Below are 57,671 nucleotides of genomic sequence, written 5' to 3' on the forward strand. Positions count from 1 at the left end.
AGCACGAATGGTTCGGGAAAGTCGCGAAGGACGTGATCGGACAGCAGTTCGCCGGTGATAAATGCGACTGGAATAACGCCCGCCCACGCGAAATGACGCCTGATCCGATTAGCAACGTCCTTGCCGGTGGCTCCTTCGCGCAGACGGATATCGGCGACGATGAGATCGGGAATGCGACTGTCATCGGCAAGGATGGTTTCGAATCCCGCCATCGACTCGGCGGCGTACACGAGCGCGCCCGCGCTTGAGAAAAGACGCCTCAGGCCTTCGAGGACGGTAGGCTCATCGTCGCACAGGAGCATGAACGTGCCAGTGAGGTCGGGCGTGCAGGCGTCGCCATTCTGAGCATTTTCCCCGGCGGTCGGGGTTGATGCCGAAACCGTCGCGTAAAGGGAAAAGCGCGATCCGCGCCCTTCCACGGAGGCGAAACTCATGCTGTGTCCCGGCAGAATATGGATCGCACGATGCACAATCGAGAGCCCCAGTCCCAGCCCTTTCGAACGGTCGCGCTCCGGATTGTTGATCTGATAGTACTCGGAGAAGATCGCGTCCCGATGGGCGGGCGCAATGCCGATGCCGGTATCCCATACATCGACGCGCAGCCGTTCATTCAGTTGCACCCAGCCGAGCACAACGCCGCCCGATGACGTGTTCTTGATCGCGTTCGATACGAGATTTGATATGGACCGCTTGAAGAGCGACCGGTCGGTTTCGATGGACGGCGGGTATCTTCGCCGCCCGGCGATTCTTAGATCGATGCCACGCAATCGAGCCGTCTCCCGGTACTGCTCGAAGACCTCGGTCAATAGGCCGTGGGTGTCGACCGGTACGACGTGAGGAACATATGAGCCTAGCTCGCTGTAGTCCTGAATGTCCTTGAACATGTCGAGGATGTCGGACGCGGTCTCCTCGATGACATCGAGCTCGCGATCCACGGCGTATCCGTCTCTGATCCTCGTCCGGGCGCTTCGGATAAAAAGGTTGATTGCGGCGAGCGGCTGCTGGATGTCGTGGTACGCCGACGAAAAGAATCGTTCTTTCTCCTTGACGAGCTCTTGCATGCGTCTGTTCTGCTCGTTGACCGCGCGCGACGCCGCTTCGACCCGAGCCTTGGCTGCGCGCAAGGTGCGCCGGTACATGAATTCGCGCCTCGCGGCACGTTCCAGCGGGATGCTGAGCAGCACGCCGACGACAGCCATCAGCGGTAGCATGGTGGCGTGCGCAGCGACCGACTCCACGCGCAGTTCGACACTCCCGCCGACCGGTTTGAAATAAAGCATGATCAGATAACTGACGACGCATATTCCGAGTAGCCAGGTTGCCGTGATCACCCGAAGCCGAAAGGCCATGAATATCAGGAAAAGGGAAAACATCAGCACCGGATAGACTTCCCGCCAGCCAAGGTCGCCCGGATAGAACTGCAGCATTCTCAAGGTGGTGAACCAGCAACTGATCGTCCAGACACTGAGCAGCGCGACGGCCCAACGTTCATCGAGTGCGCGCGGGGTCCAGAGCAGCACGGGAATCGTCATGCCGATCGCGCCGGCGACTCGCAGGAGAATCAGCTCGTTGTGGTGCAGATGGGCGGGATCGAGTACGTTGAACCGGGAGAAGTCGCGGATGGAAAATACGATCCACAACGCGGTGAAGATGGTGATGGCGAGTCTGCGCTGTCCGGAGAAACGCCGCGCGTAGTCCCACCGGAACGCGCGCTCCTGAGCCGCCGAGCTGAACCTGCGCACCCTGAGGCCTGACGATCTCATGACGACGCTCGATCAGGAAGTTCGCCGCCTGCGGATGGGGCGGCGTGGAATTTAAACAGGATAGCAGGGTGTGGTTCGAAGTTATATATACAAATGTGGTGGGCGGGATGGGGTTGATGGAGCAGGAGTGGCTACATTTTTCCGGAGTCGATCGATGGTGGATGGTTGGAAGTGTTTTGGTTTATACGGCGCCTGCCCACGTTTGCTTGTGGCGCTCGTCGGTGCTCTTAAGCGTAGAACGAATAGGCACACTTAACGCTTGAATGAAAAACCCCGTCGAGGCGGGGCATGATGACATGTCCGAGCGTCAACGCTATTTGAGTGCCTTGCTGTTAGGCGTCACGCGAGGATCGTTGCAAAGACGCTCGCATCCGCCTTCGCATATCGGAACAAGAGTCACTGATATCTGATCGAGCGTCGCGTTGCCTTTGTCATCAACATCGGGTTCCTTGATGATTCTTGTATCAACCCAAACATTTTTTTCTTTTACGCCAAGTTGAACCAGATAGCTTTTAAGGATTGCTGCGCGCTCGGCCGCTATGGCCTTCGGGTTTCGCTCCTTGACGTACCCACCCGCGTAGACAATGCCTCTAATTTCGACGTTCGGCCATTGTTTCGCGGCAAGCATCATGTTCGCAATGTTGACGCGATCTGAATTTGAAATATCCGTTGAATTGAGAGGCAAGCTGCTTGTTATATCCTCTGAAATAGTACAGGCGCTTGCGCTACCTACGCTCGCAATAAAGCAAAGCGCCAAGAGACAGCGGATCGCTCGGGAGGGAAAATTCCTTTGTAGCATAGAAATATCCTTAGTCATTCAATCCAATGTAACAAGCCAAACTGTCCGTATTTCGGATTGCCTTGGCGGGGTTATCTTGCGCCCAGAACGAAAGCCCAATAGTGATGCCGTACATATCATCGGTTGAATCGAATACGTCCGTAAAATGGGTGCATTCGTGAATCAGCGTCAAGACCTGGCAACCGTGCCACAATTGCGATCGTGGTGAAGTGCAAAAATGTCCATATATCGCAATGATGCGCTTTGCGGTATCAGGTTTGCAGACCGCCGCATCAGTTGCTCCGTTATCTGGAAAGACGGTGCAAGTGATGTTGCGACTGAAGTCGCTCACCGTCTAGATGGTGAGTGCTGCGTGGGGGGGCGGCTGTTGGGTAGCGTCTGCTTCTTCGTTTGTCGCGGATTTAGCTTTTTGTTTGGCCGGGCTCGGCTTCGTGCCTGCCGGTGTTTTCGTCGTCGCTATTTGCGTTGCCTCTGCGAGAAGGCGCGCTGCACGGCTCGCGGTGATGCGGCTCTGTGGGATGCCCTTCGCATCGAGCGCGATCACCTGATACAACTCACGATCACACTCGAGTTCGCGTTGATACTGCTCTGCTTTGTCAACAAGCAATTCAAGCATGGTCTGCTGACGTCGTCTTTCGTCACTCGTGATGGCAGGATTCCTACATATTGAGGACGCGAGTGTGATCAGTGTGTTGAGTTGGCTCAACTGCCGGTTGCATAAGTCGAAAGTGGAGAGCGCAAGCTTTTCGTACTGGAGCGCGTCGACTGGCGGGCGTGAAACGGTTTGGGATTGTTTTGTAGGTTTGCTGCTCATGGTGCGACCTCCCTGGTACATCTCGGATCGCCCGACACTCGCTTGGGGAAGTGGGTGAGCGGGCACGAAGCGGGATTGGAAGACCGGCGCTAAACCAAACCGGCGAGCCTTGCGGCTCCCCCACCACGACCCGCCCATTGGAATATAGACGTGCAGAGGTAGACGCACGACCCGCGTGAGCGGGTGTGCGGATTTAGCTAGCAGGCTTCCAAACCTGACCGCCGGGTGTTTCCCGACGGCTTGATGATTATAAATCAGGACGAGCGGGTAGTGTTCAAGTCAGGCGCTAAATGGTCTGGTTTGGCCGATTGGACAAGGCGTGGATTGTCTTCGTAGACTTGCTACAGGACGGCATCGTTGCTGCGACAGGTGCCGCCTGGGGGCAACGATGATTCGAACGGTACGCTAGCTCTCGTTGGTTGTCTTCAATACCATGGTGCGGATTCCATATAAATTTGCCAGCGCCAGCGTAATTCGCGGGACTAAGCGCGCACCCCGTCAATGTTGATGCACATCAACCGCTTTAATGGTTTCTGACTTATCTCGTATCCGACTCTACAAACAAAGCTAGGATTTCACCGCCGATGCAAGCGGCCAATATTCGATGCGTCGGAGTGGTGACGCGTTAGCATCATTCCGGTCCACGACTGCAGTTCAATGATCATTGACGAAACGGACGGCGTTAGCAATTGGGTTGCCACTGCGGCATCCCGTCAATCTTCGGGTGCATCGAAGGACTTCGACGAACGGGTGCGATCCGTCGTTCGTGGGCGCAGTCCTGGCAGGTTATCCGTACTTCATCAAAACGGCGAACGGCCACACGTCACACGGTCAAACCGATGTCGACGGAAACCTGCCCTGCATCGAGACACAGGAACCGAGGGACTGCACGGTCGATTGGGGTGATGACGCCCGCGCGAAACAACAGGGAAACTGACAATGCCGAACAAACCGACTGTGGTTCGAACCAACTCAACACCGGGCTCCATCAAGGTAGTGGAACTGAAGGTGCTAACCTTCCAAGAACTGTGGGACAACTATCCATCGGGAGACCCATATGACGATCCAACTGGGGACTACAAGAATCAATGCGCAATCCGTATGAGCGTGATGTTTCATCGCGTCGGCGTCGAGATGAAATCGTTCTCGCAGAAACTCGTGAAGCCAATGCCTGGGAAGGACCCCCTCGGGCGACTCATGCTGGACGGCAAGCCAGCAGCGACGCGTGCCTACGAACTGGCCGAATGGCTAAAGCTTCGCCCAATCGCCGGTCTCGCTGTACCGCAAGACATAACAGGTCCTCGATGGCGGGATAAAGTAATGAGACGCACGGGAATCATATTTTTCTTCGGATACTGGCAACAAGATGGCGATTCCCACGACAATCTAAGCGGCGGTCATATTGATTTGTGGAATGGAGCTAGACTGACTAATAACGGGATTCTTGGTGCCGCAGAAAATTTTCTTCGCTTCACGCTAAACCGACCCACCGGCCCTGGCTTTTCGGACTTAAGCAAATCAAAACAGATTCTGTTCTGGGAAATGAAATGAAGAGGCTGTGGGGCACGTTGCTTGGCGGGGCAATCGGGTTTGCCGTGGCATTGCTCCTAGGTGATTTGGGCAGCTTGAATCACTGGCCGGAAAAGCCATATCACGGATGTTACGAAATTGATGCTTGTAACGTCCCTTGGTGGATTTTGACAATCTTCGTTTTATGGATTTTGGGCCCATCCATGATCTATGGATATGTCGGTTACGTCGGTCTCGGCCGCAAATGGTCAACTGTCCGATGGCTTGTCACCGGATCAATTCTGTTTTTTGGAACGATTGCCTTCTACCTATCTTGGTATGCCTACAGAGCGTTCATTTAAGTGCAAGGGAATTGTCGCAATGACGAACTTAGCAATCACGTTTACGACCTTCGCCTTTGCAATCGCACTTGGCGATGACGCAGGTGTTACGCATTGCGCATCCGGGTAAGCGATCTCGTAAGCGGGGCAGTCTTGTCGCTTATCATTATTGGCGTAGTCCCTGCCCGCTATCGCTAGTTATCGCGTCGACGATCCTGAAGGAGTGCCCTCAACTCTGGGATATACGGTTGGAAAGCGTTTTCAAGCCTTCGCACGTTGTCGACCAGCCAAGTCACCATGGTTGCCCAATTTGCCTTCGCATATCCGTCGAATTGCGATGAGGCGCCTATGCTGCCGTTCGCGTCCTTGCGAGGTAAGGCTGTGCATGCCGGTTGCATGTGGCAGGACCTGGCTATGAAGAGACTGCCGCCCGAAATGTCCCTCGGGCATTCAGAAGGCAACATTAACCGGCAAACGGTCATTCGTCCGCCAGAAGCCAGTGGTGCGTCATTGATTGAAGCGGCCCCTCGCTACCGCATCGACTATAGACACATAGATCGTCACTGTGACTTGTCACGGAGCCCAACTGTCATATTTCTTGACCGAAGATATTTCGCCAAGAATGTCTTCAAGTTTAAATGTCTTCAAAAGCACCTCGCGATATCGATCGGTCGCTTGCTGTAGCTCTGACAATCGAGCAATAGGGTCTTCATCCCGCAGGTACCGTTTCAGTTCGACAAAAAAAGCATCGACGTCGCCAATATTGATTTCGACTACATCCTCATCAATGAAAGGAGCGCTTTCGGAGCGATCCGTAGAGATTGCCGAAGCCTCATTTTCCCCGATGTCGTTGAACGAAAGCGCCCGTCGCTTGCCGTCCACGCCAGCGGGGAATGCTCCTGGCCCCGTTTCGGCGAGAGGAAAACGGCCGTCGGCAAGAATCATTTCAGCGTGAAAAAGTATGCTGCCTTTTCCCGGAATAACTGCTCGATATGCGTCGGCAAAATTGTTATCGACTATTCGCAACTCATCCAGCAGATCGCACGTCATTTTTTCCATAACGGCAAGATTGGATGATTGGCGTTGGAGGAGCGAAATGACACGATGACGATTCAGCGAAAAACTATGATTTTCGAGACCGTTATCATACGTTTCCAATGCGGCGCGCAATTCGTTGAGCAGCACCTCATACAGTTCAATAATTTCGTACGAAAGCACTAAGATTAAATGGAGCTGTGCGGCGGTTCGTCGATTGTTACGCTTACGTGCCGCTTCTGCGATAGACAGCACGTCCAGTTTTTGAAGCAGAAATTTTAGCAACCCTAACACTGAATTTCTCCAGAATAAATTTTCGTTAAGTTTAAGCGACGGTTTCAAGAATGAAATCAATATTCTTGTTTGTTAGTGCCATTTGCTGAGCGACTTATAACAGATTCTGGTAGAAACGGTGGGTTCATGCTTTTGGTTGCTGGGCGTTCGGGACGACTTTGATGCCTGCCCGGCCAACGACCCTTTCCGTAGAGACACCGCGCGCTCAAATCCCTCCAAGCGGGCGTCGCGGTCGGGTACCACAATCGAACTCCCATCATCTCTGTGGGAGGCTGCGATGAAAGCGAACAATCCCGTGAGGCATGGAACAAGGGCAAGCTGGTCGGTCAGAAGCCGCCTTTGCGGCCGAAAGACGTCTGGGCCATCCGGATCCACCTTCAGAACGCCCATGCTGTCAGCGATCTCGCCCTGTTCAACCTTGCGATCGACAGCAAACTGCGTGGTTGTGATCTTGTCAATCTACGAGTCCGCGACGTCACGAGCGGCAATCAGGTCCTGCCGCGGGCGCAAGTCATCCAGCGAAAGACGCAGCGCCCTGTCCAGTCTGAATTGACCGAGTCGACCCGGAAGGCGGTCGGCGCATGGCTTGAGAAGGCTGCCCTGAGGTCGGAGCAGTACCTTTTCCCAAGCCGGCTATTGGCGTCCCCGCATCTTTCAACCCGGCAATATGCGCGGATGATACGTCGATGGGCGGGAGCAGCGGGCCTCGATCCGACAGCGTACGGCACGCATTCGATGCGTCGTACGAAGGCAACGCTGATTTACAAACGCATGAAGAACCTCAGGGCAGTGCAGTTGCTGCTCGGCCATAGCAAGATTGAAAGCACAATCCGCTACCTTGACATCGAAGTCGACGACGCGCTTGAGATCTCGGAGCAGACTGAAATCTAACGTAGTTGGTTGCGGCCGCGCGAATCGCTGTTACGTCGGGATTCGTGCGGTCGCTCTCTAGCGCGATCCTCTTGGGACAAAAACGGTGGACTTGTGCCAGCGTCGCTGTCGCAGGGCAATCATCCTCGAGCCGCTTCGGCCCGGAAAGCTGCTGGACAGCCTATGCGTTCGACTCGGCCATTGCGGGCGCTCGATGTTCGGATGCCGCACGGCTGTTGCGGGCTACTTTGCCGTCGTTGGCCACTAAAAGGTTAGACAAGATCAGCGCTGCCTTCCGCAGCGGGGGCAATCCGTAGTGAGTTCTGGGATCGTTTGGTCTTTTTGGGGTGGCCTCAGCGCATGAGAAATGCACGCCAGCCCCTACTTCGTCCCTTCGCCGAGCAGGAAATTGCAAGGTGTCTCACCGAACCTGCCGGCAAGAATCGGTTGGATCGGCTCGATTTGTGTGATCGACCGAATTGGCTTGATATGCCGGATCGATTTGATCGGCTCGATTTGCGTTATAGAAGTCATGACCTGAGAAGTGGCACATGACGCCGTCCCGTCGTGTCCGTAGATTGCCCCCTTCACGAACCATCCAAGGTGCTTGCCGTTGAACCCGTAGACGTTATACCCATCAGGGCCTTTTTCGAGGTATGCAGCAGGCGTGCCGCTCCAAGTGTAGATGGTCATTTCATCGTCCAGCGCAATATACGCTTGAGCCCTGCCGCTTGCGTCGAAGAGCGACACCTCGTCATCTGCGTGCGCGACGACACCATACGCCACGACAACCAACGGAAAAATCCAACGAATGAATCGCTGGATGGTCTGACGAGTCTGCATGATGTTCCCCGGTTTTATTATTTCAGCGTGCCGGTCTAGCGCCCGCCCGGCCACCATTCTAATCCGAAGGTTGAAAGTAAGGCCATTGGGTTCAGCATCGACGACCTCGAGCTTACTCACCTGTCAGTTCGTTCAGAGGTTTGGCTTCTGCGTCGGTTCGCATCTGCTGCCACGACCTGTTGCGCTTGCTCATCGCCTGGACAGACGGTCTAAGGCTTGCTGTGACAGCTATAGTCGGTTGGCGGCCGCCTTGCGGCTCAATGTAGTCACCCCACTGCATTCCGCCATATTGCCGACGTACAACCCAAGGCGCCCGAATGGCAGCAATGGCCGACGACCTGTCGAATCAAGTTCCGGCTAATGCAGATGAGACGCTCGCGGTGGACCGAGACCCCGCGCCCATCCCTACTTCACCGCCCCCAACGCCAACCCCTTCACCAAGAACCGCTGCAACCAGGCAAACACAATCGAAACCGGCAACGTCGCACAAAGAGTAGCAGCCATCACCAAATGCCACTCAACAACATACTTCCCAGCCACCATATCGGTCACTTGCACGGTCAAAGTCTTATTCTCCGGCGACCGAATCAACGTATAAACCACCGCAAACTCATTCCAGGCATTGATAAAAGTAAAGATCGCCGTAACAACAATCGCAGGCACGGCAAGCGGTAGAAAAACCTTAAAAACAGCCCTCGTCCTCCCACACCCCTCTAACCAAGCCGCTTCCTCCAGATCCCTCGGCACCGTCTGAAAGTAAGAAGACAACATCCAAACCGCAAACGCGATATTGAAAGCCGCATAAGAAACGATAACCCCAATCTTGGAGTCAACCAGATTCCCATCCCCATAAGGAATCATCGCAGCCAGCCGGAACAACCCCACAACCAGCAAGATCGGCGACAACATCTGCGTCACCAGCAGAAACTGCGAATACAGCCCTTTCCCACGAAACGGAAACCTGGCCAACGCATAAGCCGCCGGCAAGCTCACCGCCAACGCCAGCGCAGTCGACAAAAAGCTAATCACACAGCTATTCCTCAGCGCGACACCAAAGTTAGCCGCAACCCACATATCCGAAAAATTGCTCCACTGCCAATGCACTGGCAACCACCGCGCCGGATAAACAAAAATCTCCGTAGCCGGTTTCAACGCAGTAAACAACATCACAGCAAACGGAAACAGCACCGCCACTATGAGAGGCGAAAGCGCCAACCAGCACCACAACGACCGCTTCATCTTGACGCTGAGACTCATGAGGTCTCTCCTTCTTTCGCGGGTTGCAAGCGCAGATAAGCGATCGAGAAAACGAACAACATAACGAGCATGATCAGCGACACCGCAGCCGCTTCACCAGGACGTCCCAGCCGGAACCCAAGCTCATAAAGATACGTAACGAGAATATGCGTCCCGTTATCCGGCCCACCTTGCGTCATCACCCAGATAATCGGAAAAGAATTGAACACATAAATCACGTTCAACAGAATCGTCATGTTGATGAACGGCCGCAAGAGCGGCATCGTCAGCTTGCGAAACTGTTGCCACGCACTGGCGCCATCCATCCGCGCCGCTTCATAAATATCCCCCGGCACCGACGACAACCCGCCCAGCAGAATCGTTACCGTAAAGGGAATCGACACCAGAATACCAACCGCGATCTCCACCGGAAACGCGAGTTCCGGCGTCGCGAGCCAATGTATCGGACCGCTGATCAACCCAAGCCGCTGCAACGTGACGTTGACCATGCCGTAGTCATCGTTGAAGGCCCAGCGCCACACCACGGCGGTCATCGTCAGCGAGACGGACCACGGCAGCATCACAATCGTGCGCGCCACGCCGCGTCCATAGAAATCCTGATTCAGCACCAGCGCAACCGGCACCGAAATCAGCACCGTGCCGCCCACCACGCACACGGTCCAGACAATCGTCCGCTTAGCGGCAGCAAGAAACGCAGGGTCCGCGAAAATCGTAGCGAAGTTCTGCAGACCGGTGAAATCGCGGATCGCGCCGAAGCGCGAGACCTCGTGCAGCGATTGCCACACGATGTTGAAAATGGGGTAACTGATGATGAAAAGCGCCAACACCAGACTCGGCGCAATCAGCAACCAGGGCGCCTGGGGGCGCGAAGAAGCGGAACGGCTCATGCGTGCTCGATCGTAAGACGCGTCCACATTTAAAAAGCGGGCGCGACGGGATGGGCCGGATAGTGCATTACGGACATGACAACCGAAACGCGCGCAGCCTTCGCAACGGCGGCGCGCGTTCCGTGTTCAGCAAATTTCAGCAAATCACCACGAGACTACGCGCTTCACTTACCGAGCGACTTGTTCGCTTGCGCAGCCGCGGCATTCAATGCGTCAGCGGGCTTCGCTTTGCCCAGGTAGATCGATTGCATCGAATCGGTCACAGCCTTCGCGGTGTCTTCCCAACCGGTCACAGTCGGCGCAAAGTGAGCCGTCGGCAACAGCGCGACGAAAGCTTTGGTATCCGGATCGTTGAACGCCGGATCGGTCGCCTCAGCCTTGGTGGTCGGCAGGAAGCCTTCGGTCGTCGTGAACTCGACGCGCGGTTCCTTCGTGAACAGATAGTCGAGGAACTTCCAGGCCGACTTCTTCACCTTCGAGTTCTTGAACATCACGATCGAATCGGTCACGGCATACGTGGCGTGCGTGGTGCCCATCGGGATCGGATCGATGCCGTACTTCAGGTTCGGCGCTTCCTTCTTGATCTGCTTGGCGAGGAACGGTGCGGAGATCATCATTGCCACGCGGCCTTGCTTGAACAGATTCTGTACGTCTTCGCGGCTGTAGCCGGTCACGCCAGGCTGCGTCAGGCCGTCGTCGATCAGCGTCTTGTACAGCGTGGCCGCCTTGACGCCGGCCGGCGAATTGAACGCTGCCTTGCCGTCCTTGCCGACCACATCGCCGCCGTTGGTCCACAGGGCGTAGTAATAGTAGACGTCCGTTTCGATTTCCTTGCCTTGCAGACCGAAGCCGGCAACGCCCTGCGCCTTCAGTTTCTTCGACGCATCGATCACGTCATTCCACGTTTTCGGGCCGTCGGGATAGCCGACCTTCGCGAGCAGATCCTTGTTGTAGTAGAGCGCGCGTGCGGACGCGGCGATCGGCAGGCCATACACCTTGCCGTTGATTTCGCCGGGTGCGAGGAACGGGCCGATGAAGCGGCCCTTGAAGCTGGCGTCCATGTAGCCGTCGAGCGGCTCGGCGACGTCGTCCTTCACGAAGTCGAGCAGCCAGCGCGTGCCGACAATCGCGAGATCGGCGTTGGCGCCGCCGGAGATGTCCGTTTGCAGTTTCTGTTGCAGCGTGTCCCAGTTCACATCTTCGATCTTGATCGTGGTGCCGGGATTGGCCTTCTCGAAGTTGCGGGCCATTTTTTCGAAGTACGGCGCGGTCGCATCGCTGTAATGCGCGACCGTCACGCGAACCGTGTCGGCGTGAGCCGCGACAGCAATACCTGCAAACGCGAGCGCCACGGCAACTTTGCCTAGCGCGAGGGAAGCACGGGCATGCAACGACATTTCTCTCTCCTGTGTCGATCGGAGTTAGTGCACCGCACTTGCTCCGGTCCCATCCAACGATGGTGGGGGTGGTTTGCTGCCGTCGCCGGCCGCTTTGGGTTAAATTGTTTGAAAAAATCCTACATGACGCAAAATAGCTTGTCACGTAGGGTCTGCCATATTTTTTCTCAGCCAGTTTTGTGCATAAGATGCTGTAAAGCAGGGGTATTCTGCATAACGCGAAGTCACGGATACCCAATCTTCGGGATGACTAGACAACTGTTCGACACCGGGTTTGTAGGAAATTTACACGCTAAACCGGCGCTGCAACGGGGTTGAAGGGCGAGGGCGGACATGAATCGTGTGGTGTTGGTGACGGGCGCTTGCGGCGGGATCGGCAGCGTGTTGTGCAAGCGTTTCGTGGAGCAGGGCGACACCGTGTTGGCGCTCGATGTCGACGCGGTCGCGCTGCACGGATTGGTTGCGCAACTCGGCGACGCGCATGTCACGCCGATCGCGGTCGACCTGGGTGACGCTGCCGCAGTGCAGCAAGCGGTTGCCGAAGCGGTGAAAACGCGCGGCCCGGTGGACGTGCTGGTCGCCAACGCGGGTGCCGCGAAAGGGTTGACGCTCGCCACGACGGACGCTGCCAGTTGGCAGCGCGACATCCATCTGAATCTGAACGGCACGTATCACTCGGTGGAAGCGGTGCGCGCGTCGATGATCGAACGGCAGAAGGGCGTGCTGGTGCTGATCGGCTCGGTGAACGGCATGGCCGCGCTCGGGCATCCGGCGTATAGCGCGGCGAAAGCGGGGCTCATCAGCTACACGAAAGCGCTGGCGATCGAACTCGGCCGCTATGGCATCCGCGCGAACATCGTTTGTCCGGGCACGGTGAAGACGCAGGCGTGGCAGGCGCGCGTCGACAAGAACCCGCAGGTCTTCGAGGATCTGAAAAAGTGGTACCCGTTGCGCGACTTCGCGACACCGGACGATATCGCCGATGCGGTGCTGTTCCTTTCATCGCCGATGGCGCGCGTGATTACCGGCGTCGCGTTGCCGGTCGACGGTGGACTGATGGCCGGCAACCGTTTGATGGCGGAAGAGCTGACGCTCGAATCGCTTTGAATGAACTGGATTCGTTTTGAACTGCTTTGACCCGGTAGCGCGGCGTGTTCTTTGCTCGATGAAGCAACGCAACACGTCCGCATGACAGCACGACGATGAGGACAGCATGGCAGCAGTGCAACTGAGCGGCATCTTCAAACGCTATGGCGACACGCAAGTGGTGCACGGCATCGATCTCGACATCGACGACGGCGAGTTCGTCGTGCTGGTCGGCCCGTCGGGTTGCGGCAAGAGCACGCTGATGCGCATGGTGGCCGGACTCGAAGAAATCAGCGGTGGCGATCTGATGATCGGCGGCACGCGCGCGAATACGCTCGCGCCGCAGCAGCGCAATATCTCGATGGTGTTCCAGAGCTACGCGCTTTATCCGCATCTGTCAGTCTACGAAAACATTGCGTTCGGGCCGCGGATTCGCAAGGAATCGTCGGCGAGTTTCAAGCCGCGGATCGAAGCTGCCGCGAAGATGCTGAACCTTGGCAGTTATCTGGATCGCTTGCCGCGCGCGCTCTCGGGTGGTCAACGTCAGCGGGTGGCGATGGGCCGCGCGGTGGTGCGCGAGCCGTCGCTGTTTCTGTTCGACGAACCGCTGTCCAATCTCGACGCCAAATTGCGCGTGCAGATGCGCACGGAAATCAAGGCGCTTCATCAGCGTCTGAAGAATACGGTGATCTACGTCACGCACGATCAGATCGAAGCGATGACGATGGCCGACCGCATCGTCGTGATGAACGCGGGGCGGATCGAGCAGGTTGGCCGTCCGCTCGATCTGTACGACCGTCCGGCGAATCTGTTCGTCGCGAGTTTCCTCGGTTCGCCGTCGATGAATTTCGCCGAAGGCGTGTTGGTCAATCGGACGGAAGGGCAGGGTTTCGCGTTAAAACTCACGGACGGTGGCGAGATCGTGCTGGAAGGCACGCCGGCCTCAGCGGTAGTGGGCGCAAAAGTCACACTCGGCGTACGCCCCGAACACATTGAAACGCTGGCTGACAGGCCGGATGCCACCATGGAAGTCGAAGTGGTCGAGCCGACTGGCGCCGAGACCCATTTGTACGGGAAAATAGGCGGCAGCACGTGGTGCGTGACGACTCGCCAGCGCTCGAAAATCGAGCCCGGTCAGCGTGTCACGCTGCGTCTGCCGGCCGAGCATATTCATCTGTTCGATACGGAGAGTGGACGCAGGCTGGTCTGAACCGCGTGTTGTCGCTTGAGGCTGATTCAAGCTGATTGAAGCTGCGGCGCGACGCGGATTCATTTAACCCTTAAGGAACACCGGGTGTCCGCACCGAACTTGATTCCCCACATCCGCGGCGCGCTGGCCAATCTGCGGCCCGCCGAGCGCAAGGTCGCCGAGATGGTGCTGAGCGACGTCGACTTTGCGATGCGCGCGAGCATCACCGAACTCGCGCAGCGCGCGGAGGTGTCCGAGCCTTCCGTCACGCGCTTTTGCCGCGCGATCGGCGCGCATGGTCTGCGCGACTTCAAGATGCAGTTGGCGCAGAGCGTGGCGGGCGGGGTGCCGTATGCGTCGACGGCGGTGGCGCGTGACGATGACGTTCAGACGTTGATGGATAAGGTGGGTGAGGCTGCTGTCGATGGGATCACGCATGCGTGTAGTGCGTTGGATCCGGCGGTGGTTGAGAGTGCGATTGCGGCGTTGTCGAGCGCGGGGCGGGTTTTCTTTTTTGGCGTTGGGTCGGGGTCGGGACTTGTTGCGCAAGATGCGGCTTTAAGATTTTTGCGGCTGGATATTGCGGCGACTGCGTTTACCGATGGTCATTTGCAACGGCTTTACGCGGGGCTGATGGAACCGGGTGATGTGGCGTTTGCGATTTCGCATTCGGGACGCAGCGTCGAAGTGAATGAAAGCATTCAGATCGCCAAGGAGCGTGGCGCGACGACGATTGCGTTGACTAATGTGGGCTCGCGGTTGGCGTGGCTGGTCGATATTCCGCTGCTGCTGCGCGTGCCGAGTCCGATTGATCCAAATACGCCGGGCGTGTCCCGGCTCGTGCATCTGTGCATCATGGATGCGCTGGCGATCGGCGTCGCGTTGAAGGCGCGGCCCAAGACGCTTGAAAAGATGCGGCACGCAAAGGCGCGGTTATCGTCGCATGAGCCGGAAGCGGCGGGGGATTGAGCAGGCGCGCGAGAAGCTTCGTCCTTCAGGGTGCGAAGGATGTTCAACAGTCCGGTTCGCATCAACAATCTCCCGCGACCCATGCGTAAACGGTCACGCTGCTTGAGGACGCCAGGCGATCATGCCGGCAGTCCGCGCCCGAACCTCCGGCGTAGCCAAACAGGTCGCAACGGCTTCATATCCCGGTGTGCCCGGATAGGGCACCACGAGCGTAGGCGGGCTGTGATTGGCGGGGCAGAGAATAATTGATTCATCCGGGCCGATTGCCGCCAGATCCAGAATCGCTGAAGAGCGCGTCATTAGAAACAGCGGGCGCGTACTCACTTTGGCGCGTTGGCGGAGATGGATGATCAATGCTTCCTGCGTGGCTTGATCTAGCCCTTGCTCCACCATGTCGACAACCAACGTGGCTGGCCCTTCAGCCTCCAAATCGACGAGCAACGTGGTGAGGGCTTCCGATTCTGTCGCGCCTTCTCCGGTGAGCCAGGCAAGCGTCTCATCCACGCGTGAGTTGAGCGCTGCATCCGCTTGCAGGCGCGCGATGGTATTGGCATGTCCATCGTTTAGCCGTTCGAGACCGAGGAAAACGGCATTCGGTAGATGCTCAGCCAGGCATTTCGCCAGCCGTGTCTTACCGCTTCCCAAAGGGCCGATGATGTAGTTCAGCGGTCGGATGTCGTGAAGTTCGAACCGTTCGCCACCCCAAGGCCAAGGCAGATCGAAGGCCGTGGTGAATCCGACGGACGGGTTGAGCAGGCGCGCCAGTTCTCCGTCGGCCGGTGCCTGACCTCGGGCGAGATCCGACCGAAGCCCCCTGACCTTGGCTATTCTGTCCACGAGCTGGCGAATCTCCGCTTCAAGCGTCGCCTCGTGAGCAGCCAACGCGGGCTCCAGACTCTGCGGGTCGCCTTTCAACACCTGCGCTACCTGAGCGAGACTGAGGCCAAGTGCGCGCAGGGCCACGATCTCTGCCGCACGATTCATCTCCTCGGGACCATAGGTGCGGTACCCGGAGACCGTGCGTGTTGGCGTCACCAAGCCTCGTTGTTCGTAGAGTCGCAGCGCCTTGGTCGAGACGCCGAGTTGTCTCGCCGCTTCGGAAGCACTCAAAAATGGAGTGGAACAACGCATGAGTCACCTCTTCGTTTGTAGACCACGCACATCATGGAGTTGGCCCTTGGGGCCGAGTCAACAAGATATTGAGCGGTGCAGCACCGCTTTCGCGTTTGTTTCGTGTCACCCGTGTGCCGGCAATGACTAGCGGTTGTTCTCGTCTGAAAATGCTTCGGTGATCGCCTGCACGATTTGCGCGCTCAATTCTGGCCGCTCGTCAAACAGCGGATAGCGCTTGCGCAGGGTGTTCGACACGCTGTTGCCGTTCTGGCGGACGCTTCGAATGATGCCGTCCAGATCGTTGTCTGGCGCTTCGAGAAATTCTTTGATGGCGCGCCGCGCTGAGTCGTTGGCGTGCAGAAAGCGCGCTTCGGTGCGCATTTCATGCGTGAGTGTCATGTCGATCACGTCGGCAAGATAAGTGACGTGTGCGGTCAGATCTGGATAGCGCCAGGCGGGCAATGCGTCGTCATAGGCGCGGAAGTGCAGGTTGTATTCGACACCGTCATCCGCGCTCTCGGTCTTGCCGAACGTGTACTGGTCGGCATAGTGATTCATCAACGGGCGCGAAAAGCGTTCGAGCACTTTGTCGTAAGCGGCACGATCGCGCGTGCTGTGGGTGATCGTGGCGGACACCGGCAAGATGATGGGCGCAGGCACTGCGCCGTCGCGACGCAGGATGTCGTTGATCAGGAAGCGCGAAATGCGGCCGTTACCGTCAGCCATAGGGTGCACGTAGACGAAGCCGAACGATGCCGCGGCAGCACGCACGATCGACGCACCCCCTTCGGTCCGTTCCAGAAAGCGGCTAAGCCCTGCGAGCATCGTTTCGATGTGTTCCCAATGCGGCGCGATGTAGTCGACCACCGGTTGATAGCGTGCGGTGTGTCCCACATACACCGGGGAGCGGCGGATGCCGTAACGCAGGGCCGACTGTCCCAGGATGCCGCGCTGCAAGACGTCGAGCGTTTCAGCGTCGAACGGATTCGCATGCTGTCCGCATTCGCTTTCCATGACCGCGGCAAAGCGGCGGATCCGATCCTCTTTGTCCTGCTCGTGTTCGATCAGAAAGCTCGCGCGGCTTTCTTTGACAGTCAGCCAGACGGCGCTGCGCATGATCAGATCGATGCCGTAGTCCGCTTCCAGCGCGGCGAGCGGTGCGGCAAGATCGTACGCTTCGGCGTGCCGAACGGCTTCGACGCGTCGAATCACCGGGCAAAAATCCCGACTGCCCGGCAGGTTGTCGCGTACACGCCAACGCGCGTTGTTGACAGGGGTACCTACGATGAAGTCCTCGGGATTTAGTGCATCGACATAGTTTCCCCGGGAGACGCCCGATGCGTTTAACGGCTCCGGCATCAACCACTCATAAAAGAAGCAGGCGCGGCGGGCATACGCGCCTGTGGGTTCGCGTGCGATCCATGCCTCCAGTTCGTGGCGCACCGGCTGCAGCGCATAGAGTCGCGCGAGAAATTCCAGGTGAATGCCCTCGTGGCGGAAGGCGAAAGTCAGGTTGTCGATCAGGCTGGCGGCCGGACGATAACGTTCGGGGTAAACCTCACGGCGGATGTCACCGTCGGTGGACGTCGAGCGAATCCGGCCGATTTCACTTTGAACGGCGAACGGGTGGACCGGTACGACGCCGTACGTGTTGGATAGCCATTGATAACCGATCTGCGGCATGACTTTTCGATCCGGGGCGGGGGCGCGCGAGGGCACGTTGTTTCGCTGAGTTTTGCGTAGTTTCGATTACTCGGCTCGCAAAACGATTACAAAACACCTATTTTCTGGAAAAACGATTATACGACGTCTGCACGGTATTTCGATTACTGGGCGTGTAAAACGATTACAAAGTGCCATTTTTCTGGAAAAACGATTACTTAACCCTTGTTAAGGCCGCTTTTTCAAGTCTCGTCCGCCGTCGCCATCCACCCAAACCGCCGCGACAACCTTAGCGTCGCCGCGCGCAAAGTCTGCGCGGGGCCGCCCGCAAGCTCGCTGTCGAAGCTGCCGCTCGGTCCCATCAGCGCGAGCACCAGACAGATGCTGCCGGTATGGTCCAGCACCGGCGCGGCCAAGGTGTTGATGCCTGGCACCGGCCGGCTCAACGCAGTATCGATACCGTCCGCGCGGATTTGCGCGAGCCGTTGTGCGTAAGCCTTCGTCTCCTCCGCGCCAGCCCCTGCCAACCGCAAATGATCCTGCGCGAGCAGGCCATGACGCACGTCGTCCGCGACATACGCAGCAAACACCCGCCCGATCGCCGTATTCACCAGCGACATCACCGTGCCGACCCGCAAGCTCACATGCAGCGGCCGCGCCGATTCCTCCAGCCGCACGACGGTCGGCCCGAGCGGGCCGAGCACCGCCATCGCGACGCTCATGCCCGTCGACGCAGCCAGCTCGACCACTTCCGGCTCAGCCTCCCGCGTCGGCGATAAACGCTGCAAGCCGATCAACCCGAGTTCGAGCGCTAAAGGCCCGGCTTCGAAGCAGCCGGCGGCGTCGCGGTTCAGCAAACCGATCTTGAGCAGACTCACCAGATGCGGAAACGCTTTGGCCGGTGGCATGCCCGCGGCGGCTGCAAGATCGCGCAGGCTCAACGGCCGCGCAGCCGCAACCAGCGCGCCGAGCAACTCGCCCGTGCTATCGAGCGACTGGATACCGCGCTGGGGTTTCGCATCGGCAGAAGCGGCGGAATTGCCGGCAGCGCCGGACGCAGCGTAAGAAGGGTCGAGAGAGTCGGTCACGATGCGGAAGAAGCTAACAAGGAAGGCGCCGCTGCAAGCTCGGCGCCAATGTCGTGAACCGCGGCAAGCAGGGCGCGCGCCGTCGGACCATCGGCGGCGACGTCGATCGCGCCCGTCGAGCCGATCACGGTCAGCGCGAGGCACAAGCGGCCGTCCGCATCGAGCACCGGCGCGCTCAAACTGCTGATGCCCGGGCTCGGCGCATCGACGCTGCATTCCAGCCTGCGTGCGCGGATCGCATCCAAAGCGGCTTCGAACGCGGCACGTTCATCAGGCGGCGTCATCGCGCTGCCCGCAGCACCCGACTGATTCGCCCACATCCCCGCCAATACCTCGCGCGCCAGATAAGCGCAAAACACGCGACCCGTCGACGTAGCCGGCAGCGACATTACCGTGCCCACATGCAGATTCACATGCAACGGAAAGCCCGCATGTTCATAGCGGACGATGGTCGGCCCCTGCGGCCCGGCAATACAGATCGCGACGCTGAACCCGATCGCTTCTGCCAGCGCCGCGACGCGCGGTACGGCGGCGCGAAACGCCGGCTGGGTCTCCAGATGCATCAAACCCAGCCGCAACGACAGCGGACCGGGTTCATAACGGCCCGACAACTCGTCACGTTTGATCAGACCTAAGCGGCTCAGGCTCACCAGATAAGCATGCGCCTGCCCCGGCGCGATCTGCGCGGCGGTGGCGAGATCGGACAAAGCCAGCGGACTGCGTGCCTGCGCGAGCGCCAGCAACACGCGGCCGCCCACTTCGACGCTCTGAATCCCGCGCTGCGTCTTGCCGCCTTCCGCCGACTCGCTGCCGCCCGCGCCTTTGCCGGTGGCCGATTTCGCTGCTTTGCTCACACCCGCGCTCGTCCGTAAAAAGGGTCCATGTTAGCCGAAGCTCCGCCCACCAGCCGCGCCTTCCTGTCCTTATCTTAGGCGCTCTTGGATTTGCGTATAGCGATACATTTCGCTATTGACAAATAAACTGGCCTGGCCATAAGATGCATTCACCCCGACATACCGGTGCAGTCACAGAGTCAAAACGGGGCGAGACAACCCCCAATACCGCCAGCACGCGCATCTGCATCTGAACGCGCAGCCGGCCGTCTCGCCTCACGTCCAACTTTTGAGGGAGACAAGCATGGCAAAGGCATTCGCATCCCAGGCCGATCTGGAAGTCAAGAAAGTCACGTGGACCAAGCTGTCCGAGAACGCTTACGCGTACACGGCGGAAGGCGATCCGAACTCGGGCGTGATCATTGGTGACGACGGTGTGTTGATCGTCGACACCACCGCCACGCCGGCCATGGCGCAAGACCTCATCGCGAAGATTCACAGCGTCACTGATAAACCGATCAAATACGTCGTGCTGTCGCATTACCACGCCGTGCGCGTGCTCGGCGCGTCGGCGTATTTCGAAGAAGGCGCGCAGGAAGTGATCGCGAGCCGCGGCACGTACGAAATGATCGTCGAGCGCGGCGAAGCGGACATGAAGTCGGAAATCGAACGCTTTCCGCGTCTCTTCGCCGGTGTCGAAACGGTGCCGGGCCTGACGTGGCCCACGCTCGTGTTCGAAAAAGAAATGACGCTGTTCCTCGGCAAGCTCGAAGTGCGCATCGCGCATCTGGGCGCGGGTCACACGAAGGGCGATACGGTGGTGTGGCTGCCGTCGCAGAAGGTGCTGTTCTCCGGCGACCTGGTCGAATACGACGCGGCCTGCTATTGCGGCGACGCCCAACTCGAACAATGGCCCGCTACGCTCGAAGCACTGCGCGCGTTGAAGGCCGAGAAGCTGGTGCCGGGCCGCGGCCCCGCATTGACCACGCCGGACGACGTCAACAAGGGTCTCGATTACACGAAAGACTTCGTCACCACGCTGCTGCAACAAGGCCGCGAGGCCGTCGAACAGAAGCTCGACCTGAAGGCCGCGATGGCGCACACGCGCAAGGCGATGGACCCGAAATTCGGCCACGTGTTCATCTACGAGCACTGCTTGCCGTTCGACGTCTCGCGTGCTTTTGACGAAGCGAGCGGCATCACGCATCCGCGCATCTGGACCGCGCAACGCGACAAGGAAATGTGGGACGCATTGCAAGCCTGATAACAGCAGGGAAACGCGGGAAAGCATCAAGCAAAGCAGAGTAGAGATGGACGGAGACACAAGATGAGCATCAACTACCAGACGCTGTCATTCGACTATCAGCCGTGCCGGGAGCAAGCCGCACAGGGCGGCGCGGAACAGGCGGCCTATCCCGTGATCGTGGTCGGCGCGGGGCCGGTGGGCCTCGCTACCGCGATCGATATCGCGCAGCAGGGCGTGCCGGTCGTGCTGGTGGACGACGACTGTTCGTTGTCGACCGGTTCGCGGGCGATCTGCTTCTCGAAGCGCTCGCTCGATATTTTCGACCGGCTCGGCTGCGGGCAGCGCATGGTGGACAAGGGCATCAGCTGGAATGTCGGCAAGGTGTTCCTGAAAGATGAGCTGGTGTACACGTTCAATCTGCAACCGGAAGCGGGCCACAACCGGCCCGCATTCATCAACCTGCAGCAGTACTACGTCGAAGGCTTTCTGCTCGAACGCGCGCAGGAGATGCCGAATCTCGAGATTCGCTGGAAGAGCAAAGTGGTCGGCGTGCAGCAGGGTGGCACGCCCGGCACGGATCAAGCCAGTGTGACGCTGACGATCGATACGCCCAACGGTCAGTACCCGCTACGCGGCCGCTACGTGGTGGCCGCCGACGGCTCGCGCAGTCCGATGCGCAATCTGATGGGACTTGACAGTAAGGGCGTCACGTTCAAAGACCGCTTTCTGATCGCCGACGTCAAGATGGAAGCGGAGTTTCCAACCGAGCGCTGGTTCTGGTTCGATCCGCCGTTCCATCCGAATCAATCCGTGCTGTTGCATCGTCAGCCGGATAACGTGTGGCGGATCGATTTCCAGTTGGGCTGGGACGCCGATCCGGTGCTGGAAAAAACGCCGGAACGTGTGATCCCACGCGTGCGCGCATTGCTCGGGCCGGATGCGAAGTTTGAGCTGGAATGGGTCAGCGTCTATACGTTTTCGTGTTTGCGCATGGACCGTTTCCGGCACGGCAACGTGTTGTTCGCGGGCGACTCCGCGCATGGCGTGTCGCCGTTCGGCGCACGCGGTGCGAATAGCGGCGTGCAGGACGCGGAGAACCTCGCCTGGAAACTGGCGATGGTGCTGGAAGGCAAAGCCTCCGACGCGTTGCTCGACACGTATGCAAGCGAACGCGAATTCGCCGCTGACGAAAACATCCGCAATTCCACTCGCTCGACCGATTTCATCACGCCGAAGAGCCCGGTTAGCCGTGTGTTCCGCGATGCCGTGCTGAAGCTCGCGCGTCATCACCCGTTTGCGCGGCAGTTGACGAATAGCGGCCGCTTGTCGGTGCCTGCGGTGTTGCGTGATTCCCCGCTGAATACTGCGGATAGCGACAGCTTTGAAGGTCTGATGGTGCCGGGGGCCTCGTGCGTCGATGCGCCGGTTCATGTTGCCGGGCAACCGGCGTGGCTGTTACAGCAACTCGGTCAGCAATTCACGGGCGTATTGTTCTGCGGCTCGCAAGGCATCGATCAGGCGACGCAAGCTGCGCTGGATGCATTGCGTAGCGGGCCGATTCCGTTGAAGCTCGTCGTGGTGACGAATGGCAATGTGCAAATTTACGCAGTTGCAGATGCGACGGTGGTGCACGACGTCGACGGTCTTGCCGCAGCGCGTTACGACGGCAAACCCGGCACGTTCTATTTGATCCGGCCGGATCAGCATGTGTGCGCGCGTCGTCGGCAACTCGATGCGCGCTTTGTGGAAGATGCGCTGAAGCGGGCGTTGTGCGTGGAAGGCACGGCCTGAGGGCGGGACAACTGCAGCGAAGGCGGCACAGGCTGAAAACGCGGCACACGCAGCTTGGCCAACACACACAGCACATCGGCAAAAGAAAATAGCAGGAGACAGTTATGGCATTGAATACGCAACCCAACCTCGCGCGCCCCGATGATTTCTACGAGGCGCTGATCGACATGCATCGCGATCTGGACGACGCGCAAAGTCAGTCAGCCAACGCGCAACTGATCCTGTTGCTCGCCAACCATATCGGCGATCACGCGACGTTGCTCGAAGCGATGCGGCACGCGCGTGAAGGTGTGACCGATGTTTCGGCGCAAGGTGTGCAGACGCATTCATTGGCCGCCTGAACGCGCATCCCGACGCGCTGATCTGCGCGCCTTACGGCAGCTTATGCAATGCGCTGCGTTATGCCGCCGTCGATTAACGATTAAACGCTGCACGCGCATGGCCATTCGAGCTACGCGCAATCCACCACGGCGCGCGGCGTACCCATACCGCCGCATGCTGTTCCAGTAGAAAACCGAAAAGCGGCGCATCAAGACGCCGGACCTAGCGGGTCCGCTGGACCCTCACGTTTGGAGATAACCGATGAGCCAATCCCTCGCCCCCGCGCTGGGCGCATCCGCTGTTGCGCACGACGATCTGTTATATCGCAAGGTCTCGAAGCGGATCATTCCATTTCTATTCCTGTGTTACGTGGTGTCGTTTCTCGACCGCATTAATATCGGCTTCGCGCAATTGCAGATGAAGCACGACCTCGGCTTCAGCGACGCTATGTACGGTTTGGGTGCAGCGGTCTTCTATATCGGCTACGTGTTGTGTGAAGTGCCGAGCAATATGCTGCTGGCCCGCTTCGGCGCGCGTCGCACGTTCACGCGGATCATGCTGCTGTGGGGCATTGCATCGGTCGGCATGATGCTGGTGTCGAAACCTATGCACTTTTACGTGCTGCGTTTCATGCTCGGGGTATTCGAGGCGGGATTCTTTCCCGGCATTGTGTTGTATCTGACCTACTGGTATCCGGCGCGGCGGCGCGCAGCGGTGCTGTCGATTTTCTTCGCGGGCGTTGCGGTGGCGGGGGTGCTTGGCGGACTCGTATCCGGCTGGATCATGCGCGATATGGGCGGCGTGATGGGGCTGTTCGGCTGGCAGTGGATGTTCGTGATAGAAGGTGCGCCGGCCATCGTACTCGGCCTGCTGGCCGCGTTTTATCTGGTCGACGGTCCGCAACATGCAACGTGGCTCAACGCCGCTGAGAAGGCGCAGCTGATCGCACAGCGCGATGAAGACCGCCGGGTTTCATCGGACGCGCATTCATCGCGTTCTGTCATGCAGGCGCTGCGCAATCCGCGGGTCTATCTGTTCGCGTTCATCTATTTTTCGCTGACCTGCGCCTCGTTGACGCTGAACTTCTGGATGCCGCTAATGATTCGCGACTTCGGTGTGCACGATGTGCTGGCCATTAGCCTGTACACCGTGATTCCGAATGCGATCGGCGCGGTAGGGCTGATTCTGATTGCACGCAACTCGGATCGCCGTGGCGAACGACGCCGGCACTTTGCGGTGTGCACGATCGGCGGCGGCATCGCGCTGTCTCTGCTGACGCTGCATTTGAGCAGCTTCCCCGCGATGCTCGCGATTCTCTCGCTTGCGGCCGTGCTGATCTTCGCTGCGTTGCCGATTTTCTGGACCGTGCCGTCAGGCTATCTGTCCGGTACTGCGGCGGCGGCCGGCATTGCGTTGATCAGCAGCATCGGAATTACGAGCGGGATTGTCAGCCCATGGGTGATCGGTCTGATCAAGACACACACCGGCAGCATGGACAATGCGTTGTATCTTTTGACTGCGTTGCTGTTCGTTAGCGGTGTGGCGTTGCTGGTTGGCGTGCCGAAAGAAACTAAGCGTATCTAAAGGTTTGTATAGGCCACCTGCGCTCTTTCGGATTGGTCTTATCGCTGGCGCCCGTTTGCCGCCCATACAGTGATTGCGGCGTTCCGGCACCTCAGCCGGGACGGCCCCTCCACAATCTGTGTTCGCTTCATCGGCAACGCATGGTTGCTTCCGCCCGCCTCGCTGCGGGCTTTTTTTTGCCAGCTCTGGCTGTGCGATGTCCCGGCGATGTTCTGTAGGAAAAGTACGATTTGATAGAGATGTTGGCGTACTGAAAATTTTGCAAATTGTCGACAGATAATTAGCCTGAATTCCGCTAGTTTACGGCCAGTTAATAGTCCGTAATACGAAGCAGAAGAATGAACGGGAAAACATACAGGCTGGTGTACAGCCGACTGAGAGGAATGCTTGTCGCCGTCGAGGAAATCGCCACGGCAACCGGCAAGCAGGCAGGAGAGGCCACGGTAAGCAGCAGAAAATCACGGAGTGTGATTTTTTCGTTGCGGCAGATTGCGTTCGCTACGCTCGCGCTCTTTGGTGCGCTGCCGTCGTTGTCGGGCGCGCAGATTGTGCCGGGTGGTGCGCACGCGCCGTCCGTCATCCAGACACAGAACGGCCTCGATCAGGTGAACATCAACCGGCCATCCGGTGCGGGTGTTTCGATGAACACCTATGGGCGCTTCGACGTGCAGCAGAAAGGTGCGGTGCTGAACAACTCCCCGGTGATCGTGCAGACGCAGCAGGCGGGCATGATTAACGGCAATCCGAATTTCGCGCCCGGTCAGTCGGCGCGGGTCATTGTTAATCAGGTCAGCAGCAGCGCCGCGAGCCAGATCAACGGGCATCTGGAAGTGGCGGGGCAGCGCGCCGAAGTGGTCATCGCGAACGGATCGGGTATTTCGGTCAATGGGGGTGGCTTCGTCAACACGTCGCGCGTGATCCTGACCACGGGCGCGCCGAACTTTGCGCCGGATGGTTCGCTCTCGGGTTTTAACGTGACGGGTGGCGCCATCAGTATTCAGGGCGCGGGGCTGAACGCAGGTGACACCGACCAGGTTGACCTGTTGTCGCGTGCGGTGCAGGCCAACGCCGCAATTTATGCGAAGAACCTGAATGTCGTGGCCGGTGCGAACAGCATCGAACATGACACGCTCCGTGCAACGCCGATCGCGGGTGATGGTCCTGCGCCCGGTGTCTCCATCGACGTGAGCCAGTTCGGCGGGATGTACGCGAACAGGATCGTCCTGGTGGGCACGGAGAATGGCGTTGGTGTCTCAAATAAAGGGGTTCTTGCGGCACAGGCAGGTGACCTGGTACTGAGCACCAATGGATTGCTGACGCTTGCCGGACAGACCAATGCGAGCGGCACTATCAGCCTCTCTGCGCGGGACGGTATCGACAACAGCGGGACTACTTACGCACGGCAGAATGTCACGGCGAACACATCCGGCGCGCTCACGAATAGCGGTGTGCTGGCAGCGCAGCAGAACACGAACGTCAGTGCGGGTAGCGTGGCCTCGACGGGCACACTCGGCGCAGGCGTGAACGGCGACGGCACGCTTTCGCAGTCCGGTGACCTGTCGGTGACAGCGGGCGGCACGCTGAGCGCGACCGGGCGTAATGCGGCGGGCGGCAATGCGGCGCTCAATGGTGCAGCGCTCAACCTTGCCGGAAGCAGTACATCGGCCAATCGAGCGTTGGGGCTTACCGCCCGCAGCGGCGACCTGAGCCTGTCGGGCGCAACAGCCACCGCAGGCGGAGCGCTGGACATGCACGCGGCCGGGTCATTCGACAACAGCCACGGCGACCTCAGTGCCGACCAGCTCGCGCTGCACGCGACGAACCTTGTCAACCACGGCGGCAGTATCACGCAGACCGGCACGGGCGCGATGACTGTCGATGTCACCGGCACGCTCGACAACCGGGGTGGCACGCTCCAGACCAACAGCGACGGCCTGGCAGTTGGCGCTGCCGCGCTCGTCAACGACAACGGCACGATTGCCAGCTCCGGAACCGGTACGCTGTCGGTTAATGCCGGCTCGCTCTCGAACAACGGTGGCACGATTGCGACGAATGGGATGCTTGATGTTCGTGCGGGCGCGACGTCGAATCGCGGCGGCACTATTGCCGCGCAGACGGGTGCAACGCTCAATGTCGCCTCGCTCGATAACAGCGTGGGCGGCTATGTGGGTGCGCACACTGTCTCGCTGACAGACATGGGCGCGCTGGACAACGCAGGCGGCACGATCCAGGCGGATGGCACGCTGTTGGTTTCCGCGCAGTCAGTCGCCAACGACGGAGGCTCCATCGCGAACGGTGGCACCGGTGCGACTACGGTCGCCGCCCGCGGCGCGGTGACGAACATGGCCAACGGCCTGATTGGCGGCAACGGCGACGTGTCGCTCTCGGGCGGCAGCATCGGTAACGCGGGCGGTACGGTCACAGCGGCCGGCGCCGCGACTGTGCAGTCCGGCAGCATGCTCGACAACCGGGCTGGCCTGATTCAGGGTAGCGGGAATGTCTCAGTGTCTGCGCACGGCACAATCGACAACACAGGCGGCCAGATCGAGGCGGATGCAACGGTAGACAATCCAACGGCCACGCTGGCTGTCACGGGCGCATCCCTCGACAACACGAACGGACGTATCGCGAACACTGGATCAGGCGCGACAACGGTTAGCGCAGCCATTGTCACGAACAGCAATACGGGCGGCGTCGCGGGCGCAGGCACCATTGGCGGGAATGGCGACGTGGCTGTGAGTGCAGGCACATTGTCGAACACGAACGGCGCGCAGCTCGTGTCGGGCCATGACCTTGCACTGAACATCGCCCGGCTTGCGGACAATACCAATGCAACGCTGTCAGGCGCAAACAATGTCACGCTCAACGGCCCGAATGCAGGCGTCATCAATGCAGGTGGGTCGATCCACGGGAACGGTGCGATTGCGCTGAACGCGGCCTCGCTTGACAACACGTCGGGCCGGATCGGCAACGATCCGCTTGGGGGATTTCCTTCGGGGCGCACGGGCAGCGGCGGCTCGGTGTCCGTCACCGTCGGTACGCTGGCGAACCAGAACGGCGCGATTGGCAGCGACCAGAATCTGAGCGTTACGACGAACCAGCTTACGGGGGACGGCAGGATTATTGCGGGGAACGACGGCGCAGTGACGGTCAATAGCGATTACACGCTCACTGGCGCCAATCACATTCAGGCAAACCACGATCTGACCTTCACGACAGCGGGCACCTTCACGAATCAGGGCACGCTCGGCGCGGTGAACGCATTGACGGTGAACGCCGCGAACGTCGATAACCAGGCGGGCGCGGATATCAATTCGACCAGCACAACGGTCAATGCCGCGAATGCCATCAGCAACGAGGGACGCATCGAAGGCGACTCGGTGACGATGCACAGTGCGTCGCTGATTAATACCGCAACGATCATCGGTAACATGGTGACGCTGAATGCCGGTTCCATTGCGAACACGGGCGCGGCTGCTGTAATGGCTGCTGCTTCACAACTGAATCTGTATTCGCCCGGCAACATTTCGAACACGGGCGGCGCGAACATTTTCAGCCTGGGTGACATCAACATCGCAGCCGACGACACGCGCGATGCGAACGGCCTGCTCACCAACCGCAGCCACTCCGTCACCAACGACCAGTCCACCATCGAGGCGCAGGGCAACATCGAGGTCGCCACGCAGACGCTGACCAACACGCGTCCTGCACCTACCGTCGAGACGGTGACGACCGATGTCGATACGGTCCACCAGACCAAGCGTGACGCATATATGGCCTGCACGACGGCGGGCAGCGACAAGGGCTACTGCACGCAGGACATGTGGAACAACGGCTATCTTGCGCCGCTCAACACGACCTTCTCCGTTGCAGATGTTGTGTCGCAGAAGTCCGGCCCGAATGCGGCCGACAAAGTGCTGGTGGTGAACGTCAACGGCCAGCCGCAGACGATCTGGTACAACACGCTGACGACCAACACCGACGGCACGATCTCGGTCAGCTACTGGGACGGCTACGATCCGAACGTCAACTACGACCCTGCAACCGAATATGCATCGCGCAACGATGCCCATAAGGGTTACCAGCGCGTCGAGATAGCACGCGACACGACGACTACCACGCAGCAGGACCAGGTAACCGGCCCGCAGGCGCAGCAGGCGCAACTCATGGCGGGCGGCAACATGGTGCTCGCCAACGTTGGCGCGCTGAACAATGAATATAGCGCCATTGGCGCGGGCGGCTCGATCCAGATCGGCAGCGCCGACGCGACCGGCGATGTAGCGAGCGGCAACTATGGCGGCACGCTCCTCAACAACATCGGCCAGACGCTCTACCAGTACCAGAAGCAGGACATCGTTTCGACCTACGCGTGGAACGAAAATATTTCACGCGATGTCGGCACCGTGGTCGAGCCGTCGATTGTCCTGTCGCCGGTCGCCATTGGTGGCACGGGCGGCACGATCATCGCCAACAACGCGGTGCAGATTAACGCGACCGATATCAACAACAATAATGTGGCGGCGGCAAACTCTGCGACTGGCGCGACGGGTGGCACGCTCGGGGCGAATGGTACGGTGGGCGGCATCACCGGTAGGGGGGCGCAGACGGTCAATCTGGCAACTGGCCAGATACAGACCATCAAAGCGCCGCAGTCCATCGCCGGACCTGGTGGCGTGCTCAACATCACGTTACCTTCGAGCGGTCTGTACACCTTCAACACAGCGCCTGGTGCGTCGTATCTGGTTGTCACCGATCCGCGACTGACCAGCTACACGAGTTTCATTTCCAGCGACTACATGCTGGGAGCACTCGGCCTCGATCCGTCGAAGATCATCAAGCGCCTCGGCGACGGGGTATACGAAGAACAGATGGTGCGCAACCAGATCACGCAACTGACCGGGCGCGTCTATCTGCAGGGCTACACCAGCAACGAGGATGAGTACCGCGCGCTGATGAACAATGGCGTGAACGTTGCGAAGGAATTCAGCCTTGAACCGGGCCTGGCGCTGAGCGCTGCGCAGATGGATGCGCTCACCAGCGATATCGTGTGGCTGGTCAGCCAAACCGTCACGCTACCGGATGGCAGCACGCAGCAGGTGCTGGCCCCGGTCGTTTATCTGGCCCACGCCCACGCGAGCGACCTGCAGCCGACCGGTGCGCTGATTGCCGCTGATGATGTGGAGATTCATGCCACGGGCAGCGTGACCAACTCGGGCGTCATCAGGGGTGGTGCGCAGACTGTAGTCGGCGCGACGAATATCCTGAACCGGGGCGGTTCGATTGGCAGCAGCACGGACAACGGCACCACCGTGGTTTCAGCGACCAATGATGTGGTGAACGCGTCGGGACGCATCACCGGCAACCGGGTTGCCGTGCTCGCGGGCCATGACATCGTCAACACGACGCTGCTGGATACGGTGGGTATGAGCTCGGTTGCGGGGAACAGCAAGGTCAGCCAGAGTTTGCTTGGCGCGCAGGGTACGATTGTATCGACGGGTGATCTTCTTGTCGTGGCGGGCAATGACGTGGCGGTTCACGGTGCGAGCATTGCGGCGGGCGGTAACACACAGATCGCCGCGGGGCACGACATCACGGTGGATACCGTGCAGTCGGACACGCAGCAGTCGGTGACGAAGAATGCGGACCATCACTGGGAAGCATCCAGTACGATGAACCAGACTGGCGCAATCACAGCGGGCGGCAGTCTCGCGATGCAGAGCGGCAACGATACGACGCTCAAGGGGGCGACGGTTAGCGCGGGTGGCGATATGGCCGTGATCGCGGGCGGTAACCTGACGGCAACGACGGTCACTAACACCGCGACCTACAACAACGTCGCCACCGACGACAAGACACGCAAGCAGGCGGACCGTAGCTACGACGAGCAGACAGTCGGGACGACCATCAGCGCTGGCGGTAATGCGACGCTTGCGGCCCTGAGCGCCGATCCAGGCAAAGGTAACGTCACGCTCACGGGTTCGTCGCTGGCAGCGGGTAGCGGTGCGGCGACGATTGCGGCTACCGGCAACGTGGACATCAACGAAGGCCGCGAGGAACACGATTCGTACTCGGCTACCCAATCGAAGCGCGGAAGCTTCGTGCATGGCTCGACCACCGACACGATGCAGAGCGCGCAGGCGAACATCGGTGTGGGCAGTACGGTGTCCGGCGATACGGTTACCGTCAGCGCAGGCAAGGACCTGAGCGTGAAGGGTTCGACCATCGCAGGCACGAACGACGTGAATCTGGCGGCGGCAGGCAATGTGAATATCATGACCTCGCAGGACACGCAGAGCACGTCGAGCTACTACCAGAAGCACGAGTCCGGCTTTGGCACGGGCGGCGGGATCGGTATTTCGGTGGGCAGCAAGACGCAGACCGACACGGCCAGTACCACACAGGTGACGAACACGGGTAGCACGGTCGGCTCGCTTGATGGCAGTCTGAATGTCACTGCAGGCAAGGACCTGCATGTCACGGGCAGTGATCTGGTGGCGGCACAGAACGTGACGGGCACCGGCGCGAATGTCAGGATTGACTCCGCCGTCGATACGATGCACCACGACGAGAAGCATGAAGTCAAACAGAGCGGCTTTACCCTCGCGATCAAGGCGCCTGTCATCGACGCCATTTCCAACGCGGTTGACCAGGCGCACGCGGCGAGCCATAGCCAGGATGACCGCGCGGCGGCATTGCACGGCATGGCGGCGGCGAGCAGCGCAGTCGATGCGCTTGGCGCGGGCGGCGCTGCTGCTGGCGCGCTCGCAAACGGCGCACAACCCGAAGCCAAGATAGAACTTAGTTACGGCAGTAGCCACAGCGAGAACACCTATTCCGAAGGCTCAGCCACGAACAGGGGTTCCAATGTGACAGCGGGTGGCACGGCTGCATTCGTCGCGACCGGCAACGGTGCTTCGGGCAGCAGCACGGGCGGCAGCGGCAACGTGACGATTGCCGGTTCGAACGTGAACGCCAGTGACGTGATTCTCGCGGCGAAGAACCAGGTCAATCTCGTCAACACGACCGACACTGATTCGACGCGCAGCACGAACCAGTCGAGCAGCGCGAGCGTCGGAATCTCGTATGGTACGAGCGGTTTCGGTGTGGATGCGTCGATGTCGAAGGCGCACGGCAACAGTAACGGCGACACCGCCATCCAGAACAATACACATGTGACGGCAGCGAACACCGCGACGATTATCTCGGGCGGCGATACAAACATCATCGGCGCGAACGTGAGCGGCAATCAGGTGAACGCCGACATTGGCGGCAACCTGAACATCGCGAGTGTGCAGGACACCATGACGACGGCCGCGCATCAGGAAAGTACGGGCGGTGGATTCGCCGTCAGTCAGGGCGGCGGCAGCGCGAGTTTCAGCCACACGAATGCGAATGCGAACGGTAGTTATGCGGGCGTGAACGAACAGGCTGGCATCCAGGCGGGCGACGGCGGTTTCAACATCAGAGTGAAGGGGAACACAGATCTGCACGGCGCAGTGATTGCGAGCGATGCGGACGCGTCGAAGAACACGCTTTCGACAGGCACGCTGACCTATAGCGACATCCAGAATTCGTCGAGCTACAACGCGCATACGGGCGGTATCAGCGGAGGCGTCACGACCGGAGACGGCGGTGCCAATTACAGCACGACCGGCGCAACGTCAGGCAAGAATGCGGGCGGCGTCGCGCCAATGTTGAGTCAGAACGATAGCGGCAGCGATCGCGCGACGACGAAAAGCGGCGTCAGTGCGGGTACCATTAGTGTGACCAATGCGGACCACCAGACGCAGGACATCGCGAGCCTGAACCGTGACACGTCGAACACGAACGGCACGGTTGCGAAACTGCCGGACGTGAACAACCTGCTTGATCGTCAGGGGGACATGATGGCCGCAGCGGGCGCGGCCGGCGAAGCCGTCTCGCGGCGCATCGGTGACTTTGCACAGTCGAAATACGACGAGGCGAAGAACAACGGCGATCAGGCCGGTATGGAGGCATGGAAGGAAGGCGGCGTAGCGCGCGCCGAAATGCAGGCGGCAGGCGCCGCACTTGTGACCGGACTCGCAGGCGGCAACGCAATCGGCGGCGCAGCGGGCGCAGGTATCGCGTCGATTGCAGCGGGCAAACTCAACGAACTGAGTGGCACGATTGCCGGTTCGAACCCAACCGGCAACGCCTCGATGAATGAAGCCCTCGGCAACATCGTGGCGAATGCCATTGCTACAGGCGCGGGCGGTGCGATCGGCGGCGACGCGGGCGCGTTCTCGGGCTACAACGTTGACCGGTTCAACAGACAACTGCATCAGCCCGAAAAAACGAAGGCGCAGCAGATTGCCGCGGCGGCAAAGGATCAAGGGCTGACGAACCCTGATGGTTCGCCGATCACAGCGGCACAGATCGAAAACGCCATGCGTGGGGCGAACAACAGCCAGTACGGTGAAATCGCTGCGACGGGCGTCTTTGTGCCGCTGAACGCGAGTACGCCTGCGGGTGCGGTTTATGACACGGCCGGGATGAAGCTGGTGACGGACAGCACCGGGAATTATCTGGTGCAGGATCCGTCAATGCTGGCAATGCCGTCGAAGACTGTGCAGGATCTGATTACCCAAAACACGGGCGGTGCGAGCTCGCCGTACAGTTGGGGAACGTCAACCGCTCAAACGGCGGCGCCAAAGATCGATCCATATGGGCCGTTCTCGCCGACGTTTAACACAGGGGATTATTCGGCCGGATTTAGTACGGCTGGCCGGGGAGTGGCTGGCGACTATGCGACCGTAAATGTTGGTTCATTATCTGGAAACGTAACGGGCGCCGTTAATCTTTACGATCATTCGCTCTATGTTGGAGGTAGCGTTGTGATGGCCAATCCATCATCGATCGCATTTACACCAGGTATAAGCGGAACCGTTGGATACATCATTGGCAAAAACAGTGCTCAGGGGACGCGAGACTTCTTGGCTGGTGATGGAATACAAGGATTCGTTTCCATTCCGACGCCCTTTGGCTTTAACGCGATTGGAGCGGTTACTCACGCGTACGACGGAGCCACGGCGATTGAGTTCGGTGTAGGCCAACCCGGTTCCGTTTCCTTCGGGATAAGCCCGTGGGGACATACCAGGCAAGTGACCGGGAAAACACAATAGGAGGATGTATGGCGGTGGGCGGTGGCCCTAATCCGGAGCAATGGGCAAAGATGTCAAAGACGCAGAAGATCTGCTATTGGGTTTGCTTGGCTGCTGCTTGCACGTTTATTGGCGGCTTATTGATCAAAGCCTTCTTCTTTAGTTAAAACGTGTTTCTCCAACGGCGGGCGTGTCGGGGTGTGGTGTTCGTTACAACCGCCAGTTACATCCTGACCAGCAGAAGTGGATCAAGGACAATGCAGCTGCCTTTGTAAAGCAGCAAGGTATTACTGTTGGCCAGGCGAATAACGAGCTGACTGCGCAGGCGGACCGGCAGGTGCAGAATGGTTCGGCGGGTGCATGGAACCAGTCCGCCAGCGCGTTTCTCGGTCAGGCGCATGATATGCCGCCAGCGGGCAGTAGTGGGCACTGGCCAAGGGTGTCGTTTTGCCGCTGTCCGCATGTAGCTCGTTCGTCGATTTCACCAATTAACAACATATCCCGAGGAATAATCTTCATGCTATCTAGAATCGCGCTGTCTGTTATTTTTGTAACGGCGTCTCTGACTGGTTGCACCATCCTTCCGCAGCCAACGCATTATGTGAGTGCTAGCCATCCCGAGTATGACCCGGCCGTATCCGCGCGCATTCGAGTTCTTTCAACAAACGCAAGCGGCGGCGCTGCATTCCGACCAGCGCAAGGATGTTATAAGGGTCTGCTAGAGACGGACGACCAAATCGTGAAGGTCAACGACGGCTTCTGGGCAGCTTGGAAATATTCCTCTAAAAGCGAAACGGTTGGCATGCCTCCCAGTCCGCGGGACTATATGAGAGTAGAAAGTTTGAAATTTAAAGACCTTATTCGCGAATACATCGTGCCCGCAGAAAAACCGTTGACCGTACTTATGTCAGCAAGCGGCAGTGCCGGGAATGTCTATTCGTCGTGCAGGCCACCAGCCGTTATGTTCACTCCGACAGCCGGACAGGACTACGACGTTTTCATGGATGGTGCGCGGCGCAGCTGCTGGATAGCTGTGCGTCATATTGATGGGCACGGTATGGACGAACCGGTGTTGATGAAGGTCGCACCTAAATGCTCTAACTCTGCGCCTGTTGTTCAAGGCGACTGATCTCGAGTGACGCGGATGAGTCGAAGAACATGCTTTTGACGGGACACGCTGACGTTCTTTGATATCCAGAACTCGTCGGACTAACACGTGCATTCGGGCGGAACTGGCGGTGGCGTGACGATTGGCAGCGGCTACAGAACGACTGGCTTAACGATAGCAGCGCTCGGGCAGACTAAGTTGGTTCCAAGTTGAAGGAAAGGGAAGATGAGAAATTCAATTGTAAAAATTATGATGTTGAACACGCTGTTGTTATTTTTTGGAGCAACAGGTTTTGTCTATGCGGCAGAGCCTCGATGCCAGTCTCAATCTAATGATGGCCACACAGCCAAGCTATGTGTAACCGAAGCGCCATCGCAGCATGACTATTACACATTGTGGGTGGACGGTGAGGCGATCTTCATGCTGCCGGACGACTATATTGAGAGCGTAACGCTCACCCATCGCATTCCCGAAGATGCTGCGATCGAGTTTCCTCTCTCTGCTCAGGGATCGCCGACCGTAACAATTTCGGGAGGTTGTTCGCCTGTGAGCGAAAAGCGGGAAAAGGAGGGCAAGATAACCACTTTCGAAGTTTCTCGTTCTTGCTCGTTCACTTGGGGAAATGTTGCTCTTCTGAAGGATTTACGGGTCCAATTCTGATGTTAAATCTGGTTACAGACCGTTTCAACCGGCAGATGCACCCGGAAAGAACGGTCGCCAAGCAACTTGCTGCCAAGAGTGGTGGCAGATACACGGAACAGCAGATTGGGCAGCAAATGGCTCAAATGAGTTGACTGCAGGAAATCAGATTGAGCTGGACAGCATCCGTGTTGCAGTGGGTAGTCCTCAATAAATGATATTCTTGGACGCAAACAATGGAACCACGGATCGTCCATATAGCCGCTTATTTTGGCGAGCTTGCGGCCGCTCATGCGCTTGCTTTTTTCTTCGTCTACTTTGTGGGCACCTCGACGGCGGCTTTCCGGGCTGGCTTGGCGCTCTTTTTTGGTTGTGTGTGCTTGCTTGATAGGTCGTCCGTTTATGCCGCACGCGCTATTCAAGTGGCTGACCCGTCCTGCCGTGGCGCTGATGTCAATTGTCGTATTGGGGTTTGGCACATTCGGAATCCAAGAGCCGAACCTGACAATCTTGGCTCCGGGAATTGGGCTGTGTCTTTTTGGGGCGGCGTTCGCCGATCGAGTTGAGCGTTCACGCACACGGAAGTAGTGGGGCAAATTGAATCTATGAAAATCAGCAAGAGGCTGGCGGCGCTGCCGCTCACAGCCCTGGTATCGCTCGCCTCGAACGCGCAGCACGCGCCGACGCCAGCCGATGAAGCCGCCGCCGCCCGCGCCAACGCCGAGCAGAACCAGCAAATCCAGCAACAACGCGACGCCCAGCAGCGTGACGCAACCGTACAGGTACCTGCCGTGCGTTCGACCCTCCCGATATTCGAGGGCTATCCACTGCTGCCGATCGAGACACCATGCTTCCGCATCGGCAAGTTCGCGCTCGATGTCCCCACTACGCTGCTCGATGCCATACGCACCAAGGGAGCCTCGACCCTCTCACTGGACCCGTTCACCTTCGCGCGAGAATGGCTTGACCACTACAAGGGCCAGTGCATCGGCAAGTCCGGCATTGACACACTGACTAAAGGACTGCAGCAGGCGATCCTGAGCCGTGGATACGTGACCACCCGCGTGCTCGTCCCGCAGCAGAGCCTGTCCAGCGGCACACTGGCCTTTGCGCTCGTGCCAGGCGTCGTCCACCAGCTCCGCTTCGCCGACTCCGAGACACGCGGCACCCTGAAATCCGCATTCCCGGTAAACGACAGCGACCTGCTGAACCTGCGCGACCTGGAGCAGGGGCTGGAGCAGATGAAGCGCGTCGCATCGCAGGACGTGGACATGAAGATCGAGCCAACCGACACACCCGGCGAAAGCGATGTCGTGGTAACCGTGAAGCGCTCGAAGCCGTGGAGCTTCGTCGCATCCGTCGATAACTCGGGCACGGACGCGACCGGCAAGTGGCAGGGCAACGTGAGCCTCGGCATTGACAATCCGCTAGGGCTCAACGACATATTCACAGTCGGCGCAAATCAGGACCTGTCGTTCGGCAACAAGTCGCTCGGCTCGCACGGCTTCAATGGCTCGTACTCGCTCCCGTGGGGCTACTGGACGGCCACGCTGTCCGGCAACACGAACACGTATTACCAGAACATCGCAGGGGTGAACCAGACATTCGTGTCCAGTGGCAACTCGCAGACAGCCGCACTCAGGCTCGCGCGCGTACTAAGCCGCAGCCAGAGCGACGTATTCGGCGTAGAGCTCCAGCTATCGAAGCGCTTCGGAGAGAGTTTCATTGACGACACCGACATCCCCCAGCAACGGCGCAACAACACATTCATCGAAGCGGGCCTGACCGACCGGCATTACTTCGGCGCGTCCCAGTTCGACGGCACGCTTGCGTACCGCCAGGGCATCGGCGGCCTTGGCGCGACGCCAGACCCGTACGCCGACGGCCCGACCTACCGCTACCACATGGCGGTGCTGGACGCGAACCTGTCGATGCCGTTTGCCATCGCCCAGCAGGGCTTCCGCTACGTGACGACCGTTCACGCGCAGTTCACCAATGACACGCTGTTCTATCTGGACGATCTCACCATCGGCAGCCGTTACACGGTGCGCGGTTTCGATGGTGAAACGATGCTGGCGGCAGAGAAAGGCTTCTACTGGCGCAACGAACTGCAATGGCCCATCGGCCAGGCCGGACAGGCGCTGTACGCTGGTATCGACTACGGCCGCGTGTTCGGACCGAACACGGCGTTTCTGGCCGGGACACAACTGGCTGGCGCGGTGATTGGAATCCGCGGTGGTTTGCCTTCCCGCTTTGTCGGCATCTCCTACGATCTGTTCGTCGGGATGCCGGTCTATAAACCCAGCGGCTTCCCGACCTCGCGTGTGACCGTCGGCGTGCAGGCGACTGCGCAGTTCTAGCGTGCCGTGGGGGACGAAGGTTTCCCCGCACCACAAGTAACAAATCGATTTGCGTCAACCACTTAGGTGCGTATCCCCGTAGTTATTAACAGCCCTTTCAACATTTTCTGTGGATAAACTCATCCTGCGCGAACACGAACTGGCCGTGTTAATCACGCAGGCAACGGCACGCTGTTTGTGAGCTTCCTCGTGGCACTGGCTGGCTGTGTAGGCGTTCCTTTCCCTGATAAGCGCAACCAGGTCGCCTGGTGACTTTCACCCCCGGTTGCCATGGTAAGTTCCCACCATTCTCCCCAACGACCGCGTGCTAACGCCCCAACCTTCGCGATGTATTCGATCGAATCTCTTGCGTTACCGCACGGCGTCCCGCCCGACATTTCGTTGTGGCGGGTCGATTTCGCTTTCGACGCGTCCCTGGACAACAACGCCTTCGCATCACTCAGCGACGAAGAACGCGCGCGAGCCCAATGCTTTCGCCGCCACGAAGACGCGCTGCGTTTCGCATCCGTGCGCGTGGCGCTTCGCGAGCAACTCGCACGACATCTCGGCATCGCGGCAAACGCCGTCCGCTTGACACTCGATACCAACCGCCGCCCCCATCTCGCCGATTCCGATGCGTACGATTTCAACATCTCCCACGCGGGCGCGCATGGCTTGATCGCGATGTCGCCGCGCCGGCGTGTCGGCGTCGATATCGAGCAGTACAGCGAAAAATTCGATTGGCGGTCGATCGCATCGTTGACGCTCGATGCCGGCGAGGCGGCGTGGATCGAGCGGCTAGAAGTCACGCAGCAACGCGCCGCGTTTTACGAAGCATGGGTCGCCAAAGAAGCGCTCGTCAAAACCACGGGCGTGGGCATCACACTCGGCTTGCAGCATCTGCCGGTGTTGCCGCGAGACAGCGTCGAGGTGACGCTACGAAATGCGATCCCGGATGAGATGCGCGAGATTGCCGCACGCTGGATCGCGGCGCCAGAAGGCTATTTCGCATGCCTCGCGTGGTCGGCGAAAACGTTCACCCGCTAAGCGTGTCGTTTGCCAAACACCGAGGTCTTCGGCCATCCAAAGGCATGCACGTGCGTGACCGGCTGCGCGAGTGCAACCGCTGCACGAATCTTGCCCGACATCGGCAGATCGAGGATATGCCAATGACCATGTTCAAGAAGATCGAACACGCAGGCGGTGGCATCGTTCGAGAACAAATCCATATCGATATCGACAGGCGCATAGCGCAACGCATTGCACAAGCTGCCGTACCGCGCGCGTCGACGTGAGTTTTCCGGCGTGTCTTCAAGCGCGGCACGCGGCGAGGGTACGACGACACTCAGACCGAGCGTCGTCGACGCAATGCCGATCACGATCCAGATGCCGGCGTACGCGATATCAATCGTGATGCCGCGGCCGTCGTGCGGATGCCGCGCGCGCAGCTTCTCGCTGCCGTCGTCCTGCAGATCGACCGCATGAGGTTCGCAGCCGAACAGATTCGCGACGATCCAGCGCGTCACCACGCGTGCGCTGATAAAGCGTTTGCGCAGCGCCGAGTTCGGGTGAAGCCGTGCGCGTTCGCGCTCTCCCTTCGACAGCCACGTATCGCCTTCCTGCACCGGCACTGGCAGCCATTCGCAGCGGAATCGCCACAGATGCAATTCACCCGCGCGTGGTGCGTCGACGCTGCGCGGTTGGTGGCGCGTGAGCGGATGCAAGGCGAATTGCGGCGGCGCCGCGCTGACAATCACGTGTGCGGTTCGAGCAGGTTGAACCGCTCGAGCGGACGGATCGGCTTGCAAGGTGTTAGCGCTATTCGCCGCCTGCGAGTCAATGCCAGGCGAGTTGTCACGCACACGCGACGGCGCGGGATAAGCGAGTTCCGACGGCATACGCTCGGGTCCTCAATGCATATAGGTGACGCGGCGCGCTTGCACGTCGAGTTCGACACCGGCGTCGAGCAGATCGATGGCGAACCAGCGGATTAGCTTCAGCACGCCACTCACGGCCGGCGCCGGCAGCCATTCGCTCAGCATGCGCAATGCAGCGCCGCTATGCGTTTTTTGCAGCAACGCGATGGTTTGCAGGATCACGGCTTCGTCCTTGCCGAGATCGCTGGCGCAGCGGCATCGCATGTCGAGCGGACGATAGGACACGTGCATCAGCGAACGCATCAGCAGATCGAAATGTTCGATGCCGTCTTGCCGCAAGCCTACGCCGATCAGAATGTCGCGCCATTGCACCCCGCCGCGCACGGTTTCACACGCCGGCCGCAGCCAGGTACGCACGGCGCTGAGGACCGTGCGATCGGGCGCGTCGGTGGAATCCGTGACGTGATCGTCGACCAGTTCGGGACGGCTGCTGTAGTGAGAGCGGAAGTTCATCGTTGCTCCTGGATGGACACGGTCCAATGAGTCGCGCCGGCCTGATCGAAGGAAGCCGCGTCGCAGGCCAGCGCTTGTCGCTCGCGACGGATGGGCGGTGGCGCAGTGCTTGCGCCAGATGCTTGCTTCAATTTTTAGCCTGCGACGGCGGCAGCCATTCGCGCACATGTTCGCTGCGTGCCGGACGTGTCGTTGCTTGCCCGGGGTTTTTCGGCGTGCCGACAAAGAGGAAACCGAGCAATTTCTCGTTCGGCGCGAAACCCAGCGCGTCGTGCATTTGCGCTTCATAGCTGTCGGCGCCCGTGGCCCAGAAGCCGCCGTAGCCGAGCGCGTGGATCGCATTCAGCATGTTCATTGTCGCCGCGCCGACTGCCAGCAATTGCTCGGTTTCGGGCACCGTCGAATGAGACGAAAGTGCCGCGCCAAGGGCGATCACGATCGGTGCGGCGTAGGCCTTTTGCCGCCGATGCGCATGCGCGGAGCGTGGCTCGCCCGGCGAACGGGCGCAGGCAAGGTCGACCAGCACGTCGCCGAGCTGGCCGCGCGCGTCGCCGCGGATCGTGACGAAGCGCCACGGGCGCAAATTGCCGTGATCGGGTGCGCGCAAGGCGGCGTCGAAGATCAGATCGAGTTCGGCGTCGGCCGGGCCCGGTTCGGTAAGCGGCCATTGGGATTGGCGCGACAGCAACACGTCGAGTGCGGCCGTCGCCTTTGACTCAACGGCGGTGTCAGGCGCGGCGGTGGCTGCGCGTTCGCTTTCAGTTTCGGGGCGGCGGAGGTCGGCTGTGATCATGATTTTGGTATTCGTCTGATGGCATAGGTTGAATAATGAGGCAATTTCCATGTAAATGCAAATCATTCGCATTTAGAAAATGAATTGGACGGGGGAATGCATCGGGGGTTGGTGTGGCCAGCGAACCGTCGGGAGGCCTTGCGGCAGGAGGTTGGGCGCGTGGTCTGCAACTGATCTGCAACTAACGGTCAGCCGAACGAAGCGCCCCCAGATATGATGGCGAAATGCCGCAGCCAGCCTGCCGCATCCTTGTCTACCCACGCTAGCCAATGCCGACAAAATCTCTCGACGCCGCATCGACCACCCCGTCCACCGAAGCGGCGCAACGCCTGCCCACCTTGATGCTGGCCGCCGCCCTGTCGTTAGGCAGCGCGATCGCGCTGGGCCTCGCGCGCTTCGCTTACGCGCTGCTGTTGCCGTCGATGAAACTCGACCTCGGCTGGAGCTTCGCGCAAGCCGGCGCGATGAATACCGCCAATGCACTGGGCTATCTGCTGGGCGCGCTGGCTTTTCCGCGGCTCGCGCGCCGCTGGCCGGCCGGCACGTTGTTCGGCGCCGGCTGCGTAGCCACGGCGGTTCTGATGGCCATCAGCGGCTTGCTTGCGGACACGCATTCGCTACTCGCGCTGCGAGTGATCACCGGCGCGAGCAGCGCGGCGATTTTCATCAGCGGTGGCGTGCTGGCGGCGCGGCTGGCGTCAGCGCGACCGCACGATGCAGGGCTCGTGCTCGGCTTGTATTACGGCGGGACCGGTTGGGGCATCGTCGCTTCGTCGGTGCTGGTGCCGCTGACGATTTTCAACGCCGTGCACGGCTGGCAATTCGCGTGGTTCGCACTCGCGGCCGCGTGCGCCGTGTTCTCCGCAATCGCCATTGGCGCCGCGCGAAAAATCGAAAGCGTGCATGCGACGGCGTCTTCGAGCGCCCATGTTTCCGATGCCGCCGATGCGCCGCGTTGGCCGCGGTTCAGTCCCGCGCTGGCCGGCTATGGATTGTTCGGCGTCGGCTATATCGGCTACATGACGTTCATCGTCGCGCTGCTGCGCAATGCGGGCATGAGCGCGGCGGTGGTAACCGGCTTCTACCTGTTGCTCGGCGTGGCGACGGTCGTTTCGGCACGCTTGTGGTCCAGCCTGCTCGACCGCATGCGCGGCGGCCACGCGCTCGCGATACTCAACGCATTGCTCGCGGTAGCGACGCTGTTGCCCGCGTTGTTCACGCAACCGTGGGTGGCGTTTGTCTCCGGCGTGCTGTTCGGCGCGACGTTTCTCTCGGCGGTGGCGTCGACCACGGCTTTCGTGCGCCACAATCTGCCGGCGAGTCACTGGGGCAAGGGCATAAGCGCATTCACGATCGTGTTCGCATTTGGGCAGATCGTCGGGCCCATGGTGATCGGCTGGGTCTCGGATGGCGCGGGTCTCGCGCGTGGGCTGGTCTATTCCGCATTGCTGCTTGCGGCCGGCGCGGTGCTGGCGGCTTGCCAGAAGCCGCTGCGCGGAGCCTGAACCGGCATCAGCGGTGGATCTGCGGATCTGCTTTGAACTGTCCCCAGGCATTCCGTGAATACCGGGCGACGGTCTCAAACACGTACACTCACCGCTTGTTCCTTGCGCTGAGAGAAACCGTGCCTGCCATCACCTGCATCGAAGATTTACGCGTGCTTGCCGAGCGGCGTGTGCCGCGCATGTTCTACGACTACGCCGACAGTGGCTCGTGGACCGAAAGTACCTACCGTGCCAATGAAAGCGACTTCCATCGCCTGAAGCTGCGCCAGCGCGTGGCGGTCAACATGGCGGGCCGCAGCACGCACACGGAAATGATCGGTCAGGCGGCTGCCATGCCCGTGGCGCTCGCGCCGACGGGATTGACCGGCATGCAGCACGCCGACGGCGAAATTCTCGCTGCGCGCGCGGCGGAGAAGTTCGGCGTCCCGTTCACCTTGTCCACCATGAGCATCTGCTCGATCGAGGACGTGGCCGCCCACACCAGCAAGCCGTTCTGGTTCCAGCTTTACATGATGCGCGACCGCGATTTCATCATGCGACTGATCGAGCGCGCTCGCGCGGCGCGCTGCAGCGCCTTGATGCTGACGCTGGACCTGCAGATCCTCGGTCAACGCCACAAGGACATCAAGAACGGGCTGTCGGCGCCGCCCAAATTGACCGCGGCGAACCTCATCAATCTCGCGACCAAGCCGCGCTGGTGCCTGGGCATGCTCGGCACCCGGCGGCGTACCTTCGGCAACATCGTCGGTCATGCGAAGGGCGTGGGCGATCTGTCGTCCTTGAGTTCGTGGACCGCCGAGCAGTTCGATCCGGCGCTGAGCTGGGCCGATGTCGAATGGGTCAAGAAGATGTGGGGCGGCAAACTCATCCTGAAAGGCATCATGGATGTCGAAGATGCACGCCTCGCCGCCGATAGCGGCGCCGACGCGTTGATCGTCTCCAACCATGGCGGCCGTCAACTCGACGGTGCGCCCTCGTCGATCTCGGTGCTCCCCGAGATTGCACGCGAGGTCGGCTCACGCATCGACGTGTGGATGGATGGCGGCATCCGCAGCGGACAGGACGTGCTGAAAGCCGTTGCGCTCGGTGCGAAAGGCACGCTGATCGGCCGCAGCTTCCTCTATGGTCTGGGTGCGATGGGCGAGGCGGGCGTCACGCAGTGCCTGCAGATCATCCAGAAGGAACTGGATATCACGATGGCCTTTTGCGGTCACACCGATATCCGTCAGGTGGACGAGCGGATTCTGCTGCCTGAAAGCCGTTGAAGACACACGCCAGGTGCGACGCCTGGCGGCGGGCGGCGGGCGGTGGGCGGTGTTCAGCCGGATGTCCGGCGTATGCCGCTCGCTGCCGCTTCATTCGGCTCGCAGTCTTCCAGCGCTTGCAGAAACGTCGAACTCCACCAGTGCACGTCGAACTTGCGGATCCGGTTGAGCAGCGCTTCATGGCGGTTGATCCGCTCGTCGAGCGACATGGTGAGCGCCCGCTGAATGGCCTGCGCCGTGCCTTGCGTGTCGTAGGGATTGACCAGCAGCGCTTCCTTCAATTGCTCCGCGGCGCCGGCAAAACGCGAGAGCACCAGCATGCCCGGGTCGGCAGCGTCCTGTGCGGCGATGAATTCCTTGGCGACCAGATTCATGCCGTCCCGCAAGGGCGTGACGAGCGCCACCCGACTCGCGCGAAAAAGACCCGGCAGACGCTTGCGGGCCACGTTCCGATGAATGTAGCGCACCGGCATCCAGTCCAGTTCGCCAAAGTCGCCATTGATCGCGCCGCACAGGCTATCCATCTGACGCCGCAGATCGTCGTAGGCCCCGACGTCTTCGCGGCTAGGGGAAGCGATCTGGATCAACGTCGCGCTATCGCGGTTTTCCGGGTAGTAGGTCAGCAGTTCGCGGAAAGCATGGACGCGTTGCGGCAGCCCCTTCGAGTAGTCCAGGCGGTCGACGCCCACCAGCAAGCGCCGACGCGAGTACTCGTCGCGCATCCGGACGAACATATCGCGCCCTTCCTTCGAATCGGCGAGACGAATGAAGTCGTCGACATCGATGCCGATAGGAAAGGCGCCGACCCGCAGCGTTCGATTGAACGCGCGAAGTCGATCCGGACTCAAGCGTTGCGCCTGCGCTTCCGATTCAACGTAGTGAGAAAAATGCGTCAGGTCGGCCTCGCTCTGGAAGCCCACCAGATCGTAGGCGAAGAGCGAGCGCATCAGCCATTCGTGTTCGGGAATCGCCGCCATGATCAGCGGCGGCGGCATCGGAATATGCAGGAAGAAGCCGATGCGGTTGGTGCATCCCATGGCGCGCAACTCGGCGGCGAGCGGGATCAACTGATAATCGTGAACCCAGATGAGGTCGTCCGGCCTCAGGAACGGCAGCAGCTTGCGCGCGAATAACTGGTTGACCCTGCGGTAGCCCGCTGCGAATCGCGTGTCGAAATTGGCCAGGTCCAGCCGGTAGTGGAATACCGGCCACAAGACGTCGTTGGCGTAGCCCAGGTAATACGTGTCGTGATCCTCGCGGCTCAGATCAAGCGTTGCAAGCGTGACGTTGCCCGCTGTCTGGACATGAACGTCCCCTTGGCCGGATTGCGTGCCGTCCGCGGCTTCCCGGATCTTGCCGCTCCAGCCGAACCAGAGGCCGCCAGTTTGTTGCAGGCTTTCTCGTACCGCTACGGCGAGTCCGCCGGCTGCAGGCTTGCGAGGATCGGCAGTGCGGTTTGAAACGACGACTAGACGACTCATGAGGTCCTTGTGCTGTTGCATCCACATTGCGATATCCGGCGCGGTCAGCCATGCCGGACAAGGATCAGGTCCTGATCGACGCAGTTTACTCTGTCGTCAGCGTGACCTTCTCCCAATGCTGCAGCCGGAGCGGTGCAAGGTGCGATATGCAAATCCAGTCCGGCACGCTGTGGGCGCCATCCTGCGCCAGACTGAGCATGCGCTGGGCTGCGCTGCGTTGTGGTGTGCTGCGACGAGTCGCGGTCTCCGCAGATGAATGGGACCGGCAATCGCTATTTTTCTCGTCGCCTAAAATACAGGCATGGTTCTGACCTCAAAGGAGGCTGCCATGACCGAGTCGATGACCAGTTTTGTCGTGGGAATCGTGGTGGTGCTATGCATCGTGATATTCACCGCGGCCCGCTACAGGCGGGAACACAACGACCAACCCGTTGCCCGCTGGCTGCACGCGCATCCGATCAAGGACTGGCTGCACCATAAGCACTGAATGGCGCAATCTGCTGCGCCGGGAGCGCCGGGCCGCGCGAATGCTGTGGAGGCAGCGATCGCGTGGCGGCCCCATCGGACTGCGCGGCGCGCCCATGTTGTCTCTTCCGTAAACCGAACTAGATCGCAATCGACGGAATGCTTTTCATGCAGCGGAGGGCAAACATCGAGCGGCTATGGCGAATGCCCGCGATCTTATAGAGCTTCTCGCGCAGAAACCGCTCGTAGCCGGCCGTACCGTCGACGGCCACTTTGACCAGGTAGTCGTAGTCGCCTGACACCAGATACGCCTCCAGCACTTCGGTCAACGTTGCCAGCTCGGCGCCGAAGCGTGCGAGGGCGTCGTCGTCGTGACGGTTGAGCGTGACTTCGAGCAACACCACGTCGGCGAAACCGAGCTTCTGCTGATCGAGCAACGCGACATAGCCGCGAATGTACCCCTCCGTTTCCAACTGACGCGTGCGATTCCAGCACGCCGTGGTCGACATGCCGACCAGGTCCGCGAGTTCGGCATTGCTCAGGCGCGCGTTTTTCTGCAACTCACGCATGATCTTCCGATCCTGGTTGTCCAGTGGGCGATTTCGAGTGGTCATGGCATTTTCGGAAGTTTATTCAGGTAAATGCCATTCTAATGGAAGATTGTCCTGTTATCGGTAGATGGGCGCAGTGCTTTAAGAAGCCTATCCAGACGGCTTCCAAGTATATTTTCAGGGTGCATTCGTGCCCGGGACAACCGTCCGGGCCGCCGGCCTCGGGCCTGCGGTCTTGCGCGGCCACAAGCTGCCATTCGGTGTCTCGCTGCCTTTACAGGAAGGCAGTACGCGGGCGAATTCCGGCGTCACCCACGCCGGAAGACGCGCTCGCCGGGCATGGGGCATTTTCTTAACCGGATGCTCGCCAATACCGGCCGTCCGTATGCCGTCCTTGAGCATCTTCGAACATGGCAGCGGCAACGCGCAATGCGGACGAAGTCGCACGCTCTCCTACTCTTCAGCTTACCTTGGGCGGTGTTTTGATCGCGCTTTGTACCGCGACATTGCGATACACGTCACGACAGAATTGCATGCTGCCCTCATGCGCGCCGTTGACGGCAGCGGCTATATGAACAGCACCTTCAACAGGTTCAGTCACAGGCGGATTGACGCGCGCGGCGTCGACGGCGAGGGGATCGGTCGGCGAGGCTCGCATGATGCCGATGCCCTTGATCGTTACAGCGAGACAAGGGTCCGGCACGAGCGGGCCATGCGTGGCAGCGACGTTGAAATTGATGTTCAACGTCCAGAAGCCCTCGTGAATGTTCTGATGAATGATCACTGCCTTCACCACGTCCTGGTGTGACAGCGTGTATTCATTGTTTGCCATCGGTCCCTCCTTGCTCCTACGCAGCGTATGTGCGTGTGCAGATATGGCATTTTGCGCGGGCTAATAGGCCTAGTTTTACGCACCGTTTCGTACAGCGCAAGCGAAAAGGCAGGGCGCCGGCGCGCGGCTTTGCATTGATGGGAGGAGGGTGGCGCTGAGGATGAAAACGTCTCGGGACGCGCGGCCGCCGGGACAGGCAGGGCCGCGCGGAATGACCTTCAGTTCAACTGCTTATGTTGCAGGGAGTTAATGGAAAATGAGGTACAGGATGACCAGAACGATCAGGGGGACGCCGAGAAGCCAGCCAAGAAGGTAAGGCATGATGTGATCTCCTTTCGTATCAATGTTTGAATACGATGGTGATTCAGCATTCGGCGTGCCCGACTGGTTATTCGGATGCAATTAGCGTCCGTGCGGCATGCGAAATAGACTGGATGACCAGCACTCCAAAGTGTTCAATCAACTCACGCCTAGCGTTGTCAGTAAACCTGCGTGACAACGCGAATACGTTTCCGCAATCGACATAAGAATGCCGCCGGCTATCGATGCAATTCACTGCATCGATAGCCGGCGGCTGGTATGGTTTGAACTGCTGACCTGATTACTTCAATTCGCCTATATCACGCCGGTGACGAGCAACACGATCACGACGATCAACACGATGCCAATACCGCCGGTCGGCGCGTAACCCCATGAACGGCTATGCGGCCACGTCGGAAACGCACCGATGAGGATAAGGATCAGCACAATCAGAAGAATAGTTCCCAACATATTCATAACCTCCGCTTAGGTTGACAGGACCTGCCCGTCACGACAGCCACGTAGCACGCGGTTTGGCGAGCTTGCGAAAAGGCAGTATCGATGTCTGGGGACTCAGCAAGCCATGTGCCCAACGGCGGAAATCCTGGAGTGCATTGTTTAAAACGAGCCTGATTGCCAGCGTCTCTGCCGACGCGCGGTGCTCTGCTTCATCGGGTTTCGGTGCAAATCGAAGCCTCCGATAGGCTAAGGTCGGGTTTTGACGAACTCGGGCAAGCTATGAGTAAGCCGGCAGACATTGACAGGCTGCTCAACGGCCGCCACTTTGACCGCGAAGTCACTCGTCCTGTGTGTGCGTTGGTATCTGCGTGACAAGCTCAGCCTTCGAGCCTCGTTGAAATGATGGCCGGGCGCAGGCTGTCGCTGGCGCGCTCTGCGATCATGCGCTGCTGGGTCAAACGCTTCACACCGGAGTTCGTCAGGCGCGAGGATCGGTTTGCGAAATTCGCCGGTCGTTCATGGAAAGTCGACGAGACGGATGTGAAAGTCTGCGGCAAATGGGCCTATCTTTACCGTGCAGTCGACCGAGTTGATGCATCGCATCCACAAAGGTCAGTTCGCCCTCGCACGGGTTGCACCTCAAAGATACCACTGCGTCCGCTGTCTAGAAGGCAGTCCTTTCAGCACGATGATGCAATGGTGAATACGCCGCTTTTCCTCACGCCCGTAATTTGCACCACAGCCATTGGGATGTTCCCGTAACGTCACCGTAACGCCGTTAGCCAAAAAAGTACCTTGAATCAGCCACGACGGAGACCTCGGCATTAGTTGCGGCCGTTGCCGATAACCGGTGCGAGGCGACTCGCACGACCTGGGGCATCGTTGATGCTCAACCGGGAATCCCGTGTCCTGCTCAGATCCACTGACTGCGGCACGCGTCGCGCATCGGCCCATCCGTTTGGCTCCGGAGAAGCCTGCCCGCGCGTGTTCTTATCGTCGGTGGCGAAATGCGTTACGTAACGAACACGTCGAATGAAACGAATCTGGCCGATTTTGTAGCGCGCCCAGTCACCTGAAATTTTCAGAAAAATTCTTATCTATCAATGAATTAGGTATATCCGCTGTTCGGCGTCGATTAAAAATTATGCTGTTGGCACGATTACTGCTTAAACAGGGTGGCGGGACAGAATGGAAGCATGAGCCGTAGTGAAAATTGCCGCATTTATTGCCGATGGTTGGCCTGCTTCGGGCTTGTCAGACTGAGTCCCTTAATCGTAGTGAACATGGTTTTATTTGCGCTTCTCGTCGCGTGCCGGGGATGTTTTTTGCGAGGAGCGCGGCGGGCGAAATGAGAGATATCAGACGTGCTCAGCCGGACAAAAGCAGAGCATATCGACAAAAAACGTTTGGCGCGAATGACCAGCGCGGGGAGTAAAAATGGGCACAGTGGTATTTGCGCCGCATAGAAAACCTATGCCGGGCCTATATAGGCCAATTACGCGCTCGAGCCGGGTGGGATTCAACGCGCGATTCGATGGAGGCGAGAACGATCTCCCCAGCGGTCACCGAGGTCAAAAAGACAAGGCCTGCTTCCGCAAAACCGATCTGCCGCTGCGTCGCCGTGGGTCCGTTCCATGAGCTTCTTTCTATAGCGTCCCTGGGCATGTCATCGATGACAGCCGAGCCAGATAAATCGGCGTGTCTTTAGTCGGCATGCGCACGGGGAATAGAAAAGAGAGTTGCCGGATCGTATAGCGGACGTGTTCGGCGCGATCGAGTCATCGTCGAGAAGCCAATAGTGGATCCGTTTCATTACTTGCAAATCGGTCAGATGGCGCTCCGAAATAATTATCAGGCAGATGCACTTCCCAATGCGAGCTTGCAAGACGTAATGCCATGATCGACTGGTAGTCGTACGTCGTCGATCTGGCAGCAAGCTCAGTTGGAAAGGTATCGCCCGATCCAGGTATTGCAATTCATGAAGAAGAACTTTTTGGCGGTGTGCTTTCCCGCCGTTTTATTTCTATCGGGGTGTGGGACTTATTCAGACTGGTTGCCGGCGTCTGGCGCGAGTCGCGAGCAGGTTCAGGAGAAGCATGATTCGGGTCGAGTCGATGGTATCCAGGTGGTGGATGTCAACGATACATTGGCTCGTCGATTGGCTGAATCGAAGAAGCTTGGGCAATTCTCCAGCACGTTCGCGAGCAGCGCGGCCAGCAACTATGTGATCGGCCCGGGCGACATGATCGAGGTGACGCTCTGGGAGACGCCGCCTGCGATTCTGTTCAGCGCGATGTCGTCCGCGTCGTCGCCGACGGCTGGCTCGAACACGTCGAGTGGCGTCACACTGCCGACGCAGATGGTAGCTGCAGACGGCACGATCGTCGTCCCTTTCGCCGGGCGGGTTCTGGTGAGTGGGCGTACGACGGAACAGATCGAAGACAGCATTGTCGAGCATCTTCAGGGCAAGGCTAACCAGCCTCAGGTGCTTGTCGGGGTCGCGAAGAATAATGCCTCGAACGTCACGATCGTCGGCGAGGTGAATGCCAGCACCATGATGCCGCTGACGCCGAAAGGCGAGCGCTTGCTGGATGCGCTGGCATTTGCTGGCGGCATGAAGCAGGCGATCAGTCACATGGCGGTTCAGCTTTCACGCGGTAATGTCACAGGTACGATGTCGCTCGATTCGATCATTCACGATCCGAAGCAGAACGTATTGTTGAAGCCGGGCGATGTCGTCACAGCGCTTTATCAGCCTCAAACCTTTTCGGTTCTTGGGGCGACTGGAAAGAACGACGAAGTTGCGTTTGAGGCCCAGGGTATTTCGTTGGCTCAGGCGCTGGCGCGCTCGGGCGGGCTCAACGATAGCCGGGCGGATGCCCGTGGTGTGTTCGTGTTCCGGTTCGAGGACGCGAGGCTGGTTGACAATAAGGATCCGTCAGTCAAGTCCGCCAATGGCACGGTGCCGGTGGTGTATGAAATCAATTTGCGCGACCCGGCCTCGTTTTTCGTGACGCAGAATTTCCCGATTCAAAATCATGATGTGATTTACGTTACGAATTCACCTGGAGCGGAATTCAGGAAATTTTTGTCGTATGTCGCAATGGTGGCTGATCCGGCTATTACCTTTACCAATGATTTTCAGTAGTCGGCTATGAAAGCAATGACCCGTAGTGCCTTCCAGATTACGCTTTCTGTTTGGTGGGCCATCTTCTTGCGTGAGGCGCTTGATCGGCTGTTTGAGGCGCGGGCAGCCTGGCTTTGGCTGCTGATTGAACCAATAATTTATATTTCGTTGCACGCGTTTGGGATGGAAACTTTTCGCATCCACCAGGTGGGTGGAATCGCGATAAACATGTGGATTATTTCAGGATTCGTAGGATTTCTTCTCTGGCGTCGCACGTGGGTTCAGGTGCTGCATGGCATCGATAGCAATCGGCCGTTCTTCGCATATCGGCAGGTTAAACCGTTCGATGTCGCCGTCGTCAGAGCGCTACTGGAGTTGTTCCTGATGGTGCCGATATCGATTGTCATCTGCGCGATTGCCATGGCGACAGGGCATGCAATCACTCCAGATTCGCTGAACCCTGTGTGGGTGCCTGCAGACCCGCTACTGATCGCTGCAAGCATTATCGGTCTGTGGTTGCTCGGATTGGGATTTGGCATGATCACATCAGTGGCGATGAGATTCGTTCCTGAACTGGATCATATTTTCAAACTCATGTACTTGCCGCTCTACTATATCTCGGGCGCGTTGCTTCCTATTGCGCTGTTCGTGCCAGTCCCTTATCAGTATATTTTTCTGGCAAACCCGGTCGTCAATGGGCTTGAGTTAATACGGCAAGGATTTCTGCCTACGTACCATGCCCTTCAGGGGGTGAGTCTTGCCTTTCTCTATGCATCGGCACTAGGGTCTATTCTCATCGGCCTCGCTCTGTACAAGCGCTTCGCCGGAAAGTTGGTGATGCGATGATTCTCATCGAAGATATCCACAAACGATACATGACCGAGCACGGCGCTGGGCGGTGGATCTTGCGTGGCATCACCATGAGCATCCCGTCCAAACGAAGTGTCGCCTTGATCGGGCAAAACGGGGCAGGCAAATCGACTCTGCTTCGAATCATTGGCGGAATCGATTTTGCGACTAAAGGCCGGGTTGAACGTCGGTGCCGGGTCTCGTGGCCGATGGGCGGCGGCGGTCTGGAGGGCACGTTGAGCGGGCGTCAGAATGCAAAATTTGTCTGTCGCGTACATGGTCACCAGGACGAACTCAAAGACCGCGTTGCCTTCATTCAGGATTTTGCCGAATTAGGCAATGCTTTTGACGAACCGGTTGAGACTTACTCTTCGGGGATGCGTTCGCGTCTACAGTTTGCCCTGTCATTGGCTTTTGACTTCGAGGTGTTTATCTCTGACGAGGTCACGGCGGCGGGCGATGTGAAATTCAGAAAGAAAGCCGCTGATGCGTTCAAAGGCATGGTGGATCGAGCGAGCATCATCATGGTCTCCCATGACGAGGGCACTCTAAGGCAATTTTGTCAATCTGGCATCTTGATCAACGATGGCCTAGCGTACTGGTTTGACGATCTCGACGAAGCGTTGAAAGCATACAAAAGCAAAATTTCCCTATGAACGAACAATTAGCAAACAAGAGCTGGCGCACGGCCACCAAAATGGCCGAAGTCCTTGAAAAAGGAAAAAGGGCGTTGCTCTCCATCAAAGTGTTTCAATTGATCGTGAGACTGGTACTGCTCTATGCGATCCTGTCGGTGCCTTATTGGGCAGTGATCGCCTCTGACCTTTATGTTTCTGACGCCACGGTCATCATGCAGAGAACGGATCAGCTGAATGGCCCGAGCATTGCTTTGCCAGCAGCCGTCGCCGGGGCGGGTCCTAATAGCGCTGATCAACTTTTGTTGCGCGAATATCTTTTATCGGAAGATATGTTGAAGAAGCTCGATGCTTCTCTCGACCTGCGTTCGCACTACAGTGATCCGCACCGGGACCCGATCTCGCGGATGTGGTTCAAACACGCACCGATGGAGTGGTTTTACAAGTACTGGCTGTCGCGGATTGACGTTCAATACGACGATTACAGTGGCGTGTTGCGTATTAAAGCTCAAGCATACGATCCAAAGATATCGCACGCCATTGTCAGTCTGATGGTTCAGGACGGCGAGGCGCACATGAACGAGATGGGCCATGAATTGGCTCAGTCGCGCGTAGACTTTCTTTCTGCACAGGTGGCGTCGACGCATGATCGGCTCCTTGATGCAACACAAGCAGTGGTCAACTTTCAGAACGAGAAAGGTCTGTCGGCACCGCAAGCAACGGCAGAAAGCATCAATGTGCTGATCGATAAGCTCGAAGAGCAGAAATCTGCGGTTCAAACTCAGCTCGCTTCCTTGCCGGCGAATTTGAGTCCGAATCAGCCGACCGTCGTGATGCTAAAGGCCAACGTTAACGCGCTAACGCAGCAAATTGCGGAGAAACGCGCCGAACTGACTTCGCCTTCAAGAAGAACTCTCAACTACACCATTGAAGAGTTCCAACGCTTGCAGATGCAAGTCACGTTCTCGCAGGATTTATACAAGACGGCTCTTTCAGCGTTGGAGCAAGGTCGGATGGACGCCGCTCGCACGCTCAAGATGGTCTCCGTATTGCAATCACCGACTACACCGGTCTTTCCTCTTGAGCCGGAGCGAATTTACAGTCTGATCGTCACCATATTGGTCGCACTTGCCCTGATTGGTGTCGTCAAATTAACGGAGAGCATCATCCGTGATCACGTGGATTGATGGCAGCTAAAGCGATGGTGCTTTGATCGTCTTCGGGACTCGACCGGAAGCAGCCAAGGTGCTTTCGCTGGCGTCGTGGAAGCAGCAACCGGTGCGGCGATGCACTGGGCGCATTTTCACGCGAGCCTCAAGATGGCGTTTCATTCGCGTACCTGATGCGTGTCCGATTTGTATCCGATGAAACAAGCCAAGTCCGCTTATCGCTGATTCTGGTGGGATTCAGAAAGAGACTCCGGGTTTAGGCAGACCAGTAGCCGTCAGAAGAAAGAAAGACGGCAACGTGAAGTGAGGCATCGACGTGGATACTCTCCGGATCATTGGTATCGATGAAGTGACTTTTTTATGAAAGTGACCCAGCTACTCGACGACGCGTCAAACTATGTGTTAACAGCACAGGCAGTGAATCCGTGCGCCGACGGTAAGGCCGATGAGTGCACTCGCGATAATTTCGGCGAGTGCATGTTGAATACAATTTCGATCATAGGCCTTGGATACATCGGCCTGCCTACGGCCACACTATTTGCTTCTCGAAAGTTGCGCGTAATCGGTGTTGATGTGTCGCCTCGCGTGGTCGATACCATCAATCGCGGGATGATCCACATTATCGAACCGGAACTGGATATCCTTGTCCGAGCAGCGGTAGGTGCCGGCTACCTGCGAGCGACAACTCGCGTCGAACCCGCCGACGCTTTTGTGATCGCTGTGCCGACGCCACTGACACCCGAGCGCAGGCCCGATTTGAGTTACGTCGAATCGGCGGCCAAGACGATCGCGACAGTATTGAAAAAAGGCAATCTGGTCGTTCTTGAATCGACCTCATCCGTTGGCACGACTGAGTTGTTATCTAGGTGGATGGCGGAAATTCGACCGGATCTTACTTTCCCGCATCAGGCAGGTGATGCGTCTGATATTCGCGTCGCACACTGCCCCGAACGAGTTCTTCCCGGCAGCATCGTGCATGAACTGGTTACCAATGATCGCATCATTGGTGGCATGACCCCGAAGTGTTCCCAAGCCGCGATCGCCCTCTACAGTATGGTTGTGCAGGGTGACTGCATCGTCACGGACGTGCGAACGGCTGAAATGTGCAAGCTGAGTGAGAACAGCTTTCGCGACGTCAACGTGGCGTTCGCCAACGAGCTTTCGATGATCTGCGATACGCAGGGGATCGATGTGTGGGAGCTCATCAAACTGGCTAACCTGCATCCCCGTGTCAATATCTTGCAGCCGGGTTGCGGCGTGGGCGGGCACTGTATTGCGGTCGATCCCTGGTTTATTGTGGATAGCGCGCCTGACGACGCGAAGTTAATTCGTGCCGCACGTATAGTCAATGACTCGAAGCCTGGCTGGGTCGTTCGAAAGGTCGGTGACGCCATTGCAGATCTCGTCGATACAGGTTTTTCTATAAAAGACGTTCGCATTGCGTGTCTGGGCATTACTTACAAAGCCGACATTGACGATCTGCGAGAAAGTCCCGCGCTCCAGATTACCCGAACATTGGCAAATTGCTACGGACGCAAAGTGTTAGTCGTCGAGCCAAACCTTCAGACCTTGTCCGATGAGTTAATCGCGACTCAAGCGAGCTTGGTGACCTTGGACGAGGCAGTCGCGCGGGCGAACATATTGGTTTTGCTCGTGGATCACGCCGAATTTAGAAATGTGCGACCGGAGCTCGATGACCGGCAACGGCTTATCGATACTCGCGGTACCTGGAAGGCAAAAAAATGATGACTAACCGGAAAGAGATAGCCGACCCTCAAGCCAGTCTCAAAGATCTGGAAAAGGAAAATCAGTTGCTGCTTCTCCAGCTTCATGAGGTGCAGGAGCAACTGGAGGTCTACTATCTGCGCAACAAGGATCGCGAACGTGCAGTGGTAACTAATCCTACGATCCCCCTTTTGTCGGACAGGGAGCGGGACGATGAAGATTTGATTAAGACCCTGATCGAAAACCGTCGGCTGACTACGCTGGTGAAGGTTCAGCAGGAAGTCCACGAGCTTCAAACGCAAAACACGTTGAATGCAAAGCTGGGCGATCTGCTCATTGCAAGTGCTGATTCGCCCAAAGCATTTCTGATGCTGCCCGGTAAGCTCGGGAAGATTTGGCGTACCTATAGAAGACGGACGCCGCCAGTGTCATTGGGAGGCGAAGGGTTCGACAAGGTCGTGTCCGCGTACGGCGAAGGGGGGTTCGACGCAGTCGAGAAATTGATACGCGAGACAGTGATCTCACCCGCAATGCAGGCCAATGGCTATACCGCTTTGGGTAGATACGTGCAGCACAGCGATTGTTCAAACGCAGCTGAAGCAGCGCGCCGTGCCTATAGGCTAGATCCAAAGCCTTACAGACTGAAATGGCTGGCCTTCAGGCTTCATGAGGCCGGCAATGTGATTGAAGCGGAGGCCATGCTGACGATCTTGCCAGCGGATATGCAGTTTAGCGATTCTGAAGACCGTCAGGTTGCCCGTTTACGGTACGAAGCAAGTCTTGCTCTTCAGGACGAAGTGAGGAAGCTGGCGTCGATTTCTGAGCGTCGTGCACAGATCGAAATGAAAATTGATGAATTGGCCCGCGCGCGCGATGAGCGGGCACAACTAGTCATTGAACAGGCTCAGGAAATTGATGAGCTAAAGCAAACCAGGGCACGACTGGAACGGGATAAGGTGAGCCTGGAAGGACGCTATGATGAGCTCGTCAAGGTCGTTGCGACGCGCAATCAGGAAATCGAAGCCCAGAAGCAAGTCAGTGTCCTGCTTAAGGAAGAGAATCTGGCGCTAACGCGACGCAATGATGAGGCCGCCAGGCTTGCTGCTTTGAGTGCTCGAGAAATCGAGTCGCAGAAGCAGGCTTACTCTCGCGTTGAGCAAGAGAGATTGGACTTGGTGCTGCGATCTGAAAATACGACCGGCAGCCTTGTCGCGCGTGATCAGGAAGTGAAAGCGCTGAAGCTGGCCAAGGCACGTATCGAAAAGGAAAATCAAGCGCTATGCGGGCAGCGTGACGAAATCGAGAGGTTAGTAGTTGCGCGAAATCTCGAAATTGATTCCCTGAAGCAGATCAAAGCGCAACTCGAACAGGAGCAGTCGACACTTGCAAGCCGGCATGACGAAATCGTGAAGCTTGCGACCGATCGAGCTAAGGAAATCGAAGCTCTGAAGCTGGCAGAAAAGCAGGACGAACTGGAAAAATCGACCCTCGCAGCGCAGCTTAACGATGCAGTCGGACTTGCTGCCGACCATGCTCAGGAAATCGAAGTCCTGAAGCAGGCCAACGCGCAACTCGAAGAGAAGAGTTCGGCGCTTTCGGGCCGGTATGAGGAAGCTATGCAACTGGCTACCGACCGGACTGAGGAGATCCAAACCCTAAAGCAGCTTGGGGCCCAACTCGGAGAGGAGAGCTCGACATTTGCAATTTGGTATGACGAAGTCTCCCTACTTGCTACTGACCGTGCTGAAGAGATCGAATTTCTGAAGCAGGTCAAAACGCAACTCGAAGAGAAGAGTTCGGTGCTTTCGGACCGGTATGAGGAAGCTGCCCAACTCGCTGTCGACCGTGCTGAAGAGATCGAAGTTCTGAAACAGATCAGGGCGCGACTGGAAGAGGAGAGTTCGGCGCTTGCAATTCGGCATGACGAAGCTGCTCAACTGGCCGGCGACCGTGCTAAGGAAATCGAAGCCCTTAAGCATGCCAAAACGCAGCTTGAGCACGAAAAATCAGCTCTGGCGGAACGGCATGACGAAACTGCCAAGCTGTCAGCGGAACATCTCAAGCAAATCAGTTCGTTGCAACTGCAAATCTGGCGTCACCAGGCGAGTGAGGTCGAAAGGATCACTCGTCAGCAAACTATGCAAGAAGAGGTGGCGAGGGCTGAAGCACAGATTGACTTGATTAAGGAAGTGTTTCTGGGAGAGCACCGGACATGACCGAGAAGTC

At 58.6% G+C, this 57,671-nt stretch carries 45 protein-coding genes and 1 pseudogene (2 of these 46 cut by a window edge); 25 read left to right on the top strand and 21 right to left on the bottom strand.

Features of this window, described 5'->3' with window-relative positions; translation table 11 throughout:
• The 4 genes from PQQ95_RS10975 to PQQ95_RS10990 all read right to left on the bottom strand — a co-directional run.
• On the bottom strand, window positions 1-1,763 hold the 5' portion of the coding sequence (locus PQQ95_RS10975) for an ATP-binding protein (RefSeq protein ID WP_408437399.1). Its footprint begins 100 nt before the window's first position; only the first 1,763 of its 1,863 coding nucleotides appear in the window; its start codon is at window positions 1,761-1,763; its stop codon lies beyond the left edge, outside the window.
• A gap of 313 nt (window positions 1,764-2,076) precedes the next feature.
• A complete protein-coding gene (locus tag PQQ95_RS10980; protein ID WP_408437400.1) occupies window positions 2,077-2,580 on the bottom strand; it encodes an OmpA family protein in 504 nt (167 codons plus the stop codon).
• Complete coding sequence (locus tag PQQ95_RS10985; protein ID WP_408437401.1) at window positions 2,573-2,893, bottom strand: M35 family metallo-endopeptidase; 321 nt, start codon at window positions 2,891-2,893, stop codon at window positions 2,573-2,575. The genes PQQ95_RS10980 and PQQ95_RS10985 overlap by 8 nt, the downstream gene beginning before the upstream one ends.
• A 3-nt stretch (window positions 2,894-2,896) precedes the next feature.
• Complete coding sequence (locus PQQ95_RS10990; protein ID WP_408437402.1) at window positions 2,897-3,376, bottom strand: hypothetical protein; 480 nt, start codon at window positions 3,374-3,376, stop codon at window positions 2,897-2,899.
• Window positions 3,377-4,315: 939 nt separating this feature from the next.
• On the opposite strand from PQQ95_RS10990, the gene PQQ95_RS10995 reads away from it, so the two are divergent.
• Window positions 4,316-4,927 carry a type VI secretion system amidase effector protein Tae4 gene (locus tag PQQ95_RS10995; protein ID WP_408437403.1) on the top strand — a complete coding sequence of 204 codons (612 nt, stop codon included), beginning with the start codon at window positions 4,316-4,318 and terminating at the stop codon, window positions 4,925-4,927.
• An 872-nt stretch (window positions 4,928-5,799) separates the two neighbouring features.
• Here PQQ95_RS10995 and PQQ95_RS11000 read toward each other — a convergent pair.
• On the bottom strand, window positions 5,800-6,555 hold the full coding sequence (locus PQQ95_RS11000; protein WP_408437404.1) for a hypothetical protein: 756 nt from the start codon (window positions 6,553-6,555) through the stop codon (window positions 5,800-5,802).
• Between the two features lie 264 nt (window positions 6,556-6,819).
• Between PQQ95_RS11000 and PQQ95_RS11005 the strand changes: the two genes are divergently transcribed.
• Window positions 6,820-7,446: a tyrosine-type recombinase/integrase gene (locus PQQ95_RS11005; protein WP_408437405.1), complete on the top strand. Its 627-nt coding sequence runs from the start codon at window positions 6,820-6,822 to the stop codon at window positions 7,444-7,446.
• 360 nt (window positions 7,447-7,806) lie between these two features.
• On the opposite strand, the gene PQQ95_RS11010 is transcribed toward PQQ95_RS11005, so the two are convergent.
• The 4 genes from PQQ95_RS11010 to PQQ95_RS11025 form a co-directional block, all read right to left on the bottom strand.
• Window positions 7,807-8,388 carry a 4-fold beta flower protein gene (locus tag PQQ95_RS11010; protein WP_408437406.1) on the bottom strand — a complete coding sequence of 194 codons (582 nt, stop codon included), beginning with the start codon at window positions 8,386-8,388 and terminating at the stop codon, window positions 7,807-7,809.
• A 285-nt stretch (window positions 8,389-8,673) separates the two neighbouring features.
• Complete coding sequence (locus PQQ95_RS11015; RefSeq protein ID WP_074286267.1) at window positions 8,674-9,525, bottom strand: carbohydrate ABC transporter permease; 852 nt, start codon at window positions 9,523-9,525, stop codon at window positions 8,674-8,676.
• Entirely contained in the window at window positions 9,522-10,412 is an 891-nt protein-coding gene (locus PQQ95_RS11020) for a carbohydrate ABC transporter permease (protein WP_408437407.1), read from the bottom strand. The genes PQQ95_RS11015 and PQQ95_RS11020 overlap by 4 nt, the downstream gene beginning before the upstream one ends.
• A gap of 164 nt (window positions 10,413-10,576) precedes the next feature.
• Entirely contained in the window at window positions 10,577-11,809 is a 1,233-nt protein-coding gene (locus tag PQQ95_RS11025; protein WP_408437408.1) for an ABC transporter substrate-binding protein, read from the bottom strand.
• Window positions 11,810-12,142: 333 nt separating this feature from the next.
• Between PQQ95_RS11025 and PQQ95_RS11030 the strand changes: the two genes are divergently transcribed.
• The 3 genes from PQQ95_RS11030 to PQQ95_RS11040 all read left to right on the top strand — a co-directional run bounded on the left by PQQ95_RS11030 (window position 12,143) and on the right by PQQ95_RS11040 (window position 15,053).
• Entirely contained in the window at window positions 12,143-12,916 is a 774-nt protein-coding gene (locus PQQ95_RS11030; RefSeq protein ID WP_054035599.1) for an SDR family oxidoreductase, read from the top strand.
• Window positions 12,917-13,022: 106 nt separating this feature from the next.
• Window positions 13,023-14,105, top strand: coding sequence for an ABC transporter ATP-binding protein (locus tag PQQ95_RS11035; protein ID WP_408437409.1), 1,083 nt, complete (start codon window positions 13,023-13,025; stop codon window positions 14,103-14,105).
• An 84-nt stretch (window positions 14,106-14,189) separates the two neighbouring features.
• Entirely contained in the window at window positions 14,190-15,053 is an 864-nt protein-coding gene (locus tag PQQ95_RS11040) for a MurR/RpiR family transcriptional regulator (RefSeq protein ID WP_408437410.1), read from the top strand.
• Between the two features lie 93 nt (window positions 15,054-15,146).
• On the opposite strand, the gene PQQ95_RS11045 is transcribed toward PQQ95_RS11040, so the two are convergent.
• The 4 genes from PQQ95_RS11045 to PQQ95_RS11060 all read right to left on the bottom strand — a co-directional run bounded on the left by PQQ95_RS11045 (window position 15,147) and on the right by PQQ95_RS11060 (window position 19,770).
• Complete coding sequence (locus PQQ95_RS11045) at window positions 15,147-16,184, bottom strand: MerR family transcriptional regulator (RefSeq protein ID WP_408437411.1); 1,038 nt, start codon at window positions 16,182-16,184, stop codon at window positions 15,147-15,149.
• A 126-nt stretch (window positions 16,185-16,310) separates the two neighbouring features.
• The gene (locus PQQ95_RS11050; RefSeq protein ID WP_408437412.1) at window positions 16,311-17,849 is read right to left on the bottom strand and encodes a Fic family protein; all 1,539 of its coding nucleotides are present in this window, start codon (window positions 17,847-17,849) and stop codon (window positions 16,311-16,313) included.
• Between the two features lie 221 nt (window positions 17,850-18,070).
• Window positions 18,071-18,916, bottom strand: a complete 846-nt coding sequence (locus PQQ95_RS11055) for an IclR family transcriptional regulator (RefSeq protein WP_408437413.1) — start codon at window positions 18,914-18,916, stop codon at window positions 18,071-18,073.
• A complete protein-coding gene (locus tag PQQ95_RS11060) occupies window positions 18,913-19,770 on the bottom strand; it encodes an IclR family transcriptional regulator (protein ID WP_408437414.1) in 858 nt (285 codons plus the stop codon). Before PQQ95_RS11060 ends, PQQ95_RS11055 begins: the two co-directional genes overlap by 4 nt.
• A 283-nt stretch (window positions 19,771-20,053) precedes the next feature.
• Between PQQ95_RS11060 and PQQ95_RS11065 the strand changes: the two genes are divergently transcribed.
• The 7 genes from PQQ95_RS11065 to PQQ95_RS11095 all read left to right on the top strand — a co-directional run bounded on the left by PQQ95_RS11065 (window position 20,054) and on the right by PQQ95_RS11095 (window position 35,581).
• Window positions 20,054-21,013, top strand: a complete 960-nt coding sequence (locus tag PQQ95_RS11065; protein WP_408437415.1) for an MBL fold metallo-hydrolase — start codon at window positions 20,054-20,056, stop codon at window positions 21,011-21,013.
• Window positions 21,014-21,076: 63 nt separating this feature from the next.
• Window positions 21,077-22,786, top strand: a complete 1,710-nt coding sequence (locus PQQ95_RS11070) for an FAD-dependent oxidoreductase (protein WP_408437416.1) — start codon at window positions 21,077-21,079, stop codon at window positions 22,784-22,786.
• A gap of 104 nt (window positions 22,787-22,890) precedes the next feature.
• Window positions 22,891-23,127, top strand: a complete 237-nt coding sequence (locus tag PQQ95_RS11075) for a DUF2783 domain-containing protein (protein WP_408437417.1) — start codon at window positions 22,891-22,893, stop codon at window positions 23,125-23,127.
• A gap of 241 nt (window positions 23,128-23,368) precedes the next feature.
• Window positions 23,369-24,691 carry an MFS transporter gene (locus tag PQQ95_RS11080; RefSeq protein ID WP_408437418.1) on the top strand — a complete coding sequence of 441 codons (1,323 nt, stop codon included), beginning with the start codon at window positions 23,369-23,371 and terminating at the stop codon, window positions 24,689-24,691.
• 338 nt (window positions 24,692-25,029) lie between these two features.
• Complete coding sequence (locus PQQ95_RS11085; RefSeq protein ID WP_408437419.1) at window positions 25,030-33,834, top strand: hemagglutinin repeat-containing protein; 8,805 nt, start codon at window positions 25,030-25,032, stop codon at window positions 33,832-33,834.
• A 169-nt stretch (window positions 33,835-34,003) separates the two neighbouring features.
• Complete coding sequence (locus PQQ95_RS11090; protein ID WP_408437420.1) at window positions 34,004-34,942, top strand: hypothetical protein; 939 nt, start codon at window positions 34,004-34,006, stop codon at window positions 34,940-34,942.
• Between the two features lie 204 nt (window positions 34,943-35,146).
• A complete protein-coding gene (locus PQQ95_RS11095; protein ID WP_408437421.1) occupies window positions 35,147-35,581 on the top strand; it encodes a hypothetical protein in 435 nt (144 codons plus the stop codon).
• Window positions 35,582-35,583: 2 nt separating this feature from the next.
• Here the strand turns inward: PQQ95_RS11095 and PQQ95_RS11100 are convergent, their stop codons facing one another.
• Window positions 35,584-36,039 carry a hypothetical protein gene (locus PQQ95_RS11100; protein ID WP_408437422.1) on the bottom strand — a complete coding sequence of 152 codons (456 nt, stop codon included), beginning with the start codon at window positions 36,037-36,039 and terminating at the stop codon, window positions 35,584-35,586.
• Window positions 36,040-36,165: 126 nt separating this feature from the next.
• Here PQQ95_RS11100 and PQQ95_RS11105 point away from each other — a divergent pair, with 126 nt between their 5' ends.
• Window positions 36,166-37,920, top strand: coding sequence for a ShlB/FhaC/HecB family hemolysin secretion/activation protein (locus PQQ95_RS11105; RefSeq protein WP_408437423.1), 1,755 nt, complete (start codon window positions 36,166-36,168; stop codon window positions 37,918-37,920).
• Between the two features lie 327 nt (window positions 37,921-38,247).
• Window positions 38,248-38,946 carry a 4'-phosphopantetheinyl transferase family protein gene (locus PQQ95_RS11110; RefSeq protein WP_408437424.1) on the top strand — a complete coding sequence of 233 codons (699 nt, stop codon included), beginning with the start codon at window positions 38,248-38,250 and terminating at the stop codon, window positions 38,944-38,946.
• Here PQQ95_RS11110 and PQQ95_RS11115 read toward each other — a convergent pair.
• The 3 genes from PQQ95_RS11115 to PQQ95_RS11125 form a co-directional block, all read right to left on the bottom strand.
• Complete coding sequence (locus PQQ95_RS11115; RefSeq protein ID WP_408437425.1) at window positions 38,943-39,797, bottom strand: 4'-phosphopantetheinyl transferase family protein; 855 nt, start codon at window positions 39,795-39,797, stop codon at window positions 38,943-38,945. The two genes, PQQ95_RS11110 and PQQ95_RS11115, sit on opposite strands and share 4 nt — an antisense overlap.
• A 12-nt stretch (window positions 39,798-39,809) precedes the next feature.
• Window positions 39,810-40,289 (bottom strand): hypothetical protein, encoded by a 480-nt coding sequence (locus tag PQQ95_RS11120; RefSeq protein WP_408437426.1) that lies wholly within the window; start codon window positions 40,287-40,289, stop codon window positions 39,810-39,812.
• A 127-nt stretch (window positions 40,290-40,416) separates the two neighbouring features.
• Window positions 40,417-41,082 carry a nitroreductase family protein gene (locus PQQ95_RS11125; RefSeq protein WP_408437427.1) on the bottom strand — a complete coding sequence of 222 codons (666 nt, stop codon included), beginning with the start codon at window positions 41,080-41,082 and terminating at the stop codon, window positions 40,417-40,419.
• A 269-nt stretch (window positions 41,083-41,351) separates the two neighbouring features.
• Between PQQ95_RS11125 and PQQ95_RS11130 the strand changes: the two genes are divergently transcribed.
• Together PQQ95_RS11130 and PQQ95_RS11135 are read left to right on the top strand one after the other, a co-directional pair.
• Window positions 41,352-42,587, top strand: a complete 1,236-nt coding sequence (locus tag PQQ95_RS11130) for a YbfB/YjiJ family MFS transporter (RefSeq protein WP_408437428.1) — start codon at window positions 41,352-41,354, stop codon at window positions 42,585-42,587.
• A gap of 119 nt (window positions 42,588-42,706) precedes the next feature.
• The gene (locus PQQ95_RS11135) at window positions 42,707-43,852 is read left to right on the top strand and encodes an alpha-hydroxy acid oxidase (RefSeq protein ID WP_408437429.1); all 1,146 of its coding nucleotides are present in this window, start codon (window positions 42,707-42,709) and stop codon (window positions 43,850-43,852) included.
• Between the two features lie 53 nt (window positions 43,853-43,905).
• Here PQQ95_RS11135 and otsA read toward each other — a convergent pair whose 3' ends face one another.
• On the bottom strand, window positions 43,906-45,333 hold the full coding sequence (otsA, locus tag PQQ95_RS11140) for an alpha,alpha-trehalose-phosphate synthase (UDP-forming) (protein ID WP_408437430.1): 1,428 nt from the start codon (window positions 45,331-45,333) through the stop codon (window positions 43,906-43,908).
• A gap of 328 nt (window positions 45,334-45,661) precedes the next feature.
• On the opposite strand from otsA, the gene PQQ95_RS11145 reads away from it, so the two are divergent.
• The gene (locus PQQ95_RS11145; RefSeq protein ID WP_408437431.1) at window positions 45,662-45,820 is read left to right on the top strand and encodes a hypothetical protein; all 159 of its coding nucleotides are present in this window, start codon (window positions 45,662-45,664) and stop codon (window positions 45,818-45,820) included.
• A gap of 118 nt (window positions 45,821-45,938) precedes the next feature.
• Here the strand turns inward: PQQ95_RS11145 and PQQ95_RS11150 are convergent, their stop codons facing one another.
• The 3 genes from PQQ95_RS11150 to PQQ95_RS11160 all read right to left on the bottom strand — a co-directional run bounded on the left by PQQ95_RS11150 (window position 45,939) and on the right by PQQ95_RS11160 (window position 47,952).
• Window positions 45,939-46,412: an Lrp/AsnC family transcriptional regulator gene (locus PQQ95_RS11150; protein ID WP_408437432.1), complete on the bottom strand. Its 474-nt coding sequence runs from the start codon at window positions 46,410-46,412 to the stop codon at window positions 45,939-45,941.
• Window positions 46,413-46,809: 397 nt separating this feature from the next.
• Window positions 46,810-47,181, bottom strand: a complete 372-nt coding sequence (locus tag PQQ95_RS11155) for a hypothetical protein (RefSeq protein ID WP_408437433.1) — start codon at window positions 47,179-47,181, stop codon at window positions 46,810-46,812.
• A 615-nt stretch (window positions 47,182-47,796) separates the two neighbouring features.
• On the bottom strand, window positions 47,797-47,952 hold the full coding sequence (locus PQQ95_RS11160; protein ID WP_408437434.1) for a DUF3309 family protein: 156 nt from the start codon (window positions 47,950-47,952) through the stop codon (window positions 47,797-47,799).
• Window positions 47,953-48,219: 267 nt separating this feature from the next.
• Here PQQ95_RS11160 and PQQ95_RS36600 point away from each other — a divergent pair.
• The 8 genes and pseudogenes from PQQ95_RS36600 to PQQ95_RS11200 all read left to right on the top strand — a co-directional run.
• Window positions 48,220-48,528, top strand: a pseudogene (locus PQQ95_RS36600) (DDE-type integrase/transposase/recombinase); the annotation flags it as partial.
• A gap of 1,390 nt (window positions 48,529-49,918) precedes the next feature.
• Window positions 49,919-51,088: a polysaccharide biosynthesis/export family protein gene (locus tag PQQ95_RS11170; RefSeq protein WP_408437435.1), complete on the top strand. Its 1,170-nt coding sequence runs from the start codon at window positions 49,919-49,921 to the stop codon at window positions 51,086-51,088.
• A gap of 6 nt (window positions 51,089-51,094) precedes the next feature.
• Entirely contained in the window at window positions 51,095-51,913 is an 819-nt protein-coding gene (locus PQQ95_RS11175; RefSeq protein WP_408437436.1) for an ABC transporter permease, read from the top strand.
• Window positions 51,910-52,572, top strand: coding sequence for an ABC transporter ATP-binding protein (locus PQQ95_RS11180; protein WP_408437437.1), 663 nt, complete (start codon window positions 51,910-51,912; stop codon window positions 52,570-52,572). The genes PQQ95_RS11175 and PQQ95_RS11180 overlap by 4 nt, the downstream gene beginning before the upstream one ends.
• Window positions 52,569-53,738, top strand: coding sequence for a KpsE/RkpR family capsule polysaccharide export protein (locus tag PQQ95_RS11185; RefSeq protein WP_408437438.1), 1,170 nt, complete (start codon window positions 52,569-52,571; stop codon window positions 53,736-53,738). The genes PQQ95_RS11180 and PQQ95_RS11185 overlap by 4 nt, the downstream gene beginning before the upstream one ends.
• A 459-nt stretch (window positions 53,739-54,197) precedes the next feature.
• Window positions 54,198-55,466, top strand: a complete 1,269-nt coding sequence (wecC, locus tag PQQ95_RS11190) for a UDP-N-acetyl-D-mannosamine dehydrogenase (protein ID WP_408437473.1) — start codon at window positions 54,198-54,200, stop codon at window positions 55,464-55,466.
• Window positions 55,463-57,661: a coiled-coil domain-containing protein gene (locus tag PQQ95_RS11195; RefSeq protein WP_408437439.1), complete on the top strand. Its 2,199-nt coding sequence runs from the start codon at window positions 55,463-55,465 to the stop codon at window positions 57,659-57,661. The genes wecC and PQQ95_RS11195 overlap by 4 nt, the downstream gene beginning before the upstream one ends.
• Window positions 57,658-57,671, top strand: the 5' portion of a protein-coding gene (locus tag PQQ95_RS11200) for a BNR repeat-containing protein (protein WP_408437440.1). The gene runs 1,840 nt beyond the window's last position; 14 of the gene's 1,854 nt are visible here — the first part of the coding sequence; its start codon is at window positions 57,658-57,660; the stop codon falls past the right edge of the window. Before PQQ95_RS11195 ends, PQQ95_RS11200 begins: the two co-directional genes overlap by 4 nt.

The organism is Paraburkholderia caffeinilytica (assembly GCF_046030355.1).
Classification (GTDB): Bacteria; Pseudomonadota; Gammaproteobacteria; order Burkholderiales; family Burkholderiaceae; genus Paraburkholderia; species Paraburkholderia caffeinilytica_B.

Excerpts from the sequence above, each read along its gene's own strand:
- PQQ95_RS11030 (WP_054035599.1), top strand. The coding sequence starts at position 12,143 with ATGAATCGTGTGGTGTTGGTGACGGGCGCTTGCGGCGGGATCGGCAGC.
- PQQ95_RS10990 (WP_408437402.1), bottom strand. The coding sequence starts at position 3,376 with ATGAGCAGCAAACCTACAAAACAATCCCAAACCGTTTCACGCCCGCCA.
- PQQ95_RS10995 (WP_408437403.1), top strand. The coding sequence starts at position 4,316 with ATGCCGAACAAACCGACTGTGGTTCGAACCAACTCAACACCGGGCTCC.
- PQQ95_RS11080 (WP_408437418.1), top strand. The coding sequence starts at position 23,369 with ATGAGCCAATCCCTCGCCCCCGCGCTGGGCGCATCCGCTGTTGCGCAC.
- PQQ95_RS11185 (WP_408437438.1), top strand. The coding sequence starts at position 52,569 with ATGAACGAACAATTAGCAAACAAGAGCTGGCGCACGGCCACCAAAATG.
- PQQ95_RS11180 (WP_408437437.1), top strand. The coding sequence starts at position 51,910 with ATGATTCTCATCGAAGATATCCACAAACGATACATGACCGAGCACGGC.
- PQQ95_RS11155 (WP_408437433.1), bottom strand. The coding sequence starts at position 47,181 with ATGGCAAACAATGAATACACGCTGTCACACCAGGACGTGGTGAAGGCA.
- PQQ95_RS11015 (WP_074286267.1), bottom strand. The coding sequence starts at position 9,525 with ATGAGTCTCAGCGTCAAGATGAAGCGGTCGTTGTGGTGCTGGTTGGCG.
- PQQ95_RS11150 (WP_408437432.1), bottom strand. The coding sequence starts at position 46,412 with ATGACCACTCGAAATCGCCCACTGGACAACCAGGATCGGAAGATCATG.
- PQQ95_RS11065 (WP_408437415.1), top strand. The coding sequence starts at position 20,054 with ATGGCAAAGGCATTCGCATCCCAGGCCGATCTGGAAGTCAAGAAAGTC.
- PQQ95_RS11070 (WP_408437416.1), top strand. The coding sequence starts at position 21,077 with ATGAGCATCAACTACCAGACGCTGTCATTCGACTATCAGCCGTGCCGG.
- PQQ95_RS11025 (WP_408437408.1), bottom strand. The coding sequence starts at position 11,809 with ATGTCGTTGCATGCCCGTGCTTCCCTCGCGCTAGGCAAAGTTGCCGTG.
- PQQ95_RS11075 (WP_408437417.1), top strand. The coding sequence starts at position 22,891 with ATGGCATTGAATACGCAACCCAACCTCGCGCGCCCCGATGATTTCTAC.
- PQQ95_RS10980 (WP_408437400.1), bottom strand. The coding sequence starts at position 2,580 with ATGACTAAGGATATTTCTATGCTACAAAGGAATTTTCCCTCCCGAGCG.
- PQQ95_RS11145 (WP_408437431.1), top strand. The coding sequence starts at position 45,662 with ATGACCGAGTCGATGACCAGTTTTGTCGTGGGAATCGTGGTGGTGCTA.
- PQQ95_RS11160 (WP_408437434.1), bottom strand. The coding sequence starts at position 47,952 with ATGTTGGGAACTATTCTTCTGATTGTGCTGATCCTTATCCTCATCGGT.
- otsA (WP_408437430.1), bottom strand. The coding sequence starts at position 45,333 with ATGAGTCGTCTAGTCGTCGTTTCAAACCGCACTGCCGATCCTCGCAAG.
- PQQ95_RS11170 (WP_408437435.1), top strand. The coding sequence starts at position 49,919 with ATGAAGAAGAACTTTTTGGCGGTGTGCTTTCCCGCCGTTTTATTTCTA.
- PQQ95_RS11085 (WP_408437419.1), top strand. The coding sequence starts at position 25,030 with ATGAACGGGAAAACATACAGGCTGGTGTACAGCCGACTGAGAGGAATG.
- PQQ95_RS11020 (WP_408437407.1), bottom strand. The coding sequence starts at position 10,412 with ATGAGCCGTTCCGCTTCTTCGCGCCCCCAGGCGCCCTGGTTGCTGATT.
- PQQ95_RS11120 (WP_408437426.1), bottom strand. The coding sequence starts at position 40,289 with ATGAACTTCCGCTCTCACTACAGCAGCCGTCCCGAACTGGTCGACGAT.
- PQQ95_RS11095 (WP_408437421.1), top strand. The coding sequence starts at position 35,147 with ATGAGAAATTCAATTGTAAAAATTATGATGTTGAACACGCTGTTGTTA.
- PQQ95_RS11175 (WP_408437436.1), top strand. The coding sequence starts at position 51,095 with ATGAAAGCAATGACCCGTAGTGCCTTCCAGATTACGCTTTCTGTTTGG.
- PQQ95_RS11035 (WP_408437409.1), top strand. The coding sequence starts at position 13,023 with ATGGCAGCAGTGCAACTGAGCGGCATCTTCAAACGCTATGGCGACACG.
- PQQ95_RS11045 (WP_408437411.1), bottom strand. The coding sequence starts at position 16,184 with ATGCGTTGTTCCACTCCATTTTTGAGTGCTTCCGAAGCGGCGAGACAA.
- PQQ95_RS11050 (WP_408437412.1), bottom strand. The coding sequence starts at position 17,849 with ATGCCGCAGATCGGTTATCAATGGCTATCCAACACGTACGGCGTCGTA.
- wecC (WP_408437473.1), top strand. The coding sequence starts at position 54,198 with ATGTTGAATACAATTTCGATCATAGGCCTTGGATACATCGGCCTGCCT.
- PQQ95_RS11115 (WP_408437425.1), bottom strand. The coding sequence starts at position 39,797 with ATGCCGTCGGAACTCGCTTATCCCGCGCCGTCGCGTGTGCGTGACAAC.
- PQQ95_RS11105 (WP_408437423.1), top strand. The coding sequence starts at position 36,166 with ATGAAAATCAGCAAGAGGCTGGCGGCGCTGCCGCTCACAGCCCTGGTA.
- PQQ95_RS11125 (WP_408437427.1), bottom strand. The coding sequence starts at position 41,082 with ATGATCACAGCCGACCTCCGCCGCCCCGAAACTGAAAGCGAACGCGCA.
- PQQ95_RS11195 (WP_408437439.1), top strand. The coding sequence starts at position 55,463 with ATGATGACTAACCGGAAAGAGATAGCCGACCCTCAAGCCAGTCTCAAA.
- PQQ95_RS11130 (WP_408437428.1), top strand. The coding sequence starts at position 41,352 with ATGCCGACAAAATCTCTCGACGCCGCATCGACCACCCCGTCCACCGAA.
- PQQ95_RS11110 (WP_408437424.1), top strand. The coding sequence starts at position 38,248 with ATGTATTCGATCGAATCTCTTGCGTTACCGCACGGCGTCCCGCCCGAC.